The 52,609-nt window shown below is 71.0% G+C and carries 67 protein-coding genes and 1 tRNA gene (1 of these 68 cut by a window edge); 12 read left to right on the forward strand and 56 right to left on the reverse strand.

Annotated elements, in window-relative coordinates; all coding sequences use genetic code 11:
* Positions 1–390: 390 nt before the first annotated feature.
* Complete coding sequence (locus ACTIGN_RS20905; protein WP_439627419.1) at positions 391–660, forward strand: tyrosine-type recombinase/integrase; 270 nt, start codon at positions 391–393, stop codon at positions 658–660.
* Between the two features lie 1,921 nt (positions 661–2,581).
* Here ACTIGN_RS20905 and ACTIGN_RS20910 read toward each other — a convergent pair.
* From ACTIGN_RS20910 to ACTIGN_RS20940, 7 genes are all read right to left on the reverse strand, one after another.
* Positions 2,582–2,803 carry a hypothetical protein gene (locus ACTIGN_RS20910; RefSeq protein ID WP_439627421.1) on the reverse strand — a complete coding sequence of 74 codons (222 nt, stop codon included), beginning with the start codon at positions 2,801–2,803 and terminating at the stop codon, positions 2,582–2,584.
* On the reverse strand, positions 2,778–3,200 hold the full coding sequence (locus ACTIGN_RS20915) for a hypothetical protein (RefSeq protein WP_439627423.1): 423 nt from the start codon (positions 3,198–3,200) through the stop codon (positions 2,778–2,780). The genes ACTIGN_RS20910 and ACTIGN_RS20915 overlap by 26 nt, the downstream gene beginning before the upstream one ends.
* Before the next feature lie 60 nt (positions 3,201–3,260).
* Positions 3,261–3,605: a hypothetical protein gene (locus tag ACTIGN_RS20920; protein ID WP_439627425.1), complete on the reverse strand. Its 345-nt coding sequence runs from the start codon at positions 3,603–3,605 to the stop codon at positions 3,261–3,263.
* Positions 3,606–3,682: 77 nt separating this feature from the next.
* On the reverse strand, positions 3,683–3,853 hold the full coding sequence (locus ACTIGN_RS20925) for a hypothetical protein (protein ID WP_439627427.1): 171 nt from the start codon (positions 3,851–3,853) through the stop codon (positions 3,683–3,685).
* A gap of 56 nt (positions 3,854–3,909) precedes the next feature.
* Positions 3,910–4,305 (reverse strand): hypothetical protein, encoded by a 396-nt coding sequence (locus ACTIGN_RS20930; RefSeq protein WP_439627429.1) that lies wholly within the window; start codon positions 4,303–4,305, stop codon positions 3,910–3,912.
* 45 nt (positions 4,306–4,350) lie between these two features.
* On the reverse strand, positions 4,351–4,482 hold the full coding sequence (locus ACTIGN_RS20935; RefSeq protein ID WP_439627431.1) for a hypothetical protein: 132 nt from the start codon (positions 4,480–4,482) through the stop codon (positions 4,351–4,353).
* 150 nt (positions 4,483–4,632) lie between these two features.
* Positions 4,633–4,845, reverse strand: coding sequence for a hypothetical protein (locus ACTIGN_RS20940; protein ID WP_439627433.1), 213 nt, complete (start codon positions 4,843–4,845; stop codon positions 4,633–4,635).
* Between the two features lie 152 nt (positions 4,846–4,997).
* Between ACTIGN_RS20940 and ACTIGN_RS20945 the strand changes: the two genes are divergently transcribed.
* Positions 4,998–5,246, forward strand: coding sequence for a helix-turn-helix domain-containing protein (locus ACTIGN_RS20945; protein ID WP_439627435.1), 249 nt, complete (start codon positions 4,998–5,000; stop codon positions 5,244–5,246).
* Entirely contained in the window at positions 5,246–5,443 is a 198-nt protein-coding gene (locus ACTIGN_RS20950; protein ID WP_439627437.1) for a hypothetical protein, read from the forward strand. The genes ACTIGN_RS20945 and ACTIGN_RS20950 overlap by 1 nt, the downstream gene beginning before the upstream one ends.
* A gap of 66 nt (positions 5,444–5,509) precedes the next feature.
* Here the strand turns inward: ACTIGN_RS20950 and ACTIGN_RS20955 are convergent, their stop codons facing one another.
* Both ACTIGN_RS20955 and ACTIGN_RS20960 read right to left on the reverse strand, forming a co-directional pair.
* Complete coding sequence (locus ACTIGN_RS20955) at positions 5,510–5,860, reverse strand: hypothetical protein (protein WP_439627439.1); 351 nt, start codon at positions 5,858–5,860, stop codon at positions 5,510–5,512.
* Positions 5,861–6,170: 310 nt separating this feature from the next.
* Positions 6,171–6,602, reverse strand: coding sequence for a hypothetical protein (locus ACTIGN_RS20960; protein WP_439627441.1), 432 nt, complete (start codon positions 6,600–6,602; stop codon positions 6,171–6,173).
* 211 nt (positions 6,603–6,813) lie between these two features.
* Between ACTIGN_RS20960 and ACTIGN_RS20965 the strand changes: the two genes are divergently transcribed.
* Entirely contained in the window at positions 6,814–7,260 is a 447-nt protein-coding gene (locus tag ACTIGN_RS20965; protein WP_439627443.1) for a response regulator, read from the forward strand.
* Between the two features lie 234 nt (positions 7,261–7,494).
* Here the strand turns inward: ACTIGN_RS20965 and ACTIGN_RS20970 are convergent, their stop codons facing one another.
* The 13 genes from ACTIGN_RS20970 to ACTIGN_RS21030 all read right to left on the reverse strand — a co-directional run bounded on the left by ACTIGN_RS20970 (position 7,495) and on the right by ACTIGN_RS21030 (position 19,925).
* Positions 7,495–8,538 (reverse strand): GNAT family N-acetyltransferase, encoded by a 1,044-nt coding sequence (locus ACTIGN_RS20970; protein WP_439627445.1) that lies wholly within the window; start codon positions 8,536–8,538, stop codon positions 7,495–7,497.
* A gap of 299 nt (positions 8,539–8,837) precedes the next feature.
* On the reverse strand, positions 8,838–9,239 hold the full coding sequence (locus ACTIGN_RS20975) for a hypothetical protein (RefSeq protein WP_439627447.1): 402 nt from the start codon (positions 9,237–9,239) through the stop codon (positions 8,838–8,840).
* Between the two features lie 88 nt (positions 9,240–9,327).
* On the reverse strand, positions 9,328–9,741 hold the full coding sequence (locus ACTIGN_RS20980; RefSeq protein WP_439627449.1) for a hypothetical protein: 414 nt from the start codon (positions 9,739–9,741) through the stop codon (positions 9,328–9,330).
* A 116-nt stretch (positions 9,742–9,857) separates the two neighbouring features.
* A complete protein-coding gene (locus ACTIGN_RS20985; protein ID WP_439627451.1) occupies positions 9,858–10,718 on the reverse strand; it encodes a hypothetical protein in 861 nt (286 codons plus the stop codon).
* A gap of 527 nt (positions 10,719–11,245) precedes the next feature.
* Positions 11,246–11,923 carry a hypothetical protein gene (locus ACTIGN_RS20990; RefSeq protein WP_439627453.1) on the reverse strand — a complete coding sequence of 226 codons (678 nt, stop codon included), beginning with the start codon at positions 11,921–11,923 and terminating at the stop codon, positions 11,246–11,248.
* 10 nt (positions 11,924–11,933) lie between these two features.
* Positions 11,934–12,407, reverse strand: a complete 474-nt coding sequence (locus ACTIGN_RS20995) for a hypothetical protein (RefSeq protein ID WP_439627454.1) — start codon at positions 12,405–12,407, stop codon at positions 11,934–11,936.
* 14 nt (positions 12,408–12,421) lie between these two features.
* On the reverse strand, positions 12,422–12,745 hold the full coding sequence (locus tag ACTIGN_RS21000) for a DUF6527 family protein (protein WP_439627456.1): 324 nt from the start codon (positions 12,743–12,745) through the stop codon (positions 12,422–12,424).
* A gap of 99 nt (positions 12,746–12,844) precedes the next feature.
* Positions 12,845–13,531: a hypothetical protein gene (locus ACTIGN_RS21005; protein ID WP_439627458.1), complete on the reverse strand. Its 687-nt coding sequence runs from the start codon at positions 13,529–13,531 to the stop codon at positions 12,845–12,847.
* A complete protein-coding gene (locus tag ACTIGN_RS21010) occupies positions 13,513–14,742 on the reverse strand; it encodes a hypothetical protein (RefSeq protein WP_439627460.1) in 1,230 nt (409 codons plus the stop codon). Before ACTIGN_RS21010 ends, ACTIGN_RS21005 begins: the two co-directional genes overlap by 19 nt.
* Positions 14,735–14,857 carry a hypothetical protein gene (locus tag ACTIGN_RS21015; RefSeq protein ID WP_439627462.1) on the reverse strand — a complete coding sequence of 41 codons (123 nt, stop codon included), beginning with the start codon at positions 14,855–14,857 and terminating at the stop codon, positions 14,735–14,737. The genes ACTIGN_RS21010 and ACTIGN_RS21015 overlap by 8 nt, the downstream gene beginning before the upstream one ends.
* Positions 14,857–15,552: a hypothetical protein gene (locus tag ACTIGN_RS21020; protein ID WP_439627464.1), complete on the reverse strand. Its 696-nt coding sequence runs from the start codon at positions 15,550–15,552 to the stop codon at positions 14,857–14,859. The genes ACTIGN_RS21015 and ACTIGN_RS21020 overlap by 1 nt, the downstream gene beginning before the upstream one ends.
* 79 nt (positions 15,553–15,631) lie before the next feature.
* Entirely contained in the window at positions 15,632–16,078 is a 447-nt protein-coding gene (locus tag ACTIGN_RS21025) for a hypothetical protein (protein ID WP_439627466.1), read from the reverse strand.
* A 7-nt stretch (positions 16,079–16,085) separates the two neighbouring features.
* Positions 16,086–19,925: a hypothetical protein gene (locus ACTIGN_RS21030; RefSeq protein WP_439627468.1), complete on the reverse strand. Its 3,840-nt coding sequence runs from the start codon at positions 19,923–19,925 to the stop codon at positions 16,086–16,088.
* A gap of 141 nt (positions 19,926–20,066) precedes the next feature.
* Here ACTIGN_RS21030 and ACTIGN_RS21035 point away from each other — a divergent pair, with 141 nt between their 5' ends.
* The 4 genes from ACTIGN_RS21035 (at position 20,067) to ACTIGN_RS21050 (ending at position 22,892) form a co-directional block, all read left to right on the forward strand.
* Positions 20,067–20,918, forward strand: coding sequence for a HipA family kinase (locus ACTIGN_RS21035; RefSeq protein ID WP_439627470.1), 852 nt, complete (start codon positions 20,067–20,069; stop codon positions 20,916–20,918).
* Positions 20,915–21,712, forward strand: coding sequence for a DUF3037 domain-containing protein (locus ACTIGN_RS21040; RefSeq protein ID WP_439627472.1), 798 nt, complete (start codon positions 20,915–20,917; stop codon positions 21,710–21,712). The genes ACTIGN_RS21035 and ACTIGN_RS21040 overlap by 4 nt, the downstream gene beginning before the upstream one ends.
* A 157-nt stretch (positions 21,713–21,869) precedes the next feature.
* Positions 21,870–22,214 (forward strand): hypothetical protein, encoded by a 345-nt coding sequence (locus ACTIGN_RS21045; RefSeq protein WP_439627474.1) that lies wholly within the window; start codon positions 21,870–21,872, stop codon positions 22,212–22,214.
* Between the two features lie 228 nt (positions 22,215–22,442).
* Positions 22,443–22,892: a hypothetical protein gene (locus ACTIGN_RS21050; RefSeq protein WP_439627476.1), complete on the forward strand. Its 450-nt coding sequence runs from the start codon at positions 22,443–22,445 to the stop codon at positions 22,890–22,892.
* A gap of 38 nt (positions 22,893–22,930) precedes the next feature.
* Here the strand turns inward: ACTIGN_RS21050 and ACTIGN_RS21055 are convergent, their stop codons facing one another.
* The 8 genes from ACTIGN_RS21055 to ACTIGN_RS21090 all read right to left on the reverse strand — a co-directional run bounded on the left by ACTIGN_RS21055 (position 22,931) and on the right by ACTIGN_RS21090 (position 28,622).
* Positions 22,931–23,953, reverse strand: coding sequence for a hypothetical protein (locus ACTIGN_RS21055; protein ID WP_439627478.1), 1,023 nt, complete (start codon positions 23,951–23,953; stop codon positions 22,931–22,933).
* 3 nt (positions 23,954–23,956) lie between these two features.
* A complete protein-coding gene (locus tag ACTIGN_RS21060; RefSeq protein ID WP_439627480.1) occupies positions 23,957–25,636 on the reverse strand; it encodes a hypothetical protein in 1,680 nt (559 codons plus the stop codon).
* A gap of 4 nt (positions 25,637–25,640) precedes the next feature.
* Positions 25,641–25,871, reverse strand: a complete 231-nt coding sequence (locus tag ACTIGN_RS21065; protein ID WP_439626019.1) for a hypothetical protein — start codon at positions 25,869–25,871, stop codon at positions 25,641–25,643.
* The gene (locus ACTIGN_RS21070) at positions 25,868–26,365 is read right to left on the reverse strand and encodes a hypothetical protein (RefSeq protein ID WP_439626021.1); all 498 of its coding nucleotides are present in this window, start codon (positions 26,363–26,365) and stop codon (positions 25,868–25,870) included. Before ACTIGN_RS21070 ends, ACTIGN_RS21065 begins: the two co-directional genes overlap by 4 nt.
* Positions 26,366–26,367: 2 nt before the next feature.
* Positions 26,368–26,778 carry a hypothetical protein gene (locus ACTIGN_RS21075; protein WP_439626023.1) on the reverse strand — a complete coding sequence of 137 codons (411 nt, stop codon included), beginning with the start codon at positions 26,776–26,778 and terminating at the stop codon, positions 26,368–26,370.
* Positions 26,779–26,782: 4 nt separating this feature from the next.
* Positions 26,783–27,079, reverse strand: coding sequence for a hypothetical protein (locus ACTIGN_RS21080; protein WP_439627482.1), 297 nt, complete (start codon positions 27,077–27,079; stop codon positions 26,783–26,785).
* Between the two features lie 2 nt (positions 27,080–27,081).
* Positions 27,082–27,534 (reverse strand): hypothetical protein, encoded by a 453-nt coding sequence (locus ACTIGN_RS21085; RefSeq protein ID WP_439627484.1) that lies wholly within the window; start codon positions 27,532–27,534, stop codon positions 27,082–27,084.
* Positions 27,535–27,695: 161 nt separating this feature from the next.
* Positions 27,696–28,622 (reverse strand): DUF4062 domain-containing protein, encoded by a 927-nt coding sequence (locus tag ACTIGN_RS21090; RefSeq protein ID WP_439627486.1) that lies wholly within the window; start codon positions 28,620–28,622, stop codon positions 27,696–27,698.
* A 210-nt stretch (positions 28,623–28,832) separates the two neighbouring features.
* On the opposite strand from ACTIGN_RS21090, the gene ACTIGN_RS21095 reads away from it, so the two are divergent.
* Complete coding sequence (locus tag ACTIGN_RS21095; protein WP_439627488.1) at positions 28,833–29,108, forward strand: hypothetical protein; 276 nt, start codon at positions 28,833–28,835, stop codon at positions 29,106–29,108.
* Positions 29,109–29,138: 30 nt separating this feature from the next.
* Here the strand turns inward: ACTIGN_RS21095 and ACTIGN_RS21100 are convergent, their stop codons facing one another.
* From ACTIGN_RS21100 to ACTIGN_RS21120, 5 genes are all read right to left on the reverse strand, one after another.
* Entirely contained in the window at positions 29,139–29,564 is a 426-nt protein-coding gene (locus tag ACTIGN_RS21100) for a hypothetical protein (RefSeq protein WP_439627490.1), read from the reverse strand.
* Positions 29,565–29,572: 8 nt separating this feature from the next.
* Positions 29,573–30,121 (reverse strand): hypothetical protein, encoded by a 549-nt coding sequence (locus ACTIGN_RS21105; protein WP_439627492.1) that lies wholly within the window; start codon positions 30,119–30,121, stop codon positions 29,573–29,575.
* A gap of 83 nt (positions 30,122–30,204) precedes the next feature.
* A complete protein-coding gene (locus ACTIGN_RS21110; RefSeq protein ID WP_439627494.1) occupies positions 30,205–31,323 on the reverse strand; it encodes a hypothetical protein in 1,119 nt (372 codons plus the stop codon).
* 73 nt (positions 31,324–31,396) lie between these two features.
* Positions 31,397–32,167, reverse strand: a complete 771-nt coding sequence (locus tag ACTIGN_RS21115; RefSeq protein WP_439627496.1) for a hypothetical protein — start codon at positions 32,165–32,167, stop codon at positions 31,397–31,399.
* An 82-nt stretch (positions 32,168–32,249) separates the two neighbouring features.
* The gene (locus tag ACTIGN_RS21120; RefSeq protein ID WP_439627498.1) at positions 32,250–33,587 is read right to left on the reverse strand and encodes a hypothetical protein; all 1,338 of its coding nucleotides are present in this window, start codon (positions 33,585–33,587) and stop codon (positions 32,250–32,252) included.
* Between the two features lie 78 nt (positions 33,588–33,665).
* Between ACTIGN_RS21120 and ACTIGN_RS21125 the strand changes: the two genes are divergently transcribed.
* Positions 33,666–33,869, forward strand: coding sequence for a hypothetical protein (locus ACTIGN_RS21125; RefSeq protein WP_439627500.1), 204 nt, complete (start codon positions 33,666–33,668; stop codon positions 33,867–33,869).
* Positions 33,870–33,918: 49 nt separating this feature from the next.
* Here ACTIGN_RS21125 and ACTIGN_RS21130 read toward each other — a convergent pair whose 3' ends face one another.
* From ACTIGN_RS21130 to ACTIGN_RS21140, 3 genes are all read right to left on the reverse strand, one after another.
* Positions 33,919–39,294 carry a phage portal protein family protein gene (locus ACTIGN_RS21130; RefSeq protein WP_439627502.1) on the reverse strand — a complete coding sequence of 1,792 codons (5,376 nt, stop codon included), beginning with the start codon at positions 39,292–39,294 and terminating at the stop codon, positions 33,919–33,921.
* Between the two features lie 67 nt (positions 39,295–39,361).
* On the reverse strand, positions 39,362–40,747 hold the full coding sequence (locus ACTIGN_RS21135) for a phage terminase large subunit (RefSeq protein ID WP_439627504.1): 1,386 nt from the start codon (positions 40,745–40,747) through the stop codon (positions 39,362–39,364).
* Entirely contained in the window at positions 40,737–41,366 is a 630-nt protein-coding gene (locus tag ACTIGN_RS21140) for a terminase small subunit (protein ID WP_439627506.1), read from the reverse strand. The genes ACTIGN_RS21135 and ACTIGN_RS21140 overlap by 11 nt, the downstream gene beginning before the upstream one ends.
* 105 nt (positions 41,367–41,471) lie before the next feature.
* Here ACTIGN_RS21140 and ACTIGN_RS21145 point away from each other — a divergent pair, with 105 nt between their 5' ends.
* On the forward strand, positions 41,472–42,002 hold the full coding sequence (locus tag ACTIGN_RS21145) for a hypothetical protein (RefSeq protein ID WP_439627508.1): 531 nt from the start codon (positions 41,472–41,474) through the stop codon (positions 42,000–42,002).
* 101 nt (positions 42,003–42,103) lie between these two features.
* Positions 42,104–42,175: transfer RNA gene (locus tag ACTIGN_RS21150), tRNA-Met, on the forward strand.
* Between the two features lie 70 nt (positions 42,176–42,245).
* On the opposite strand, the gene ACTIGN_RS21155 is transcribed toward ACTIGN_RS21150, so the two are convergent.
* The 18 genes from ACTIGN_RS21155 to ACTIGN_RS21240 form a co-directional block, all read right to left on the reverse strand.
* Positions 42,246–42,512 carry a hypothetical protein gene (locus ACTIGN_RS21155; RefSeq protein WP_439627510.1) on the reverse strand — a complete coding sequence of 89 codons (267 nt, stop codon included), beginning with the start codon at positions 42,510–42,512 and terminating at the stop codon, positions 42,246–42,248.
* Between the two features lie 61 nt (positions 42,513–42,573).
* Entirely contained in the window at positions 42,574–43,338 is a 765-nt protein-coding gene (locus ACTIGN_RS21160; RefSeq protein WP_439627512.1) for a TIGR02996 domain-containing protein, read from the reverse strand.
* Positions 43,335–44,279, reverse strand: a complete 945-nt coding sequence (locus tag ACTIGN_RS21165) for a TIGR02996 domain-containing protein (RefSeq protein ID WP_439627514.1) — start codon at positions 44,277–44,279, stop codon at positions 43,335–43,337. The genes ACTIGN_RS21160 and ACTIGN_RS21165 overlap by 4 nt, the downstream gene beginning before the upstream one ends.
* Positions 44,276–44,992, reverse strand: a complete 717-nt coding sequence (locus ACTIGN_RS21170) for a TIGR02996 domain-containing protein (RefSeq protein ID WP_439627516.1) — start codon at positions 44,990–44,992, stop codon at positions 44,276–44,278. Before ACTIGN_RS21170 ends, ACTIGN_RS21165 begins: the two co-directional genes overlap by 4 nt.
* Positions 44,989–45,249 carry a DUF4031 domain-containing protein gene (locus tag ACTIGN_RS21175; RefSeq protein ID WP_439627518.1) on the reverse strand — a complete coding sequence of 87 codons (261 nt, stop codon included), beginning with the start codon at positions 45,247–45,249 and terminating at the stop codon, positions 44,989–44,991. Before ACTIGN_RS21175 ends, ACTIGN_RS21170 begins: the two co-directional genes overlap by 4 nt.
* Complete coding sequence (locus ACTIGN_RS21180; RefSeq protein WP_439627520.1) at positions 45,246–46,352, reverse strand: hypothetical protein; 1,107 nt, start codon at positions 46,350–46,352, stop codon at positions 45,246–45,248. The genes ACTIGN_RS21175 and ACTIGN_RS21180 overlap by 4 nt, the downstream gene beginning before the upstream one ends.
* A gap of 91 nt (positions 46,353–46,443) precedes the next feature.
* Positions 46,444–47,580 (reverse strand): hypothetical protein, encoded by a 1,137-nt coding sequence (locus ACTIGN_RS21185; RefSeq protein WP_439627522.1) that lies wholly within the window; start codon positions 47,578–47,580, stop codon positions 46,444–46,446.
* Positions 47,577–48,092: a hypothetical protein gene (locus ACTIGN_RS21190; protein WP_439627524.1), complete on the reverse strand. Its 516-nt coding sequence runs from the start codon at positions 48,090–48,092 to the stop codon at positions 47,577–47,579. Before ACTIGN_RS21190 ends, ACTIGN_RS21185 begins: the two co-directional genes overlap by 4 nt.
* Entirely contained in the window at positions 48,092–48,667 is a 576-nt protein-coding gene (locus tag ACTIGN_RS21195; RefSeq protein ID WP_439627526.1) for an ASCH domain-containing protein, read from the reverse strand. Before ACTIGN_RS21195 ends, ACTIGN_RS21190 begins: the two co-directional genes overlap by 1 nt.
* A complete protein-coding gene (locus tag ACTIGN_RS21200) occupies positions 48,664–49,050 on the reverse strand; it encodes a hypothetical protein (RefSeq protein ID WP_439627528.1) in 387 nt (128 codons plus the stop codon). The genes ACTIGN_RS21195 and ACTIGN_RS21200 overlap by 4 nt, the downstream gene beginning before the upstream one ends.
* Positions 49,051–49,052: 2 nt before the next feature.
* Positions 49,053–49,676, reverse strand: a complete 624-nt coding sequence (locus tag ACTIGN_RS21205; RefSeq protein ID WP_439627530.1) for a hypothetical protein — start codon at positions 49,674–49,676, stop codon at positions 49,053–49,055.
* 2 nt (positions 49,677–49,678) lie between these two features.
* The gene (locus ACTIGN_RS21210) at positions 49,679–49,816 is read right to left on the reverse strand and encodes a hypothetical protein (protein WP_439627532.1); all 138 of its coding nucleotides are present in this window, start codon (positions 49,814–49,816) and stop codon (positions 49,679–49,681) included.
* A 1-nt stretch (position 49,817) separates the two neighbouring features.
* The gene (locus ACTIGN_RS21215) at positions 49,818–50,120 is read right to left on the reverse strand and encodes an ArsR/SmtB family transcription factor (RefSeq protein ID WP_439627534.1); all 303 of its coding nucleotides are present in this window, start codon (positions 50,118–50,120) and stop codon (positions 49,818–49,820) included.
* 2 nt (positions 50,121–50,122) lie between these two features.
* Positions 50,123–50,377, reverse strand: a complete 255-nt coding sequence (locus ACTIGN_RS21220) for a hypothetical protein (protein ID WP_439627536.1) — start codon at positions 50,375–50,377, stop codon at positions 50,123–50,125.
* Complete coding sequence (locus ACTIGN_RS21225) at positions 50,374–50,790, reverse strand: hypothetical protein (RefSeq protein ID WP_439627538.1); 417 nt, start codon at positions 50,788–50,790, stop codon at positions 50,374–50,376. The genes ACTIGN_RS21220 and ACTIGN_RS21225 overlap by 4 nt, the downstream gene beginning before the upstream one ends.
* Entirely contained in the window at positions 50,787–51,956 is a 1,170-nt protein-coding gene (locus ACTIGN_RS21230; protein WP_439627540.1) for a hypothetical protein, read from the reverse strand. Before ACTIGN_RS21230 ends, ACTIGN_RS21225 begins: the two co-directional genes overlap by 4 nt.
* Entirely contained in the window at positions 51,953–52,450 is a 498-nt protein-coding gene (locus tag ACTIGN_RS21235; protein ID WP_439627542.1) for a hypothetical protein, read from the reverse strand. Before ACTIGN_RS21235 ends, ACTIGN_RS21230 begins: the two co-directional genes overlap by 4 nt.
* 2 nt (positions 52,451–52,452) lie before the next feature.
* A protein-coding gene (locus ACTIGN_RS21240; protein ID WP_439627544.1) for a hypothetical protein crosses the window boundary here: on the reverse strand, positions 52,453–52,609 show its end. The gene runs 698 nt beyond the window's last position; the window shows 157 of its 855 coding nt (coding positions 699–855); the start codon falls outside the window, past its right edge — the gene reads right to left on this strand; the stop codon is at positions 52,453–52,455.

A 52,609-nucleotide genomic window follows, 5' to 3' on the forward strand; every position in this document is an offset into this window, starting at 1 on the left:
TACAGCGCTATCTCCGGAAACTTGCCCCGGTTACAGATTCACCAGACAGAGCCTAATCCCTATGTCGCCTGTGGAAGGCGTCCGCAAGCCCCCAAAGGCGTCTCGCGGCTCCAAGTCCGTCATCAGCGACGACGAACACAAGCGGTTACTGGGTCACGCCGATCCCGAGTGGGTAGACCTCCTCACCCTGCTCTGGCACACGGGAGTAAGACCCGCCGAGATTACCGGTCTAACCGCCGAACAGGTGCGGTCGGCTCACGCGGTCAACGGGGCCGCAGTGGTTCCCTTGCCGAACCACAAGACCGCACACAAAGGCAAAGACCGATCCCTGCTCTTGCGGGGTGAAGCCCTGGCAACCGCGACCCGCCGAGCGAATGAGGTCCGAACCTGTTGTTCCGAGGTCAAGCTGGCCAACGCCTGACGCCCCGTGCGGTCGCGGCAAAGATGTCGCGGCTTTGTCGCCGGGCCAAGGCACGCCCGGTCAGTTTGTATGGCTACCGTCACACCTTCGCTACGGTCGCGTTGACCAGAGGACTTCCCGACGCTCAGGTTGCGGCATTACTGGGCCACTCCGATACTACGATGCTTCACAAGCATTATTCACATCTGACCAGTCAATCCCGAGCGTTGATTGACGCTCTCGGCAAAGTCCGACCTTGACCAGTGACAGCAACAAAAAAAACGCCCCGCATCTTGCGGGGCGTTTCAATTACTAGACCGACTATTTAAACTAGACGACATCGGCTACCACCCCGATTCCGTCACTTAGCGAATCCACCAACCACGGAAGATTGCACATGTATTATATCCCTCATTTCAGTGATTACAACAGTGATTACAACGCCAGTTTCCCGAGCGGCCAAATCCCACATGAACAGAGTATAGGCAACTTTGCAGAATCAGTCACTCAAGAACCACTCCCTAAAAATGCGATATCGGTCACCTGTGAGGGTCGCCGCCCTAGCGATAGCGACCCTCACCAAGTGTGTGCTTCGCCCCGTAGGGACAACAGCGAATGTGGACTAGATCAGCCGACTAGAAGCGGCTCAAAATCGCCTACTCATTGCTCACAATACAACTGGCGAAGACGGCAAAACCCTGACGCTGAGCACAGCCCCTGCTACCGACTGACCTGCCGCAACACCAATTGCCGTAGGCACTGGTCAATGAGGGAACACAACATACTCGCTCAGTCATTCCAGACCAAGCCGCCGACATTCTTCACGACCGTATCATTCGGTGGCGATTGGCCCAAGCGTCAAGACTTGTCACGCTGGATGCGTGCGGTGAACGCTTGCCTGCGATATCGCGACCCGGCCTACCAACACTGGCAACTATGCGAGATAGGCAAGGAGGGCAACTTCCACATTCACAGTTTGTCAATCGCAAGTCTGACATGTGACGCGATCCACAAGAGCATAAGCAACATTATAGAGAAGGCGATTCGTGTCTATGTTGACCCGGTTCGCGAACCGTTTGCGACGGCACGCTATGTTACTAAGGATATGGTCGGCGAAACAATTGATATACCTGAGTCGTATTGTGGTCGCGGGAAGCGGCTTACGATTTGTTCACGCGGGTTTCTATCCGCGTCAAGAGATCGGCTATGGGCCAATGCAAAACAAATGTTCGCCGCCAAAGCGAATGAAGCATGAACACAACATATCGTAACAACATCAAGGCATCGCCCGAACTACTGTCCGAGGTCGCGTCGCGTGCCATGTCATACATCAGGTCGCACCCGGGCATATCCCGCCGCGACCTCTACCGTTCATTCGGGAACAACATCCGGCGTACCATTCTTGTTCCCGCCCTCACCTGCCTCGTTGCGACTGGCGACGCACGGTTCCGGTTCGTGTCAACTGGCGGCCGGCCTGCTGAGTGTTGGTGGCCAGGGGGATTCCCTTGGCCCCGCTAGGACGAGGCTACCCGTCCAATGTTCAACCCCGCTCGTCCGAGACGGCGGGGCTGCCGTCCTCGCACCCACGGGCCGACAAACAAGTAAGTCGGGGGTACGGCCACGAATGTTCAGACCCGCACCCGCAAGACGGCACCGCCTCCGCCGTTTCCCCCCGCGTAGTTTTCAATTGATTATCAAACGATCAAAAAATGTTGAGCGGTTTCACGCCACGACCCGCCCTGCTCATCGCCTTGTGTGATGGCGACCGCTAGTAAGCCCCAGATCGCACCAAATCGCCGCTCCGGGCCGAACGCCCCTACTCTGGGGCAGAGTTCCCCTTTGGCGTCCCGACGCGATTCCGGGCCGATTCTTGCTCCGCCTCAACCGAGGTCACCGAAACCCCTTGTCCTGGTAACCTCGTCCGACTAAATTATGGTGACCGCCTAAGCGTTGGCAGGCGTGTGAAACGCTAGGAATCCTAAGGGAAAACGAACAACCCCCGGCATTTGCCAGGGGTTGTTAAATAGTGCCGAGGAGAGGACTTGAACCTCCACGCCCTTGCGAGCGCTAGAACCTGAATTTAACGGTCGGTCGCCTTGAATTTACAGCAGATCGAAGCGTCACACGCCAAGTCACGGAATCCCTTACGGATTCCTTACGGGCTTTCTGCGCTCCCGCTGCTCACTTCGCCTTCCGCTTCGCCACCGGCTCGGGGTCCGGCTCGACCTCGACCGCCCCTGCGGTGATCGCCTTCGCGTCCGCGCCCGCAGCGACGAGCTGCCGGAGCGCGTCCAGGTCGGTCGGGGGCTCCTCGCCGTCGGGGTTCACGGCCCGCATGCCGTCGGCCACGCCCAGCGCCACGGCCTCGGCGGCCTTCCTACGCAACCAAAGAAAGGGGTTCACGGTATCGTCCTCCAGGTGAAGGGCCGGCGGGTGCCGGCCCGGGTGTGTCGGGCCAGTCGTCGCGCAGGTCGGGCGGGACTTCCATCCCGTTCGCCCGCATCATCTCCACCAGGTGCGCCCGCCACACTGCCTTGACCTCGGCCGAGCAGTGGGCCATCGCGTCGGTCCAGGTCGGCCACCGCTTGTTGATCGCGTGGAACCGCATCTGGTACGGCAGCGACTGCTGGTTGTGCGGCTGGTCGGGCTGGTGCGCGACGCAGCACCACTCGCACGTCCCGGGCGGGCCGGGGGGCATGCGGAACCCGCCGCCCTCGACCGGGACCGCCTCGCCGGTGTTCACGTCCACCTTGAGGGTGTCGCCGATCTTGCAGAGCTTGCTGTTGCGCGACTTCGCCACCGGTTGCATCCTCGGTTCGGGGTAAAGGCCCGGGGAGCGCTCACCGGGCCGGATCTCGCCTCACAGCCAGCCTTCCTTCACGCAGCTCGCCACGGCCTCGGCGTGCCGGCAGTGCCCGTGCCGCACGAAACCCTTGCACTCACACGAGCAGCGGCCCTTGGGGTCGCAGAACACGCTGTAGCCCGTCTCGTCCGCGTCCGTCCCCCCGCTGATCTTGCTGAGCTGGAACCCGCGGCCCTGCCAACCCGCGGGGAACTCCTCGACCAGGTACTCGGCCTGGCGGGTCGGCGACTCGATTAGCAGCGTCCCGGCGGCCGGCGTCTCCGGCGCGTCGAACTTGTAGAACTTGAACCCCCGGTGCTTCACGCTCTTGGTGTCCGGGAGGACTTCGGTGTACAGTGTCATCGCCTCACTCCTATTCACGTAGGTTTGGGGAAGTGGGCCGGGCGGTGTTGGTAGCACCGCCCGGCCCGCACTCGTTCTCACCAGGGGATCTCGTCCCCGTTCGGCGCCGGCGGCGGCTCGTCTTGTACCACCACCCGCTCCGGGTCCACCGGGGCCGGCTCCTCGGCGGGATCGCCCACCTCGTCGTCGCAGGCTTCCAGGTTCTGCTCGCGGAGGATCTCACGCTCCCCGTCGCTCAGGCGTCTCATCGTCGTCCCCTCGGTTCGCGTCGGGGCCGGGCACCTTCGCCCGGCCCGGGTGTGGTTCAGTCCAGGAGCATCTCGGAGGAGATGCGGTACGCCGCCTGTAGCTTCTCCATCGCCTTGAGCGTCACCTTGTACTCCTTCCACCCGCACCGGCGGTTCTTCTCGCCGCCCACGAGGCGGGCCGCGGTGAGCACCCCCAGGGGTTCGATCCCCCGGCCCTTCAGCGTCAGCGGCGTCGAGAGGAAGTAGTGCCGGCCGTAGTGCGAGAGGCTCGCCTCGATGTGCGCGACCGGCTTGGCCTCGCCCATCTCCGGGTGGTAGCCGAGGAACCCGGCCCCCGCCCCGGCGTCCTCGACGACCGCGTCGGTGAAGGCCGCGGCGGCCCCCGCGTCGGTCGGGTCGGCGGCCAGGGCGGCCGCCAGGAGTTCGCTGTTCGTCAGGGTGGTCGCGATCATCTGTCTCTCCGGGTCGGGTGTTGTTCGGGTCGCGGGGCCTCGGGGTCACTCGTCGTCGCCGGTCCCGCTCGTCGCGGCCCACAGCCCGGCCCCGGCCAGGAACACGGAGCCGGTCACCACGTTGCCGAGGGCCATCTGAACCAGCCCGCAAACCGTCATCGTCAGGTACCCGAACATCTCGCGTTCCCCTCGTTCGTCCTTACACCTACACTATACACTACTCCGCACAGTAGTCAACACTACTCCGCACGGAATTTCTGGTTCATGTCCGGCCTGAAGTCTCGGACCGCCCCACCCCGCGGTGTGGGGCGGTCCTGCCCCGGCCGATCACCTGGCCCACTTCCCGCCGCCCAGGTAAACCCGGAACCCACCGGCCCGCACCACCTTCGTGAGCAGCCGTTTACGGCGGCTCTCCTGGTGGATCGTCGGGGCGTAGCCGGTCATCATCGCGGCCCGCATCTCGTCCCAGGTCCGGAAGGCCGTAGCCACGTTCACCAGCGTGTCGATCGGGTTGGCTTCGGTCAGCGTCAGCGTTTCCATCGTCGTCTCCGTGTCAGGTGCCCCGTTCGCGTCACACTGGTATCGTGCACTACACCGCATTCCTGACAACACTACTCCGCATGGATTTTTCGTTTCTCATAACCACCCCTAGTCCGCTTGACGGCACGGCTTGTGCGGAGTAGGGTGTAGGCATGGGAAGCACCGAACAGACCGGCCGGGACGTGGTCCCCGGGTTCGCGGAGATGGTCAAGGCGGCCCGCGAGTCGCGGGGGTGGTCGTGCGCGAAACTCGGCGAGGAGGCCGGGGTGAGCGCGAACACTGTCAGCGCGGTCGAGCGCGAGGTCCGCGCCCCGTCCCTGCGCGTAGCGTCCGCCCTGGTGGTCGCCCTCGACCTGAAGGTGTGGTTGCACGAGCCGGCGACGCCGACCGGGAAGAAGTGATGGGCACGGGACCGACCGATCCCAAGGCAGTGCGCCGGCTGCTGGAACTGCGGCTGAAGCGACTCGTCCGCGTCCGGGACGAACTGCTCGCGGTCGGGGACGACGTGCCGCCTGAGTTGGATTCGGAGATCAACGGCTTGCTCGCCGTGCTGTACCCGGCCGACGACGGTGCAGGTGGGGACATCGCCCCCACCTGACAGGGGCCGGATATCGTAGGGACGATATGACTTCGGTACCGGGAGTACGGTGCGGGCCGCGGGAACCTACGTGGCACGCAAGGAGTGGCAACGCAGGCACCGGCACCGGGCCTCGCCCCCGGTGGCGCTCTCGGTCCGGTTGCACAGCCGCGCCGCGTGGGACATCTCCTTCCGAAGTGCGTCCAACTCGGGCGCGCGGGAACTTTGCACGAGCAGCATCTCGTCCCGCAGTCGCACGAGCGCGGCGCGGAGGTCGTCGGCCAGGGGGTCGCCCAATGCGTTGCCCAATGCGTTGCTCGCCGGCGGGTCGCTCACGACGGCGGACCACATCAGCAACCGGTCGGGGTAGAGCCGGCACAGGTTGTCGGCCTGCCTGAGGAGCTGCCACCCGAGCGGCACCAACTCGGACCGGTTCATGACCGCACCTCTGGGAAATGGGGAGGGTCCGGGCGGGGCGGGTCGTGGTTCTGCGAAATGCATGCCCGCGTTAGTCGGGATTTCCCTTACCGGTGCCGGACGATTGGGGCATCCCACACGCTACCCGTCCCCCACGTGCCGTGTTCAAACGAACGGGGGCGGGGGGCGTAACACCCCCCGCCCCCGCCGTTGTGTTGGAACCCTGGCCCCGCCCCGGTCTGTTGCCCAAAGCAGCCGGGTCGAGCCAAGGGCTCCGCCTGAATCGTATACCCCTGCGGCCGCCCGTGTCAAATCGCTCCCGGCTAAAGGCTCACCGCAGGGTCGCGTACTCGGCGTCGAGCCGGGCGAGGACCGCGGCCCGCCGGTCCGGGTCGTGCTTCAGTTCGGCGGCCACGCGAATCACGACGTACCGGGCGACCCGGTGCCGGAACGTCGGGAACGGCTCGTCGGTCCACGCGCACTCGAACCCGGTCCGCTGGCGGAGGAGCGGCTCCAGCTCGTCCACCGCCCCGGCGAGTGGCAGCGTCCCGGCGATCACCCGCGCGGCCGCCCGGCCGGACGCCTCGCCCTCCCGGAGCGCGCGGACCCGCTGGGCCTCGAGGGCCGAGGCGTCGGCCTCGTGCCGGCGGACCTCGTCCCGGGCGTCGGCCCCCAGGGACGCGTCGACCCCCAGGGCGGCGAGGGCGAGGCCGAGGGCGAGCAGGGCGGCGGCCGAGGCGGCCCCGGTGCGGCGGGCGGTCACGGGCGGTCCTCCTGACGTGGGTCACAACGAGTAGGAACGTTAGCACGCCGCGGCCCCGGGAGGCAAGGAGGGTTACCCGAACGTTACACAACGACCGCGGGTCGGTCGTGCGCCCGGCCCGCTCTGGCACCGTCGCCTTGCGACCGGCGCGGCCCGCCCTACGCTGACACAGCACCGAAACTGGTTCCGGCGTGTGGGGGGGGGGCGACACATGGGGCACGGCACCGAGGCGAGTTCAGGGGCCGCCGGCCCGGCCGGCGGCGGCCCGGTGTCCGTGCTCGTGGTGGACGACAACGAGGACACCCGCGTGACCCTCGGCATGGTCCTCGAGTTGGAGGGGTTCGCGGTGCGGCTGGCCCGCGACGCCCCGACCGCGCTCGAGGCGGTCGCCGCGGCCCGGCCCGACGCGGTGGTCCTCGACATCGGCATGCCTGGGATGGACGGGTGGGAGCTGGCCCGCCGGCTCCGCGAGCTGGCCCCGGGCGGCTCGCGGCTGCTGCTGGTCGCGCTGAGCGGGTACGGGAGGAGCGCGGACCGGGAGCGGTCGGAGGCGGCGGGGATCGACGTGCACTTCCACAAGCCGGTCGAGCCGGACCTCCTGGTGCAAGTCCTCGCCGCGGCCCGGAAGTTCGCCGCCCGGCGTCAGGAACCCGCGTGACGACGCCTGGGGGCGGTCCGGAGTCTCGAGTACTCGACGCGGTGGGGGCCGCCGATGACGAGGATCCTGAAGGCCATGCCCGGAGTGTGACGGGCGGGGCCGGCGGGCGATGTCGGTTAAAATCGAAGTGCCTCCCGCGAAGTGCTGCGGGATTCTGTGCGCCCCTCAAGTGTCGCGCAACGGGATTGGGTGGCGTGGTCTGTGACAGCCCCACGCCTTTTTCATCTCAGCGGCTCACCGCCACTTCGGGGCCACTTCCAGGTTCCGCACCATGATCCGATCTGTCTGCACGTCGGTCCCGAGGCGGAACTCGTGTGCGCCGACGTCCTCGAAGCCGAGCTTGCGGTAGAACGCGATCGCACGCGGGTTCCGTTCCCACACGCCCAGCCAGACCGTCGTTGCCCCCGATGCGGATGCTTCTTCAAGCACCGCCTGCATCAGGCGCTTGGCGATGCCCCGGCCGTGCCAGCCCCTGTCCACGTAAAACCGCCACAGCTCGGCCGTTTCGGTCGAGGTAACGCAGGGCGGTGCTTTGCCGCGCCGCAACTGCGCGAAGGCGGCGAGGCCGTCGCAGGTGGCGAGGAGCGTGACGATCTCGGGCGACGTGATCTCGGCGAGCTGCTGGGCAGTTCCGTACGACGCGGCCAGATGCTCGGCGATGTCCTCCGGTCGGTTGTCCGCCTCGAACGTCTCGCGGAACGTGCGGGCGGCCAACCCCGCGAGCGGAGCAGCGTCATCCGGGACGGCGCGACGGATCGTGCAGGAAGGCTCTTCCACTTCGTGCCCTTCAAGCTTCTGGAGTGGAGTCGTGCGACCGGTCAGGCGGCGCTCGTAGGTCCGCATCTCCTCCACCACCCCTCCGGCCCGCTCCTTCGGCTGCCGCCCGACTTCCCTGTATCCCCGTGCGAGGTAGAACCGGCAGCCCCGCGGGTTGAACGCCGAACACGTCAGCCACGACCGCCCGTGCGCGGCCGCGATGTACCCCTCTGCATGCCGGAGAAGAAGGGTGCCCACGCCCCGCCCCTGGGCCGCCGGCTCCACCCACAGCCCGTTGACCTCGTCGCGCATCGGCTGGACGACCCCGAGCAGAACGCCGTCTTCCTCGGCCACGGACATGTCGGGCCAGTACCGCGTGTACCAGGCGCGCTCGAAGTCCCGCGCCAGCCAGTCTGAGACGAATTGAGGAGGGGCGGCGGTGAAGCCGCTCAGCCATGACCGCCGGGCCATCTCGATGAGGCCGGGCAGGTCGCCTTCCGACGCGGGGCGGATCGTCACCATCCGGGGCACTCCGGGCAGAACGGATTAGCGTGGCATCGGGTGCAAGTTTGCAGCGGCCAACCGGGCGACGAGCGGCATCGCCCTCCTCGGCGAACTCGGTACCACGTCCACCCGCACCACGCGACGAGCAGGACCAGCGGAACGGCCGCGAGAGGGATGCCGGCCCACGGGGGCAGCCAACGCGCCACCGGGAACGCGACGGCCGCCAGCACGCCAATGGCGGCGACGCCGCACCCGAGCTCGGCATCGTAGTGCGGGTATGGGAACCCCACGACGCCCCTACGTTCGCTGAGCGGCGATCAGTCCTCCAGCTCTTCCGACACGAGGTGGTATTCCGGCAACGCCTCCGCCACCGCCTCGATAAGCGACCGACAGGCGGCCCGATTCTCCGGCGGCTCGTACTCGAAGTCGATGATGGTCGGGCGGGGGAACAGGAAGAAGCCGACCTGCAGCCCGTCCCCTCGGACCGTCACGTAGGCGACACGGCCCAGCATCGCGAGGTGGTTGGTGACGATGGTGTCGGCCCGGGACATGTACGTTGCCAACTGGCCGGCCTGCTCGCGGACCATCCGGTCGGCGCGTTCGTGGTCTATGACGGTCAGCGGGAACCGGTCCGCGACACGTTGCAGCAACTCCGCCGGCTCGACGAAGCCTTCCACGTCGGGGTCGGGGTGCCGGTACACGAGGCTATCGACCAGCACGCTCGCCTCCGTCGGCCGCCGACCTTGCCCCTAACACGTGTTGCGCGTCCCAGCGGTGCATCTTCCCCGATCCGCGGGCGGGGTGCAACTACGCCTTTCTGAGGGCGTCCGTTAACCGCAGTTCACAGCACGGGATGCCCATCAGGGCGAGCAGCAGGTCGAGCGGGAACCCGGCGTCCGCCATCAGCAGGAACGGCAGGATCGCGGCGAGGATCTTCATCACCAGGTCGAACACCTTGGCCCAGTCCACCGCGCCCCAGTCGATCTTGCCGGGCTCGCCCTTCAGCTCCAGGTGGGCGGCCGCGTGCCGCTCCATGCGGCCGAGGATGCGGTCCCGCCGGGCGCTCGGCTCCATGTCGAGCACGGCCAGCACACGGCGGCTGCGGATCGTATCGGGCCGCCCCTCGATCTGGTCCCGCAACGCCTCCTCGAACGTCACGGACGGGCCGGCCCTCTCCGCGGCCCTCCCCGCCGGTGCGGGCGACTGGGCCGCCCGGGGCATGGGCAGCGGGACATCGCCCGCTCCAACACCCTCCGCTGGGACGGCGCCGTCCCCCGACCAGTTTACACAATCAGCTCGAGAGGAACCCGCGCTGTACTGTTAGCACCTTTGTTGACTCACCGGTTCGGGACGCCAGGTCGCGGGCGGGCGCCCGACACGACGACGTTGCCGGTCGCGTCCACCCAGTCCGGCCCGTGGCCGCCGTCGGCCGTGGTCGTCAGGCCGGCCAGGGCGCTGGGGTCCTCGGTGGCCGGGTCGCCGTCGTCGCCCGAGTTGTCGGTTACGAGCAGCGCCAGCGTGTCCTTGCCGTTGCCGCCCCTCACGTCGAGGTCCGCGGTGCCGGTGCTGGTCGCGTCGAAGGTCGCCCGGCCGGAGACCTTGTCGTTGCCGTTGCCGCCGCCGGCCGACAGCGCCAGGTCGCCCAACACGACGCCGCCGTAGGCGAAGTCCAGGTTGTCCTTGCCGTTGCCACCAGCCAACACCACCGACAGCGTCGCGCCGGCGCCGACGTCGGTGCCCGCGGCGTCGAAGTTGAGCGAGTCGTGCCCGTTCATGCCGCGCACCGTGATGCCGAGCCCCGCCCCGTCGGCCAGCGAGGAGGCCACCGGGTCGCCCGTGTCCGGGTCCGTCCCGTCTTGCATCAGGGCGCTGAACGTGTCGTGGCCGTTGGCCAGGCTCACGTCGTACACCCGCGCCCCGGCGAACGCGCCGTTGAAGGTGAGGCTCACGTCGTCGTTGCCCGAGCCGAGGGCCACCACGACGTCCGTCACCGGGTCGCCGCTGAGGGGGACCGCTTCGCCATCGCACGTGATGGTGAGCGTGCTCCCCTCGTCCGCGATGCGGACCACGTTGGCACCGGAGTCTCCGGTGATCGTCACGACTCCGTTCACTTCCGTCCAGGTGCAGGCTGGCACGACCCGGTCGCTCAGGGACTCCAGGCGCAAGGCGCACTTGCGCACCACCGCTCGCTGCTTCATGATCGCTCCTCATCCGGGCAGGAAATGTGCCGGTCCTCGCGACCGGACGCTCGGGCGACGCAGTGAGAGATGTGAGGGACTCACCGCGAACGCTCCTTTCTAACGCCGCACCAGTGCGGGAGAAGGCGCGTTCCGGAGCATCGCGGCGTTTGCGGTGCGAAACTGGCCGTGTTCTCTTCTGATGAAAAGGAACTCGGCCCGGAGCTGAATCACGGGCTGAATTCCGATACGGGCTGAAGAAGACGTTTGAGGTACTGGAACTATGCACCTCCGGTGCCGGGGTGATAGCACCCCGGCACCGCACAACGGTGCGTCACCAAGGGGATCGAGATACCAAACGTCCAAGCACAGGCACCGGTTGCCGCGAGGCGATTGCATAGTGCGTGCTCCCTGGGGCCACCGATGATGAGGGCGCGGAACGCCATGCCCGGAGTGTGGCGGGCCGCTGGGCCGGTGAGCGATGTCGGTTGAAAGGACGCGGCCCCGGGAACCCCCGGGGCCGCCTCGCCGAGCCGCTCAACACCTTGTCACAGCACGCGGACAACGCTCCCCCAGTCGTACCACGCGGTGACCAGTCCCGTACCGTCCGGCAGCTCCTGGATCTCGATCGCCGTCGGCTCGCCGAAGAGCGCGAGGAGCGACAGGATCAGCTTGATGATCTGCTCGCGGTGCTCCCACAGCCAACTCAGGAACGCCTCGAGCCGGCCGCCCTCGCCGAACGGCGCACCGACCTCGGCGGCCGCACCGACGATCAGGTCGTCGGACACCCCGGCGACCGCGGCCTCGGCCTGCTCGCGGGTAAGCTTCCGGACCTTGCCGTCCGGCCCCGGGATGCCGTCCCGCACGGCCCGCTCGACGGCCCCGTTCCGCGCGAACCGCAGCGCGATCCGCTTCCGCAACTCGCCGCGGGGTAGGAGCCCCTCGACCAGGCCGACGTCCGCGACCGGGGTCGCGCCCTGGACGGTACCGACCGCGGCCGGGGCCGGCACGTTGACCACGACGGGCGGCGCGTCCTGCTTCGTCGCGCGGGTGTACAGGAAGAACGCGAGCAGGGCGAGGATGCCGATCGCCTTCGCCCACTCGGGGAGTTTCGTGAACTGCTCCTTGAGCCACGCCCCCCTTGCCGCGGGAGCGGGCGGGGCCGGGGCGGCCGGGAGGTCGGTCACGGTCTTGTTGCCGGCGGTGTTGATCGTCTTCGGTTCCACGGTCGGTTCCTCACTTGAAGGGCCAGCCCGGTGCGGGGTGGCCGAGTTGTTTCCGGCACGACTCCAGAGCCCATCCGCTGTACTGCACCGCGGGCCACTGGCTCCAGAACGTGTCCGGCGTGTTCTCGGGGAGCAGGTGGGCGTGGCTGTGGCACCCGGCCGCGGTCGCCAGCCGGTGCACCCGGCGGCGGAGGCACTCGTCCAGGTGGAACCCGGCGGCCTTCCCCGGCGACATCGGCCACGGGTCGCACAGCACCCCCGCGGCCTCGAGGTCGAGGCGGAACGCGCGGTACGGGGCGAGCAGCCGGGCGGCCCGGTGCCGGACCTCGGGGTCGGCGGACCGCTCCGCGTCCAGCAGCGCGGCCCACGCCAGCGGGCCGAGCGCCCGGAGCCGCTGCTCGGCGCACTCGCGCCGGCCGTAGGAGTCGCTCCCGAGGCGAGCGACGTCGGGACCGATCAGTAGCGCGACGAGGAGCGTGTACACGGCGAGGGTCCCCGCTAGCAACTCTTGAACACCCCGGCCGTCAGGAACCCGTGCCAGCCGCAACAGCCGACGCAGTTGATCGAGGGGCTCAGGGTCAGCGTCTCGGGCTCGACCAACTCGCCGCTCACGATCTGCCAGCTCGGCCCGTTCGCGTGCTTCTGCTTGTCGGCCCCGATGCTGCCCATGCGGCCGCACCCGGGGCACGCGAACAGGAGGTGGTCCCGGTACGTCCCCTCGGTGTCGATGAAGACCGCCCCGGGTGCGGCGTGCTCGCCCTCGGGCCAGGCCTCGCCGGTGCGGGTCGCGGGCACGGTCCGCTTCGGGTCGATGGTCGTCATGGCGGGTCTCGCGTTTGGCCCCGGGCATCCGGCTGGCGAGCGACTCTCCCCGCGCTCTCCCTCCGCGGGTGACGTCGGAGGTGCGCCGGGCCGGGGTGTTCAGCGGTAGATCGGCGTCCGGACGAGTCGGCACGTCCCGTTGCCGTTGCAAACCTTGGTCAGCGTGTACCCGACGATCACGGGCGTCGGCGGAACGGCGGGGGCCGCCGCGACCGGAGAGGCCACCGGGCACTTCGCGGGGCAATCACCCGCCGTGCAGGCGCAGCCGTCGCCGCACCCGCCCTTGCGGATCTGCAGGTCCAGCGGGGCCGGCGGCATCTGCTTGGCGGCCGGCCCCTCGATCTTCTTGGCCGCGTTCTCAACGGCCCTCTTGACCGCCTCGTGCGGCGCGTCCTTGGGCAGCCGCTTCTCGATTATCATCCGGTCGCCGGCCGGGTACCCGACCACGACGGCCGGCCCGGTCACGTCGCCGAACGTCGGCGCCGGCACGAAGCAGGTCACGGCCCCCTCGACCTTCGGCCCGTCGCACGTGACGTAGACGACGAGCGGCGCGTTGTCGAGCAGGCTCTCCTTGCGGCCCAGGGCGTAGCCCTTCGGTACGACCGGCCGCGGGGCCGGGGCGACCGCGGCGACGCCGGGGGCGTCAGCGGCGGCAGCGGTCGGGGCCATCGCCTTCGCGGCGGCGACCGCGGCCCGCGCCCGGCGGCCCCGGTCGCCGTGGTCATCGGCGGACAGCACGGGGGCGAGCAGCACGAGCGCGGCGAGGGTCAGAACGCGAGTCCGCATGGGGTCTCCTTCACAGGGGCGATCAGGGTGAACCGGGCGAACGGGTCGGTGCGGCGCGGGGCCGCGATGAACAGGTCCCACAGGTTGCGCCGGGCGGGGAACCCGGTGACGCCGGAGTACGCCCGGCTGCCGCCCTGGCGGAGCGCCCGGTCCAGGCTCTCGGCGGTCGCCCAGAACCCGGCGGTGGACGGGTTGCCCCAGCCGACGGGGCCGGTGTGGTACGGCTGGCCGGTCCGCCGGCCGCGGTCGTCGGGCAGGTTGCTCCACGAGTTCTCGACGTGCCCGAACTCGCGGCCGTCCGGGGCGGCGTAGTACCCGTCGATGCACATGCAGTGGTTCCACGCCCCGATCCCCGCCCCGAGGTCCTGGGCGACCCCGTTCGCGTCCCGCGTGCGGCCGTACTTCCACAGGGCGCACCCCGCGACCGCGTACCCGCTCGCGAGGGCCTGCTTGCACTGGTTCCAGTTGAGGACTCGGACCGAGTCCTTGACCGGGTACTTCTTGGCCACCTCGACCAGCTCGGCCGGCACCCCGGACACGTTCCACGAGCGGGCGCGGGCCGGGTCGTACTCGGTCAGGTCCCACTTGCCGTACTTGCCCTTGGGGACCATCCCGCCGACCTTGGTGACCCAGGCGGCCGCGCCGACGTCGGTGGCCCCGTCAGACCGGCTCACCGAGCCCCCGAGGGACCGGAACCCCTGGACCTTCGCGCCGGCGTAGGCGACTTCCTCGCTGAAGAACGTGAACTCGCTCGGGTCGCCGCCGCGGGCCAGGATCTCGGTGGCCTCGGTCCGCTCGACGGCGGTGTCCGTGCCGAACCCGACGCACGCCCCGGTCGGGTTCTGGTCCTTCAGGGGGGTCGGTCGGCCGGTGAGCTTCTCGACCGCCTTCCAGAGGAACACCTCCTTCGGCAGGTCGCCCATGACGATCTGGCCGGCCGGGGTGTCCGCGAACGACTTGAACCGCGCGGCCGCGAGCTCGAGCTCGTTGGCCTCGGCGTCCGGGGTCCAGCCGGTCGTGACGGCCGGGTCGGCGGGCGGGGCCACCAGCGCGGCGACCTCGACCACCCGTGTCTCGATCACTTTCTGCGGGGTGATCCCGAACACGACGCCGACGAGCACACCCGCGGCCGTGGCCGCGAGGTACTTGAGGCCGGCGGACGCCGAGCCGGTGACGAGCGAGCGGAGCCGGGACGGCTTCGGGTCAGCCACAGAAGCACCTCAGGTACACGGCGTGGAGGGCGGAGCCGATCAGGGCGCCCAGTGCGATGTCGAAGAACCGGGCGATCCGCTCCAAGGCGGCCGCGGTCCGGGCCTCGGGGTCCATCAGAACGCCTCCAGGGCGGCCGCGAGCTTGGTGAACAACTCGGCGGCGGCCCGCCGCTGGTCGTCGGTGAGGGGGCCGTCGCCCGGGAAGATCGCGGCCAGATCCTTGGCGACCACGTCCCGCACGCCGGCGAGGTTCCGCACCCCATCGGGGGCGTCCAGGTCGACCATCTTGGTCGCGGACTCTTTGGCGAACGCGATGAACGCCTTGGCGGTCCCGAGGTCCGGGTTCCGCGCGGCCTTGGCGACCACGCCGTACACCGCGGCCAGGTCCTTGGCGTGGGCCTGCCGCTTGGCCAGGTCCCGCTCGGGGTCGGCGTCGTAGGCGGCCCTCAGGCGGGCAACGAGGGGGTCGGCCGGCTTCTTGTCGGGGGCGGGCCCGTCGCCGACGACGACCACGACCCGCGCCGCGCTCCCGTCGGGGGCCGTGACGACGAGCTTGTACCGGCCGTCGGTGGGGGTCGCGAAGTCGGCGATCTTGCCGCCGTCGGCCGGGAACAGGTCGGCCGCGGCGTCGTCGATGAGCAGCCACTTGGACGCGGGCTCGGCCGACAGTCGCAGGATGCGGCCCCGCTCGGCCCGGACCTCGGCCCACTTCGCCGGGTCGCCGCGCGGCACCTCGACCACCGCGGGCGGGGCCGCGGCAACGGCGTGGGCGACGAGGCCGCACAGGAGCAGGGCGGACGCGAGACGCATGGTGCGGCCCTCGGGTGAGCGGGCGGAACCATGCGAGTTTGGGAGACGGGGTTGTCTGTCCGCGGCGGGCCCGGGGATGTCACACGGCCCCGGACCCGAGCAGCGCCGCGACCTGCGCGAAGGCGTCGGCGATGCTGTCGCCGGTCGCCAGCGGCTGGACCGCGGACGCGTCGCCGGCCTGCGCCGCGGCGACCAGCTCGTTGACCTTCGCCCGGCACTCCTGGAGCGAGACCATCAGCGCGACGCACGCCGCCCGGGTGGCCCGGGTCTGCGCGTCCTGGCCGGTGAGGACGATGGCGACGGCGGCCTCGGTGGTGCGGGCCTTCTCCCAGTCCTGCTCGCCCTGGTCGGACCAGTCGAACGCCGTCGCGAGGTACTCCAGGGCTGCGGCCTGGCTGTCCAGGGGCGTGCCGTCCGGGAACGTGAGCCCGTTGGCCCCGGACCCGTCCGCCTTCATGCTGATGTGGTGGACCGTGTAGCCCTGGGCGCGGAGCGCGTCCGCCACCCGTTCGATGGTTGCCGCCATGTGGACCTCACGCTGGGATTAAAAACACTCGACCCGCTTGCCCGTTGCCGCCGCTCCCCGCCGTCCCCGTGCCAGCCGTTGCTCCGGTGCCGCCGACGCCGCCGTTTGCCGTGGGTAGAGTGCCGGTGTACGATCCGTAGAGGCACACTACCCCGCCACCATTCCCACCGCCGCCGCCACCCGCACCAGCGTTAGCCGACGCCCCGCTCACAAAGCCGTTCCCGCCGTTTCCACCGTCGGCCGAGATGGTCCCGTTGTTGATGATGGCCCGGAACGAGAGGAAAACGAACCCGCCGCCCGCACCACTAGCCCCCGACGACACGGCCGTGACTGTCCCCGTGAAAGAGACCCCGCCTGAACCACCGCCCGAACCGGCACAACACCAAGCGAGAGAAGTTCCCGCGAACGTCTTGATCCCGGTTACTGCAACGGGTGCGAATCGTGGGTATCCCGTGGATGCAATAGGGGCGGTTCCTGATGTACCACCGGCACCGCCCGTGCCCGAACCCGTCGCGGTAACCGCCGTTCCGCCCGCACCACTGGCACTGGCTGCGGCAATGTTTGCCGTGGATGATACGGTGTCTGCGGCTTGACCAGCCGCTGAGGTAGCCCCTGCATTCCTTAAAACTCCGTCTCTGCCGTCGCGGGATTCCAGACTGGAACCCCAGTAGTTTGTTCTACTCCCTTGTACCCTTAACCCCTTGGCAGCGGTGACCCCTACTCCCCCGCTCTGGCCGCTCCCCCCGTTGTTGCTGATTGCACCGTTGTTCGTGAGGGTGCCGGTCCCGAAGATGCGATACCCGTCCGGTCTGATCGTGACCCCGGAGGCGACCGTCATGTCCGTGACGAAGAGGTCGTTCGTCAGGGTGTAGACGTTGGCGGACGGCACCAGCCCCAGCACGGTGGACGAGCCGTTGAACGTGACCGCTCCGTCACTGCCGTCGCCGAACGCCCCGCCGCCGCCCCCGCCGCCACCTAACACCCAGCTCGTGTTGCTCCCGTCGGTCTGGAGCACCTTGCCGCTGTTGCCCGTCTGCGTCGGCAGCAGCGAGTTCAATGTCTGGTCGCCGGTGTTCGTCCCCGAGCTGGTGCCCGAGTGCGTGCCGCTGAACGTGCCGCTCTGCGTCGCGAGCGTGCCCAGGCCGAGCGTGGTGCGCTGGGCGGTGGCGTCGGCGTCGTCGAGCAGCGCCCGCCCGGCCGCGGTGCAGGCGATCTCCTCCACGTCCCCGGCCCCGGACGACGCCCGCCCGAGCAACTTGTCCGTGGCCGACACGTTCTGCAGCTTCGCGTAGGTCACCGCGTCGTTGGCGATCGTGGTCGCGACCGCCCCGGCCGCGGTGGTCACGTCGCCGGTGAGGGCCGGCATCCGGGCCGCCGGCAGCGCGCCCGTGGACAGGTCGGCCGCGCTGCCGGACGTCGCGACCGCCGCCAGGCCGGTGACGTCGGCGGCCGGGACCGTGGTGGACGCCGAGACGTTCGCGCCGTTGCCCTTCAGGTAACCGGTGAGGTCCGTGGTCGTCGCGCTCGTGACCGTGTTCGGCCCGGCCGCCCCGGTGGCACCCGTCGCGCCGGTGGCCCCCGCGGCGCCTGCGGCCCCGGGCGCCCCCGTGTCGCCGCGGGGGATCGTGAAGTTGAACACGGCGGCCGAGCTGGTGCCGGCGTTGGTGACGCTGGCCGAGCTGCCCGCGGTCCCGGTGGCCACCGTGCCGACCGCAATCGTGGCGGCCGCTCCGTCAGCCCCGTCAGCCCCGTCAGCCCCGTCGGCCCCGTCCGCACCCGCGGGGCCGGTCGGTCCGGTGGCCCCCGTGGCCCCGGTGGCTCCCGTCGCTCCTGTTGCCCCCGTGGGGCCGGTCGGCCCGGGGTCGCCCTGCGGCCCCTGCGGGCCGGTCGCGCCGGTGGCGCCCGTGGCCCCCGTCGCGCCCGTGGGTCCGGTCGGGCCGACGAGCGACGCGAGCCAGGCCGCCTCGTCCCCGACGAACCCCTCCGTGACCGCGACCTCGTACGCGCTGGCCCCGTCGTCCCCGTCCGCGCCGTCGGCCCCATCGGCCCCCGGGTCGCCCTGCGGGCCGGCCGGGATCTCGAAGTCGAACACGGCCGCCGAGCTGGTGCCCGAGTTGGTCACCGTCGCGGGGTCGCCATGGGGCACGTCGGTGACCGTGCCGACGGCGATGGTCGCCGCGGCCCCGTCGGCACCGTCCGCCCCATCCGCTCCGGCCGGGCCGGTGGCCCCCGTCACCCCCGTCGCGCCGGTGGCACCCGTTTCGCCCTGCGGGATCTCGAAGTCGAAGACGGCCGCGGCCGACGTGCCGACGTTCACCACGGTGGCCGGGTCGCCGGGGTCCACGGTGGTCACGGCACCCACGGCGATCGTGGCGGCGGCGCCGTCCGCCCCATCAGTCCCATCGGCACCGTCCGCACCCGCCGGGCCAGTGGCACCCGTGGCCCCGGCCGGGCCGGCTGGACCCGCCGGCCCGGTGGGGCCGGGCGTCCCGGTGCCCAGTGCCGTGATGAGGCCGCCTTCGACCGTGTCGCCGCCGCCCGAGGTGCCCGACGCTCCGTCCACGTATGTCACCGGGGTGCGGGCATCGATCCCGCTGAACCGGGAGATCGCGAACCCCGCCGCCGCGTAGCGGTAGGTCTGCCCGAACGCGATGCCGAAGGGGTAGCCGCAGAACGTGTCATAGATCTTCGCGCCGCTGGTGAAGTCGGCGACGAGCATGTGGCTCGCGGAAACCGATCGGGAGAACCCCGCGCCAGTCGTGTTGTTGTTGGTGTACACCTTGTCGTAGATCGACATCCACACGTTGCCCGAGCCCGTGTTCCCGAGCGGGTTCACGCCGGCCGTGTACACGCCGTATGCCGACAGGCCGCTGTTCCCGGCCGCCCCACTGTACACCGTGAGCCCGTCCGCGACGTACTCCCGGAAGTCGCCGCTGCTGAGGGCTCGTGCGCAGCAGAAGACCGACCCGCCGACGTACGCGGTGTAGCCCGCGTGAGCCGGCTGGAAGCCGCCGGACGGTCCCTCGGTGTATGCGTCCTGGAACAGGTAGATCGCGCCTTGGCCGCCGCCGGTGAACTCCTGGACTTCGATCAGGTTGGGGGTCGTGCTTGAGAAGGTCTGCCCGTTCACCCGGAAGAACGAGGTCCGTCCGAACCCGGCACTGATGCCGGTCGCGTTGCCCGACGAGTTCACCTGGAGCGACCGTTCGAGCGTCTTACGACCGCTGATGGTCTGGTCGTCCTTGCTCACCAACCCCGGGAGCCCGCTCGCCGCGTACCCGTAGGGCTCGAACTCATAGAGCCCGGCCTGCTTGCTCGGCCACATCCACACCCGCAGCGTGGCGGCCGGGTTCGCGAAGTTGGTGCCGTCCACGGTGCTCGGCACCGCGTTGAACGTTGCCGACTCCGACCCGTCGTCCGCCCACGTCCCGCCGCTGGTGAGCGCGACCGCCACCCACTTCCACTTGCCCGAGCTGCTCGTGGTGAGCCGCGCGAAGAACCCCGCGGCACCGGACCCGCCCGAGCTGACCGGCACCAGCTCGAAGGTGAGGCCCGCATTCCCGTCGGCACTGCGGCACCACGCGAAGTCGCCGACCGCGAGCGTGACCTCGGTGCCGGCGGCCGCGGGGAGGGCCACGCCGGGGTTGTCGGCCCCGCCGATGCGCCCGCCGACCTTGGCCTCCCACGCACCGGTGCCTGCGGGCTCGCCGTCGGTGGCGCTGGTGGCCCACCACTCCTCGAACTCGTAGGTCTTGGGCGTGCCGGCGATGACCGCGGTGACCCGGACGAGGAACCGGCCCTCGGGCGGGGCGGTCGTGAACTGGGGTGCGGCGGGAAGGGGTGGCATCCCGTGACGGTGGCCGCCGGGGTTGCCTGCCCGCCGGTTGCCTGTGGAGCCCGCTTGCCGATACAGCGCGTGCGCATTCTAATGTCGGTGCGACGCGGGCCGGCCGGTTCGTGATCGTCACCGCCCAAGGTTGTCCCGCCCATGCCACCCGGCCCGCCGCAGTGGAACCCCACGAGAGTTAAAGGCCACAAGCGGAGCCTCGGCACGTACTCGCTCCCCCTGGTCGTTGACACCGACGCCGGCGAGGGCTACCTCAAGGTCCTGTCCGACAAGACCTCGCCCCACGACCTCGCCAGCGAGTACATCGGCACCCAGTTGGCGCACCTCCTCGGCCTGCCGACGCTCGATTACGCGGTCATCGACCTGCCGGCGGCGGCCCCGATCGAGCTCGCGGGCGGGGCCTGTCACCAGGCCGGCCCGGCGTTCATCACCCGAGCGATGGACGGCATGCCGTGGCCGGGCACCGCGGCCGACCTCAAGGCGCTCGTCAACCCCGGCGACCTCGGCCGGCTCGTGGCGTTCGACACCTGGACGCTGAACTGCGACCGCTTTCGCCCCGCCCTGGAAGGGCGGGGCCGCAGGCGGAACACGAGCAACGTGTTCCTGTCGCGCGAGGGCGTGAGCGGCGACCAGTTCCGCCTCGTCGCGATGGATCACGGGTGCTGCTTCAAGTGCCAGGGCGACCTGACGCCCCACACGATCCGCTCGGCGACCGGGGACCGCACGCTGTACGGGCTGTTCGAAGAGTTCCACGGCAGGGCACAGCGAAGGGACGCCCTGCTGCTCGCGGATGCCGTACAATTGATAACGAGGCCCCAGATCCACGCTATCGTGGCCGGGACGCCTCGGCCCTGGCTCGATTGCGACGCCGCGAGGACCGCCCTCGAGGACCTGCTCGTCGATCGGGCACGAATTCTGAGGAGCATCATCGACTCGAACCTTCCGCCGGCCGATCTGTTTGACATCCGGCCGCCCGGGGGACCAGGCACATGAGCATCGGCTACTACTCCCTGATCCAGTACTGCCCCGACGTCGGTCGTCTCGAGGCCGTCAACATCGGCCTCATCCTGTACAGCGCGGACCCGGCACTGGCCCGGGTCCGCACGGTCAACGGGTACCGGCGGGCCCGTACCGTGTTCGGCAGGGCGACCGTCTCGCCGCGGCACTTCGAGCGGCTGTGCGCCGGCGTCGAGGCCCGCTTCAGGGCGGCCGCCAAGTCGTTCGCGGGCGTCGCCGACCTGAAGCAGTTCATCGCGCGGGAGGCCAACGACCTGCTCATCACCCCGCCGCGCCCCGTGGCGATCGAGTCACCGGCCCGAACGATGGACGAGCTGTTCGACAAGCTCGTGGAGAGCAAGTCGCCGCCGGTGGTGCGGTACCGCGGCGTCCGGGGGCGGCTCGAGGCGGAGTTCTCGAAGCCGGAGTTCGAGGGCCGCATCGCCCGGGAGATCCCGGTTCAGCTCCCGCTGATCGGCTCGAGCATCAAGGTCCCGTTCGGGTACCAGAACGGGAAGTTCAACCTGATTCAGACGGCCACGTTCCGGGACGAGGGGCCGGTCAGCTTGTTGAACAGCGCGGGGCGCTTCAAGCTCGAAGGGAAACTGATCCACGAGGCCAATCAGGAGCTGATCGTTGTCGGGGAGTTCCCCCGCGACGACCACGAGCTGGAGGGCAGCGTCCGCCGCCTCATCGGCGACCAGGCCACCTTGTACACGGCCGACGACCTGGAGAAGCTGTTCGACACGATCCGCAAGAACGCGAAGCCGCTCCCCGTGGACCGGGTCTAGCACCACACCTCTCACGGGCCGCCTTAGGGTGGCGCGCACCCGTACACCTTTCGCCCGGCCCTCAAATCGCGCATACTCCCCACCGAATCGTCTCTGAGGGGCCGCCGCGCGGGCCGGCGAGTCCCCGCAGTCAACCGCCCGCGTGAGGGTTCACCCCATGCGGGCGTTGTCGTTGGCGGTCCTCAGTCTGGGGGCGATCATGGTTGCGGCGGAAGCGGAAGCACAAGAGAAGAAGGCGGAGAAGGAGGCCATCAGCATTCGGCGGTGGATCGCGGCTCAAAAGATGTTCCTTGACCCCAAGGAAACGAAAGGCTTTCTGGAAGAAGTGAAGGGCAAGACATACTGGCGAATCAACGGCAGCGAACCGGGGTTTGCCGGTGCCGAGGATGGCAGCGAGATCGCCGCGAAGGGCGGCACCTGGATTGTTGAAACCGAGATCAACACCGTCGGCGGCCCTCGGAAGTTTCGCTGCAAGTTGAAAGACCCGTCGAAGAAGGACTAAATACCTCCCGCCAAATGGAGAAGTGTCGTCCTGGCTGGCGGAGTCCCGTTGCGGTACCCGCAACGTCGGCGGATGATAGGTAGTGGGGCGACCGGCCTGAATTGACGGGTATGTAGTTGCCGCATCATCAATGATTTCAAGGCGGTGGCGAACATCGAAACCCGTCAACTCAGGCCGGTCGCCCCAGTAGCCTCAACCAGTCCGAGAGAGGCCGTATGAGGCTCCCGAATGGCCAAAGGTCCCCCGAAGACAGTTACGCTCGCCCCTGACGAGTACGCCGCCCGGTACGTCGGGCGGGCGGCCGACGGGCGGCAGTTTTTCCTGACCAACCCGTTCGTCCCGGCCACCGGCGGCGAACCCGGACGGGAGTTCCTGGCGCTGTACCTGTTCGACAAGGCGGGCGCGCTGGCAGGCGTGCGGATTGAGGACCTGGGGACGCGGGCCGCGTTGGACGAGGACGCCGCCCGCGCCCGCCGGGCAGCGATGCTGGAGTCGCTCGGGCCGGTGAAGTTCGGCAAGGTCAAGGTGGCCCCGTTCCGGGTAGAGGCGTTCGGGGTGGAGTTCGGGTTCATCCCGCAGCCGCCGGACGAGCCGGGCGAGGACTGGTCGGTGGTCGTTCAGCCGGGCAATTACATGTGCTTCTGGTCGCCGTGGACCAGTGGCGAGTACGACACCTGAAGGAATCGTCCATCACTTCCGCATTTGGCGGGAGGTATTTAGCTCACCTTGAACAGACCGTCGGTGTGGTCCCGCAGGTGGAACAGCGAGTCGTCGTCGCCCAGATCCTCGATGGCGGTGTACGGCGCGTCGGGCTTCGCCACCTCGTAGTACCCGTTCTCGATTGCGCCGGACGTGGCCCAGTACCGCAGTTTGTAGTGCGTCTGGGGCTTGTAGAACCAGACCCACTTGAGATCCCACGAGTACCCCGACCCGATGGGGTCGGGCTGCAACTTCGGTTCGACGCCCTCCAGTAGACACGTCCCGATTCCGCGGCCGAATAGCACCGTCGAGTTCGTCGAGCCGATCCACGGCCGGGTGCCGACGTCGGGGTCGCCGTACACCCGCTTGAAGAGCGGCGAGTCCGGTTTGAATTGGTCCTCGGGAATCCGCCGCCAGATGGCCGAGAACTTCCCCTCGCAGTCGGTGTAGCCGATGTTGTAGGGCACCGGGGTGTTGTGCGGCGGGCTCCCGTCCGAGGTCTTGAACTTCATGATGCCGCCCGGCATCGTCGTGTACTGGGCGGCGGTCGTCACCTCGGCCTGGATGTGACCGGGCTCGGTCACGTATCGCTGTATCTCCGAGTCCAGTTCGTCATCGGGCACGAACCGCATCGGCACCTGTTCGTACTGCGCGGTGATCTCGGCCGCGTCCCACCGCGGGCTCCGGTTTCCCTCGCCCGCTGACACGTCGTCCTCGATGAACTTGTGCCCGGTGACGTTTGCTTTGCTGCACCACCACTGGTCGTAAGTGGGGTGCGTCTGCGGTTTGAGGCGGCTGAGCTTAGCGACGGGGTCGCCGCCGCTCGTGTCGAGCCACTTTACCGTTTGGCCGACGAGGTGCTTGATGACGTCGAACCGGTCGTTCCAGTCGCACAGCCACCGGCGAGTGCATCCATTCCCGTCGGGGGAGTAGAACTCCTCCGGGTTGTTCCCGTCGTCGATGCCGCGGGTGCCCAGGTGCCACGCGGCGATCTCGTCCGCGTCGTAGGGGCGAAGGGTGCCGTCGGGATTAACCGGCATGGGTCACCTCCTCTCGCCGAAAACGGGAGCGGCCGGGGCCACCGGCCCCCCCCGCGGCAGCCGCTCGCTCAGGGTCTTCTCGATCCGCTCCAGGGCGCTCAGTTGGAGCTGCTCGAGGGTGCGGTCGAGGGGGTCGCTGTTGAGGGCCGCGAGCTGGGCGTTGCGGCCCACGCTCTCCAGCCCGCTCATGGTGGCCTTCGGGCCGATCGACAGCCGCAGCGACTTCACCACGTCCCCGAGCGCGTCCCGCCCGAACGCGCTCACACCGCTTCCTCCGCTCGCCTTGGGTGCCGCACCCGCGCCCACCCCCGCACCGCCGCCGGCGTTGGCGATGGCGGCGGCGAAGATGCCCCACCCGCCGGGCGGGGCCGGCGGGGCCTTGGCCCGCTCGCTGGCCGCGTCGAACCGGTCGTTGAGCCGCTGCTTCTCGGTCGCGCTAGCCGTGCCCCCGATCCCGGTCAGGCCCTTGGCCTTCAGCTCTTCGCCGTACGCGGCCCGGGTGAGCCCGCCCTTGATGCGGTCGGCCAGGGCCGCGACCTCGGGGTCGCCGTCGAACGCGCTCTTCTTGGCCGCCTGGTAGTCCTGGGCCCGCACCCCCATGAGCCGCTCGGGCACCCCGGCGCTGCGCTCGCGGTCGAGGTACGCGGCCTCGGTGAGCCCCTTCTTGATCTCGTCCTTGAGGCCCGCGACCCGCTCCCCGCGGCGCTCCACGTCGGCCTGGTCGGACCCGTTGCGGAACCGGGCGACGTGCCAGTCGACGAACTTCTCCCGCTCCTCGTCCGTCTTCAGGAAGGGGTTCGTCGCGGCCTTATCGGTCATGCGGGCGCGGACCGTGTCCTCGGTGACCCCGCGCTTCGCCTCCTCCCGGTACTGCTTCTCGAACAGCTTCATCCTCTCGACTTCCGGGTTGGTGATCTTGTCGAGCCCGGCCTTCTCGATGACCACGTCGGCGGCCTTGTCGGTCTTCTCTTTGGCGTACCCGACCACGCCCTTGACCCACTTCACGATGTCGATGAGGGCGTCCATGAACTGCCGCATGGCGGGCAGCACGTCGTTCAGGATGTACCGGGTCCACTCGTCGAACGCCGGCTTCAGCTCGCCGTCGAGTTTGTCGGCGAACTCCAGGAGCGCGGCGGCCAGCGCGATGGCGACCGGGAGGATGAGCGGTGCGAAGACGGCCGCGAGGATCGACACGCTCTTCTGCAGCACCCCCATGCCGCTCGACGTGGTCTGGAGGGTCTGCGCGAAGATGGCGAGCGGCCCGAGCGCCGCCGAGAACCGGGCGGCCATCATCGACGCGACCGCGCCCCCGGCCCCGGCGGCACCCCCGCGGCCCCGGAGCTGGGCGTCCTCGGTCCGGGCGCGGCGCTGCTCCTGCAGCTCCTTGAGCTTCGCCTGGCGCTCCTCCTGGTCCCGGGGCACACCGTCGCCCACGAGGCCGCGGGTGAGGAGCCGGGGAAGGCCGGTGAGAGTGGCGGCGAGGATCGAGCGGGCAATCGACGTGATGCGCGACTCGGGGTCGCTCGGGGCCGCGGGAGCGCTCGGGGCCGCGGCCGCGCGGGCGGGCCGGTCGGACCTGGCGGCGAGCTTGTCGACGATCCGCGCCATGATGAGCAGGGCGTCGGCGATCGCCTTGTCGTCGCGCCCCGGGGCGGTCGGGGCCGGGTCGGTCGCCTCGGGCACGGGGTCACCTCTTTCGCCGCTTCTTCTTCTGAGCCGCCCGCCGCTCGGCGAGCCGCTGCTGCTCGGCCCTCCAGTCCCGCTCGACGTCCTCGGGCTCGGTCACCCCGAGCAGGTAGCACTTCCGCCGGTGCAGCTCGCGGAAGTTCGGCGAGGCCGGGGGGGCGTTCTGGAGCACCGGGTCGTTGTTCTCGTCCCGCTTGTGGTCGTACCACGCGAGGATCTGCTCGTCGCTCATCCGCCCGAGCTGCTCGGGGTCGGCTCCGACGCTGGGACCGGCGAGGCGGACGAGGAATTGGCACCAGCCAACCCGAGCAGCCTCTCGGCCGCCTCGACGAGTTTTGGGTCGGTCGTCTCCTGCTTGAACAGGGTCAGCACGATCCGCTTCAGTTCCAACTGCGCCATCCGCCGGGCCGTCTCGAGGTCCACGCCCTGGTCCCGGAGCTGGATGGCGAGGAACTTGGCCAGGCCCTCCTCGCCGGTGACCGTCTCGCAGCACACCTCCGAGCCCCAGGCGTACACGCCCTTGGTCTTGTCGTGCTGGTACACCCGGAGCATCCGGTCCTGGACCGCCTCGGGGACGCCGGTCTCGGCGAGGATGCCGTCCAGGGCCCGCTTCTCGAGCCACCGCTGGTACTCGGCGCGCTCGACCTGCGACAGTTGCCGCAGGCGGTACGTCTTGCCCTCGAACTCCAGGTCGGTCGGGGCGTTGAACAGCTCGGCCAGGTCCAAGGTCAGTCCCCCTCGGGGTCGGCCACGGAGAACGTGCCCTTGTTCTTGAGCGACACCTTGAGCAGGAACTGGCCGTCCACCTCGGCCCCCAGGCTGGCCTTCAGGACGAGCGCCTCGTCGAAGGTGTAGGCCGGGGCCGCGTCGTCCTTCCGGTAGTACAGCTTCAGGTACTCGAGGACGTTGTCGGGCTGGCAGTCGGTGACGATCGTGGCGACGTCGGAGATGTCCACGTAGAAGCTGATCTGGATGGCGGCCCGGCGGACCCCGCCGTCCACGTTGCCGAACCCGTTGTCGGCCCCGACGGTCCGCTCCAGCTCCTTCACGTCGTCGTCCACCGACCACGCGAAGTTGTCGGGCATGGCGATCGGGCTCATGTTCCCGAGCCGCACGGTCAGGTACTTTCCGCTCGTCACGGGATCACTCCTTCAGTTTGGTGCAGGTGCAGGGGTAGAACCCGTCGGTGGCGGCCCCGACCGCGGCGACCGCCCACCAGGTGCCGTGGACGTCCCGGAGCCGGTCCCCAACGGCCGGCGGCGCGTCGAGCGCGACGTTCCAGGTGACCGAGTCGGCCCCGGGGTCGTCGCCGGCCTTGAGCCGGGCCGCGACCCCGACCCGCCGCGAGCGGACCGATCCGTCGGCGCTGAGGCGGACGAACGTGCCGGGGGTCTTCGGGCCGCTCTCGGCCTTCGGCGTGGTGGCCTTCGGGTCGCTCATGGTCAGTTCCTCGGTTCAAACGTCTGGACGCGGAGCTGGACCGCGGCGTCGCTGACGGTGGCGTCCTTGAAGGGGAGCGTGAACGGCGGCAGGACCTGCGGGTCGATCCGGTTCACCGCGCGGACCACTACCCAGCCCCCGAGGTCGAACCTCTTGCGGACGGCCTCCTGGGCGGCGCGGACCGCGTCGCTCTCGCCCCGGTCGCCGGGCAGTTCCTTGAACAGGTAGTGGACCGTGACCAGGTACTCGCAGAACACCTTCGCGGCCGTGCCGCCCTTGAGCTTCTGCCCCTCGTTGGAGGTGATGACCACCAGCGGGAACGGCTCGTCGCCCGGGGCGAACAGGGGGTTGTGCTTCGAGTCGCGGCGCACGATGACCTTCGCCACGCCGGGCAGGGCCAGGGCGGTGACGGCGGTTTTCACGGCGTCAAGGAGCGTGGTCGCGAGGGCCGGCATGGGGGCATGGTGCCGGGCGGGGTTGCCTGAGAGGGGTGTAAATGCAATCGAGGGGGCTGATCGCCCCCGGAGTTGAACCGCTTCGGGCGGATCTCAAGTTATGCGATCGCGCGCGTTACCTGATTATTGTGTTCGGCTATTGCCCGGTGGGAAGTTGTGGGTCACGAACTTGGCGGTGGTGAAGCGGGGTTTTGGTTCAGCAGGCGTTCCGCGGCCTCATACCCTACATGGTTCAATTGGAAGAGGTCTCGTTCTTCGTCGGAGTTGGCGTAGCCACGATCGACCAGATCTTGGGCGGCAGCTCGCCACCTTACCTCAGCCCGGTGGGGTACCGGGTGCGGCGTGATGCGCTTTCCGTTGCTCTCAACGGAAAATCCGCCCGAAGTCAGGCTCAGGTGTGCGACACCGCGGGCGTCTCGACTCATTGCCCGAAGGAGTTTCATTGCCTCCTCACTGAGGGGCTTCAGGGGAGACGATGTGGAGACCTTTTTCAATTCTTCGAGCTCCTTCCGAATCGCGTCCCTTTCGATTTGGAGAACCGTCATCTGCTCAAGTGTCTGTTTTGCGTTCACGACCTCGTCACCACGTACCCACCCGACCAACTTGGTGTCGTTGTTGAAGTCGCTCATTGACTGGAACACAGCGAGTTGGAGCGAGGCGAGGTTATCGAACGAGGCGCACATTTTCGACGTGACCAGCCTCCGAAACTCCTGAAGTGCCGCCGAGTTGTCCATCTCGACTGCCGCGGTCCTCATCTCCCCGACCTTCTGGTCGAAGTATTCCTTGGTCATGTACAGCGCGAACAGCGGCTTCTCGGTTTCCAGCGCGTACTCGTACTCGAGTTGAGTGTAGCTCTTCTTCGTGTGCGGGTCGATCGAGCCGTACCGACCGCCGAGGATGAGTAGGTACACGTCCGAGTTGTCGATCCACCGGCGGATCACCTTCATCTGCTCATCGCTGCCGGCTGCGAACAGTTCCATTCCAGCGGGGATGTGACCGGCCTTCAGAATGGCCTCGACGGCGGCCTGGCGCTCTCGTTTAAGGTCCGTGTACGTCGAGGAGACGAAAACTTGCAGTTTGCGGTTCATGGCGGGCGGTCTCGCGCGAACCGGCGGCTCTGGACGCGGCCGCCGTGATTCACACAAACCAATTTTGATCGATGTGAGGGTCCGGGTGCAAGGTCGGTTGTCCGTGCGCGTTTCAGAACTGCCGGTTCTCGCTTCCTACCGACATCGGCGCGCGGGTGTAGGCGCGGGACACTCGCCCTCACCAACGACAAGACTCCGAGGGGGCCGACCGTGAAGACGCTGGTGAAGGGGCGGGAGGCGGTTTTGGGGAGCTTGCTGACGTACACGCCCGGGGACGCCCCCGCGGACCCGGCGGCGGACCGCATCATGAAGGACGACAACGGGAACATGGTCGTCGTGCTCAACGGCTGGACGCTGCTCGGGTCGGGGGTGGTGTACGCCGACGGCGAGCCGATGGGGTACGCGAACGGGAAGCAGATCCCAATTCTGAGGTTCCCACTCCCCGGCGAGACAGGGGCCGCGAGCGAGGCGCCCCCCGGGAAGTGACGGCGTCGCGACGTGGCGGCCGCGGAAGGGTCACCAGCCGTCGAACCGCAGGGCGTCGCAGTCGGCGGCGGTGACGCGGCCGTGCGAGATGCCGCCGACGTCGGTGCCGCCCGGGGCGACGGGCACGCCGCCGATCATGATCGTGCTCGCGTCCATCAACTCCTTGCGGCGGTCCAGGGCGGTCACGAACTTGTCCGCGTACTCGCCGAGCCCGCCCACGAGCAGGGCGGCGCGCCACAGGCTCTGGTCGGTGGACACCCCGACGCGGTTGTCCCACGCGTCGAGCTGGCCCGCCGTGTACCCCTTGCCGAACAGGATCGTGGAGACGTCCGCGTACCCGCTGAGCACCGCCTGGGCGGCGACCCGGTCGTAGATCGGGGCGAGCGCCGCCAGGTCCTGCTTGAGGAGGTCGGCGAGCGCCTGCTTCAGGTCGGCGGCGGTGATCCACGGGCCCACGGGCTACCTCATTTGGCGGGCGGGGCGGTCGCGGCCTCGAGTTCGGCGGTCAGCTCGGAGACCTTGGCCTCGGCCGCGGCGGCCCGCTTCTCCGCGGCGTCGAGGGCGGTCTGGTGCTCCTCGCACGCCCGGCCCAGGTGGGCGTTCTTCGCGACGTAGTCGACGAGCTCCTCCGCCGCGTCCGCCAGCTTCTTCTCGAGGGCCGCCGCCCGCTCGGCCTCGGCCTCGGCGCGGTCGGTCTCGGCGCGGGCCCGGGACCGGAGGTCGTCGATCTCGGCCAGGAGGTGATCGGGGACCTGTGGCGCGCCGCCCGGGGCGGCCCTGGCGCGCGCCCCGGCGAGGTCCTTGATGCGGGCGAGGGTCGCCGGCTCGACCTCGGCGCGGGTCGGCCTGAGGACCCCGCGGTCCACCAGCTCCTGGACCTGCGCCCGGCGGCCCGGGGCGTCGGCGGCGGTCCCGGCCCCGAACGCCCAGAGGGCGACGAACTCGGGGAGCACGGTGCCCCGGGGCCAGTCGCCGAACTGGAAGACCTCGACGGCGTAGTTCTGAGCGGCCATGCGGCGTTCCGTGCTTGGGGTGGGGTGGCGGATCGAACGGACCCGCCCCGGGCCGGGCGTCGCCGGCCCGGGGCGGAGCGGGCTCACGTGTAGGTGAAGCCCGCCGCGGCGGTGCCGTACTCGAGCACCGGGCCGCCGTTGAACCAGACGTCGAGCTCGTACCGGAACGGGAGCCGGTTGTGGAGGTACAGGCTGATCCCGATGCCCGTGGCCCACGCCTTGGCGGACCGGTTCTCGACCATCCCCTGGTTCCCCTTGAGGAGGTTCAGGGGCACGTTGCGGGTGAGCGCCCAGCGGCCGATCTTCTGCCCCTTCGGGCGGGTGCCGAGCCAGATCATCGACTTCGCCGGCATGATGCGGGTGAAGTTGGCCGTGGTGCGGTTGACCGCGTCGTCGAGGGTGTTGAAGTAGCCGTAGTTGTACGGCACCAGCTTCGGCAGCCCCATGCCGACGAGCAGCTCGTTGACCCCCTCCATCCCGAGCGGGGTGGAGCCGAACTTGCTCTTGTACACGCTCTGGATCTGGGTCGTGGCCAGCAGGTCCACGATCACCCCGTCCTGGCACAGGATCTTGGAGTCCGGTCCGAACCGGCTCGAGGTGCCGATCTGGAGCTGGTTCTGGACGTACTTCAGGTCGTTCAGCGGCTTGGCGTTCGTGGGGTCGGCGGCCCAGCCCGCGCCGAGCCCGGAGCCCCCGGTGGCGAACGTCCGGTAGTTCTCGATCTGGTCGGCGTGGATCACCTTCCCGGCGGCGTCGGTGTTGCGGAACTTACCGGTGAGCAGGAAGTCGCTCGCGGTCTTCCGCAGCCGGGCGACGCCCTTGTCGGCCTGGTACGCGGTCATGATGGCCAGCCGCTCCTCGGGGTCGGCCGGCAGGTTCGCCGTGCCCGCCCGGCGGTCCTTGGTCATCTCGGTCTCGTCGAGGACGGCCCGCTCGCCGTAGTACCCCGGGGCGACCGTGTACTCGCGGAACCCGGGCACCTGGACCACGTCGGGCTCGCCGCCCAGCCCGCGGAGGCCGAGCAGGCCGTACCCGTTCTCGTACTGGTTCCAGCGGATCGCGTCGAAGTCGTCGTAGGTGGGCGGGAGCGCCTCCAGGAGCGGGTCGCCGCCCTGCTCGGCCTCCATCTCGTCGACCATGAGGTCGGGGAGGATGAGGTCGATGTCGTAGTTCTGCGCGAGGGTCGAGACGGTCGCCGGCATGTGTCGCTCCGGGTGGGGCGGGGCGGCCCGTGCCGCCCGCGGTGGGGGTTACTGGTTGGGGTGCGGGCCGGGCTCAGACGCCCAGGCCGACGACGGCCCCGGCCTCGGTGATCGCGGTGCCCTCCACGATCCGCCAGCCCGGGTCCGCGACCCCGTTGGCGTCGAGGCCGGTCAGGTCCGCGGCGTTGAAGAACCCGCTCGCGTACGCGAGCGGGTTGAGCCCCGGGTTCCCGGTCTCGATGGCGACGGTGCCGGACCCGACCGGGTCCGACCCCCAGTCGTACTTGAGCGGGCACCGGGCGACCGTCGGGTTGTTGTTGGTGCCGGCGTCGGTGTACACGTCGTACTGCCCGGCCCCGGCGGTGCCCGGCGTGGTCCGGGTCAGGGCGGCCGCGGGGGCCGTGCCGGCGGTGAACGTCGAGTTGCCGAGCGCCAGGTACCCGCCGATGCGGACGCTGGCGAGCTGGCCCTGGAACGTGATGGTGAAGCTGGTCCCGGGGGTGCCGGCGACGAGCGTGTTGCCCGCGCCCCAGATGGCGTCGCAGGCGGTCTGGAGCTGCGCGACCGAGGCGTGGGCGCTGACGAGGTTGGCGGTCTCGGCCGAGTACACCTTGTCGGCGGTGTAGTCGAGCCGGAGCTTCGAACCGGTCGGGGCGCCGGAGATGGCGATCGTCCACACGGCGCTCGCGGCCGTGCCGCCGACGCACCCCAGGACGAGGCCCTTGACGTACCGGCCCCCGGTGCCGAACGGGCCGCCCACCGGCAGGCGGACGGGCCGCTCGCTGGCGAGGTGCGGGGCGAAGGCCGGCTTGAGCGGCGTGTGCGAGAACTGGCGGGTCAGCATCGGTCGGCTCCGCGTGGGGGTCCGGGTGGGTGGCCCCCGGGCCGCGGCCCGGGGCGTGGTGGTCCGTCGGGGCGGCCCGCGGTCAGGCGGCCGCGGGCTTGCTCAGCCGCTCGTGGACGCGGGGGTTGGTGCCCCGCAGGCCGTCGAGCAGCTTGCGGCCGGCGGGGGACAGGCCGGTGCCGGTCGCCGGGCCGCGGTCGTCGATCTGGTCCACGAGCAGCGGGTTGGTCGGCAGGGCCGCGAACTCGGCCGCCAGGTCCGCGAACACCTTGGTGCGGTGCGCCTCGAAGTCGCTGTCGGCGGCGAACGTCTGCCCCCGGGCCTCGTCGAGCAGGAGCTTCTTCTTCGCCGCGAGCTGCGCGGGGGTCATCTTGGCGAGCTTCTTGCCGCCGACCTCGGCCTGGTTGTGCCGGGCGGCCACGGCGTCGAACCCGGCGGAGAACGCCTGGGCGCGGGCCGCCATCTGGCCCTCGGCCGCCTTCTTCTGCGACTCGCCCGCGGCCGCCTCCATCGCACCCATCCGCTTCGTGCAGTCGGCGTTGAACGCCTTCTGCTCGTCGGCGAACGCCTTGAACGCGGTCATCAGCTCGCCGCCGTCACCGGGCTTGGGGGGCGTGGGGGGGGCTGACATCGTCGTGCCGGTCGCGGCGGGCAGGGCGGCCTTCATCGCGGCGATCTGCTCCGGGGAGAACCCGGCGGCGGCGAGGGCGGCTTCTTGTTCGGGGGTCATGGCGGTCCTGGTGGGTTGGGGGACGGCAGCGGAGAAGAACAGGGACCGGGCCGCGTAGGTCCGCCCGTTGACTTCGACGGGTTCGGCGGGGGCGGCGGCGGCGAGCCTCCGGGCCACCTCCATCGCGGGGCCGAGGACCGACGCGACGTCGTGGTCCGGCGGCACGGGCGTCCCGTCCGCGAACACGGCGTAGGGCCGCGGTACGTCGAGCACCGCGGGCCGCTCCTCGCCGAGCAGCGAGACGCCGGTCATGATCGGGCCGGCGATCTTCCGGGCGGGGTCGCGGGGGTCGGGGTAGTCGGGGATGATCTCGATCGACCCGCCGTCAATGTGGCCGCCGTTCATGAGCCCGCCGAACTTGGTCGGCACGTTGTCGGCCCACACGCGGGGGCGGCCGTCCGCGCCCATCTCCAGGCGGCGGACCCGCCCGATGTTCGGCAGGCCCAGGCTCAGGGCCGCGAGCCGCTGGGCGCGGTCGTGCCCGAGCTTGACCTTGGCCTTCAGGAGCGGGCCGCCGGCCGCGTCCCGGAGCTCCGCGCCGTCGACCGACAGCAGGCGGAAGTTCGCGACCATCCGCTCCAGGTCCGCGGGCGGGTAATTGTCGCCCTTGTGGAACCCGTGCACGAACACCGGCCACGCGCGGATCTCGCACGTCGGCGGCAGGTCGGCGGGGGTCACGGGGGCCGGCATGGGAGCATGGTGCCGGGCGGGGTTGCCTGACGGGAGGCGGCGGTGTGGTAGAGTTCCGGACCGGTGGAGGATCGCGCGATGGCTGCGGGGAAGGCGAGCGTGCGGGTCGGCCGCCCGAAGCGGGTCGGCGGTCAGTGGGTCGTGACCTTCGTGTACTGCTTCCCCGGGGTGTCGCCGCGGTACGTGCCGCGGGCGTTCGCGACGGAACAAGAAGCGCGTGCGGCCGCGGCTGAGGAAACGGAGCCGCCCCCGAGGTCCTCGGGGGCGGTCGGCGAGCGGTGAGCGACTTCGTTCCGCGACGGGCGAGGGGCCGCGGCGGGTTGCCGGTCGATCAGCCCGCGGGCCGGGGCGGCTGCCGGTCGATTAGCCGGCGGCGGATGGTCGCGCCGTTCCGCTTGTGGATCCGGTCGAACAACTCGGCCGCGAGTCCGGCCCGGGTGCGGCTCGTCGGCCGGTGCCCGATCGCCGCCGCGACGGCCTGCAGCTCGCCCAGCGGCATCGCGTCGAGGTGCCCCTTCGCCGCCGCGAGGTCGGCCGGGGTCGCGGCGGCCGCGTTCGCGTACGTCGCCGCGACGGCGCGGCCGGCGGGGGTGGCCGGGGCCGCGGGCCGCTTCTCCGGGGGCACGTGCCCCACCGGGGCGGGGCGGGCGGGGCCGGTCCGGGGCTTCGGCTTCGGGGCCGCGGCCCGCCCGCCGATCACGTCCTCCGGGGACAGGGCCGGCTCGTCCATGAACGCACTGGTCCGCTTGTGGTCGGCAGACCCCGGGCGGTAGATCACGGCGTTCCGCAGCTTCGCGCCGTGGCGGTCGAAGATGCTGTGCACCAACTGCCGCACCGGGTCGCCGACGACGTGCCGGCCCAACCCGCGGATCACCTCCGCCGCCTGCGCCTTGGTCAGCTGGGCCGCGGCCCGCATCGCGGTGTTAAACTCGCTGCTCTTGGTCGCCGGGCCGAACCCCTCGATCTGCTTCCCGAGGGCAACATGGTCCGCCGCCGGAACCGTGGGAGCGGCCGGTGCGGGCTTTGGGGCCGCGGGGGGCTTGGCCGGTGCCGGTGCCGGTGCCGGTGCCGGGGGAGGTGCCGCGGGCTTCGCCGCGGGCCGGCTCGCGGCCTCGAACTCGTCGTCCGTGGGGGCAGCGTCGTCGGCCCCGGTGCGGCCGGCCTGCGTGCCCCGGCGGCGGGCAGTGATCTCGTCGGCGATCTGCTGCTGGGTCCTGGCGGGGGCGGGTGCGGCGGGGGGCGCAGGCCCGCCGAACGCGGCCTCGGCGTCCGGTCGGAGCGCGTCGGCGTGGGCCGCCCCCTTCATCGGCAGCGGCTTGTCGAACACTTCCGGCGCGCCGGTCCCGGTCCCGCCCTCGCGCTCGGTGGGCCACAGGCCGTGCCCCTTGAACACGAACGCCGCCTTCGGGAAGTCCCGCTCGATCGCGGCGGTCGGGGTGTCGGTCGCGTACAGGAGCCGGGCGAACTCCGCGAGCCCCTCGCTCGGGGACCGGCCGGCGTAGGTCGTGAGCGGGGCCTCGCCGCCCGCGTCCGGGTCGTGCTGGATCTCGGAGCCGAAGGCGTGCCGCCACTGCGGGGAGTTGCTGATCTCGTTGTCCGGGCCGTCGATGGCGTGGCCCAGTTCGTGGGCGTAGACGTGGTGCGCGAGCATCTCCCCGGTGCCGTGCCGCCCGGGGTAGTCCTTGCCCCCGTCGCCGTCGACGTGGACCGACCGGACCGTCGGGGCGTACACGCCGCCGACCCGCAGCTCGCCCCGCTTCATCTGCGCGAGGTACCCGAGCCACTCCTTCTGGGTCGCGTCGTCGATCTCCGGGTCGCGGAGCACCTCCCGGGCGGCCCCGAGGCCGACGGACTCCGCGTCCGGGTGGAAGTGGGCGCTCTCGAGGTGCCGTTCGAGGCGGGTGTGGGCCGCGGCGGGGAGCCGGGCGGCCACCCGGTCGACCGCCGCGTGGTACCGCTGCCGCTGCTCGGGGGACAGGCCGGGCGAGGCGTCGACCGCCTCCTTGAACTTGGCGACCCCGCGCTTGACCTCGGGGGCGTTGGCCCCGAAGTCGAACGAGTCGTCGCCGTCACTCAGGTCGTCGGCGGCGTCGCCGGGCTCTCCGGCGGCGTCGAGGTAGTCGCGGGGGTCGTCTGATCCTTGGTCAGCGCCTTCGCCGTGTTCTCCCAAATCTCCTTCTGCAACTTCAGCTTGTGCGCTTTCTTGGCCGCGTCGTACAACGGCTGCAATTTCGGCGGGATCGGCGAGTCGTTCGGCTTCGGCACGCTGCTGCTCCTTGTAGTAGGTGTCGAGCGCCGCCTCGTGCCGCTCGGTCAGGTCGGCTGCGAGAGTATGGGCCCGGTCCCGGATCAAGTCAAGGACGTGTTCCGTCGCGTCCTTCCCGTCGGGCACCCGGATGTACCCGCTCGACTCCAGTTCCTGGGCAATCTGGTCCAGCCCGCGGCCGCCCTTCTTGAACACCGACAGCGGCACGCCGTCGTTGATCGCGTCCTTCATGCTCCCGTAGTGGGCCTGCAGCGCGAGGCTGTGCGGGTCGATCCCGCCGAAGTCTCGCACCTTGTTGATGACCGTGTCCTGGTACTTCCGCTTCCGGGGCTTCTCCTTCTTCGGGGCGACCGGCTTCGGAAGCTCCTCCGGCACCGCCACCGCCTTCGGCAGCAGCCCCGCCGCCCGACGCATCTCGTCGGCCGCGTCGCCCGTGATGCCCTGTTCCTTGAGCCGCGCCTCGAACGCGTGGGCCCTGGCGTGGGCGACCAGCGCCGCGGCCATGTCCGCCTTGACCGCCCCGCCGCCGAACCCGGCCCTGAGGGCGTTGGCCCGCATGGTTCGCCGCACCTCGCGCAAATGGGCGACGGTCACGGCGGGGTCGGCCAGGTGGTCGGCCAGGGCGTGCAGGTCGTCGGCGGTCAGCTCGGCCCGCAGGTCGGCCGCCTTCGCCAGCCGGGCGAGCACCGCCGCCCCGCGGTCCCGGGCGGCGGCCCGCTGCTGCGAGGCCGGCGGGGCCTTGGCGGGCAGGGCGAGTTGCGCCTCCAGCTTCGCCGCGTCCTCCGGCCGCACCTGTTCGCGGAGCTGCCGCGCCTTCTCGGGGTCGGTCTTCGCGTCCTCGATGTCGCCCTTCTTGATGAAGTGCCCGCCCCGGCCCCGCGGGTGGTCGGACTCGTTCCACGAGCCCGCGGCGAACGTCGCCGGCTCGCCCGCGAACCGCGACAGGAGGCCCGGGTCGTCGACGTGCTCCCGGATGTAATCCAGCCCGCCCGCGGGGTCGTCGCCGGCCTCGCGCGCGGCGATGGCGTAGTCGATCAGGGCGAGGGCGAGGGCCCCGGCGTCGTCCGGGTCGGGACTGCCGGTCCCGACCCCACCGCCGGCCGCGAAGCTCCTGTCGCGGCCGGCGTTGGCCCGCTCCCCGACCCGCTTCGCCTCCGCAGCGGTCGCGGCGGCGACGTACCGGGCCGGCACCCGGGCGACCCCGTCCCGCTCGGCCCACGCCAGGCGGTGGTGCCCGTCCACGACGTAGTCCCGCCCGTCCGCCGGGTCGCGCCAGGCGAGGAGCTCCTTGCACTTCGCCGGGTCGAACGGCTCGCCGGGCAGCGCGCGCACGGTGCCGTCGGCCGCCGCCCCGTCGCGGAACTGGAACCGGTCCGGGTCGGCGACGAGTTGGGCCGTCGGCAGGTGGACCACCCCGCCGGCCGGCGCGGCGGAAAACGTCTTGCCCTGCTTCTGCTTGCGCAGCCACCGGTCGACAGCGTCCTCCGCGAACTCCTGGCACTCGCCGCGGTTCTTCCGCGGGGCCTCCACCGTGCCACGGCACGCGGGACAGTTGGCGTGATCGATGTGCAGCCACTGGACCGGGTCATCGTCCCGGGCGCTGGTGCCGCTCCCGTGAATGCCGGCCCACGTCCAGGCGTCCTCCCAGTCGTTCGCGCCGGCCCAGAGTTCCGCGCCGCCGGGCAGGTCCTTGATCTTCTCGTAGTTCTCCGGGCGGCTGAACTCCTTCGGCCGGTCGCCGTCGGCCGCGGAGAACCTCTTCGCGGCCGCGTCGGGCCCCTCGGGGCGCTCGGCCCACGCCCACGCGGACGCGCCGCCGCGGCGCGCCTGCTTCCGCATCAGCCTGGTGGCGGCCGCGAACGGCCCTACGCCCATGCCGAACTGCTCGTGCAGGTCGCCGGGGTAGTGCCCGTGGCGGCTCGCGAGGAAGTACTGCGAGAAGTTCGCGGCCTCGGTCGCCGGGAACGTGCCGTCCGGGGCCGCGCTCATCGTCTGCGGGGCCGAGGGCGGGAGGGCCGGCGGGGCCCCGGGCGGCCCGGCGGGCTCCGGCGGGACCGGTGCGGGCTGCGGATCCGGGGGGCCTCCCCCCGGCCCGGGGCCGGGCGGGGCGCCGGGCGCGCCCGGCCCCGGCTGCCCGGGGAGAGGCGGCGGGTTGAGGATGTCGTCCGGGTCGCTCGCGTCGCCGGGGAGCCACCGCGACACCTCGTGGACCTGCCGCTTCGAGATGGGCAGGCGGAGCTTGTTCAGCACCGTGTCGGCCGCGTCGAGTTGCTGCTTGATCTCGGCGTGGTTCGCGGCCCCGAGCGCCGCCACGGGGAGCTTCACCTGCGGGCCGAAGTTCGGCCGCACGATGGCCGGGATGACGTGGAGCGAGATGAAGTGGGCCACGTCCTTCGCGAGCACGTCCTCGTCGGCGTCGGACGCCGACTTGTGGACGGCCGAACTGCCCCGGGCGTCGCCGCCGCCCTGGCCCTGGAGGAACGGCAGGTACACGCCCCGGACCGACAGGAACACGTCCTCGCGGAGCTTGTTGACCTTCGCCTCGAACGCCTGGAACGAGGCCGCGGACGCGAGGTTGAGGACCTCGATCGAGTCCTCGGACGAGGTGACCGCCCACCCCATCGCGTAGATCTCCTTGAGCGCGCCCTCGAGGAGCTTGCGCTTGTTCCCGTCCTTGACCTTGCCGTGGAAGTACGGCATGCCGCACCGCTTGATCGCGACGTACCACGCCTTGTAGGCGTCCTCGATGAGCTCGACGGCCCGCACCACGGCCCGCAGGTCGCTCTGGCCGAACGGGTTCGAGTGCCAGCCGTTGTGGGTGTAGATCAGCACCTTGGCCGGGGAGTACGGCTGGAGCCCGTACACGAGGTTGACGACCCCCGTGACGTTGCGGTGCTGGTCGAGGGTGAGCCGGAGCCAGTGCGAGTCGAGCGACCGGGCGTGCTTGAGGCCCCAGAGCCCCTCCCACTCGGGCGTGTCCGCCGGCCCCGTGCCGTCGCCGATCTGCCGCAGGGTGAGTTCGAGCGGGCTCCACCCGTCCACGAAGGCCGGGGTGAGGATGTCCTGGATGAGCCCGTGCGTGCTCCGCTTGGACCACTGAATGCTCCACTTGACCCACTCGGTCGCGCGGGCCGCCTCCGCGCTCCGGCGGTCGGGGTTGAGCACCGTGAAGTCGAGCGACGCGATCGCGTTGGCCTTGTCGCGGACGGCGGCCCGGACGCTCGGCTCCTTGAGGTACGCCTCGCGGAACAGCATCCGCATCGCCGCCGTCTCGCGGCCGTCGTTGTCCAGGTCGAGCGGCCCGCGCCACGGCATCGACAGCGGGTCGGAGAACACCGCGTCCCGGGTCAGGTCCACGCCGCCGCCGGCGCGGTGCGAGGGGACCGGGGCGTCGGCCGCCGAGCGGCCGAAGACGGAACGAACGCCTGACCAGAAGCCCATTGCCGGCCCTCGGGGTGCTGGCTGAGTGTGAGCGGCGGGGTTGCCTGATCGCGGGCCGGGTTGCCTGTCACCGCCCCAGCGAGGAGAGCCCGTCCCACGCGGTGCCGCCGCCGTAGGGCGTGTACGCGTCGGCCGCGCCCGCGGAGTAGTGGGCGTCCACCCACCGGGCCGCGTACCGCAGCGCGTCCATGCCGTGGTCGTTGGCCGCGACCGGCTCGTCCTTCAGGAACTTCGGGTCCCACACGTACCCCGCCAGCTCCTCGAGGGTCGAGGCGGGCCGCCCCTCGTCCACCAGGAGCGGGTCCGCCCCCGGGCCGCGGAGCGTCTCGCGGCACCCCTCGGCGAAGAAGATCCGCGGCCGGCCGGGGGCGCCGTCGGGCCGGGGCTCGCGGTCGAACCGGGCCTGGGTCGTCTGGATGCCGCGGTCGCGGTCCGCCTTGTCGGCCATCTCGAGGGGGACGCCGCTGGCCCGCTCGAACTCGCGCCGCTTGTCCTCGTCGTGGTCGCACACCGCCCCGTGCGGGACCGGCTCGCGCCCGGCGTCGATCTCGGCCCGCGCCCACCGGCCCAGCTCGTCGGCCCGCATGTGCGTCTGGAACACCTCGCGGTAGTGGCTCATCCGGCCCTCGCCGTCGACGGCCCAGAGCTGCAGGACCGTCGGGGACCGGTCGCCCCAGTCGATCGCCCACACCCGGGGCCACTCGGGCGAGGGCCGCCACCCGGCCGGGAGCCCGTGGGCCGCCTGGTCGAAGGCGTACACGGCCCCCTCGGCCGACACCCACTTGCCCTCGAGGAACCGCTTCCGCCGGGTGCCGGTCATCTGCCGGAGCCGCCCGTGGACGTAGCGCCGCCCGGCGTCGGTCCAGGCCCGCGCCCGGTGGTCGAAGTACCGCGGGTTCTCGCAGTGGGTCGTCGGCACGAGCCGGCACCGCCCGGCCTGGCACCGCTTGTACAGCCAGTGGTGCGGGCTCGTCGGGTTGCAGTCCCCGAGGAGCTGGTCGAACGGCCCGGCGTTGGCCCGGAGCCGGCCCCCGAGCGTCTCCCAGTCCACGAGCGACAGGTCCGTCGCCTCGGGCACGTAGATCAGGTCCCACTCGGACGAGAGCACCTTGTCCGGCTTGTCCATGCCGCCGGTGACCAGGACCGACTTGTTCGCGAACCGATACGCGTGGCGGTGCCCGCGGTCGATCGGCTTGGCGATGATCGGGTGCCCGTCCCCGAGCAGGTCGCGCTCCCAGGTGACGAGCGCGGTCTCGGTGAGGCTGTGCCGGGTCTTGCGGACGATGAGCATCCGCGCGCCCGGGAACCGGTCCCCGAACCACAGCACCTTGGCGAGGTTGGCCAGGGTCTTGCCGGTCCCGGCCGGCCCGGCCAAGAGGACCTCCCGCGAGGCCGCGTCCCGGAACGCGGCCAGGCTGCCGCCGCACAGTTCGAACCGGCGCTCAGGTGCCACCGGCGGCCTCCGGCTCGTCCGGGGGCGGGGGGACGGCCTCCGGGCCGGCGACGACCACGAGCGGGGCCACCGGCCCGGTCGCCGGGGCCTTGTCGTGCCCGAGCATCCGCTTCCACTCCATCAGCCGGGCGGCCGCGGTCATCTTGGCGACCAGCTTGACCTTCCGCGTGTACCCCTTGAGCCGCCGCTTGCCGCGCTCGCCCGGGGCCGGCTCGTACAGCTCCTGCGTCTCGATCGACTCGACGGCGATGGCGACCTCGGCGGGCCACTCGTTCATCGGCAGGAACTCGCCCGTCGGGGTCGCGAGCCGGCGCACGTCGGCCCGGGCGAAGCACGCCACCAGGGCCGCGAGCTCCTCCACGGTGACGCGGGCGGCCTGGGCGGCCACGTCGCGGAGGTGCTCGACGTACTCGCGGACCTGTCGCTTTCTGTACACCCGGCACGCGGCCGTCTGGGTGTCGGCGGGGGAGCCCTTGGGCGGGTACCCGGCCTCCAGGTAGGCCTTGGCCTTGCCCCGCTTCGGGCCGTACTCGACGAGGAACTGGGCGAACCGCACCTCGCGGGCCGACAGCGGGCGGTCGGCGTCTCGGGCGGTCGGGCGTGGCGGGTCCTGTCCCATCGTCCGGCAGCGTGACGGACCGGGTTGTCTGTTCGGCTCAACAGGCAACCGCGTCGGTGACGAATGTGGCTGTGCGACCGCGACCCGCACCCCGGAGGCCCTCCCGTGCTCGGCTCCCTCTTCGCCCACCTCGACGCGCCCCCCGCCCCCGCCCGCGTCCGCCTGCGCCAGCGGCGGCACGAGTGCGGCCACTACATCCGCTACCCCGGGAAGGGGACCAAGTACCAGGTCCGCTGGTGGCTCGGCGGGCACGGGTCGGTGAACTGCGGCCTGTACGACAGCGAGGCCACGGCCGAACTGGTCCGCCGGGAACTGATCCGCGAGACGGCGGGACGGCCGGCCACCCCCCTGGGGATCTGGCAGGCCCTCCAGTGCGTCCTGGCGCGGTTGGGCACGCGGGCGGGGGACGTGTCTCCCGCACTGCCGACGTGGGTCGCGGAGCGCAAGGACGGGGGCTACGGCGCGAAGGTGAAGAAGGGCGGCCGCGTGCTGGAGTGCCCGGGCCCGTTTGCCGACCCCGCGGCGGCACACGTCGCAATGCTGGAACTGTTGGACCGCGAGTTCCCGCCGGCAAAGGCGGAGCGGCCGGCCCCGCTGCGGGTTCTGACACTCGCCGACGTGCTCGCGGCCGCGTGACCGGACTTGCGCTTTCGCGCGAGTGTGGTAGTCTTCTGGCTCAGGCCCGGGCACGCTGCGGCGCGGTTGGGCGACGCGACCGCGGCGGCCCGGGCTCTTGGTGGGGTGTAGAGCACCGGTAGCTCGTCAGGCTCATAACCTGAAGGCAGGAGGTTCGATTCCTCCCACCCCGACTGGCATCGCGAGAGTGTCGCTTGTGGAAGTGAAAGGGCCACCCGTTGGCGCGGGTGGCCCTCTTCGTTTTCAGACAATGCCGGCCGAGATGCGGGCGATAATCTCGGAGTCCGGCAGCGTCGCGAACTCCTCGGGTGTGAACCTCGCGATCGGCTCGGTACGTCCCGCGACCCGCAGGCTGATGAACCGCGGCGCGGGGGACGGGGGTGCGGTCCACATGTACCGCTCCGTGATGCTCTCGATCGAGAGCCGGTTGAAAACAAGCTCATCAAGTTGCACGGTCCGGTCCCGCTCGACGTCGTTCAGTTCGAACACCGGGAATCCCATTTCCATCATTGCCGTCACTCCACAATGCATTGGGCGTACCATTGGGAATTATACGCTCGGCCGATCGTTACTAAGTGTCCCGTGGCAGCGTGAAGGTGATCCCGGGCCACACCGTCTCCAGCAGGTCGAGCATCGTGTGCGGCGTACCGCCGAAGGTGCCGCGGCGGTTCCGCATTTCGTACACGTCGACCTCACGCACGCTCCGCACCATCGTCGTGCCGCGGGTGAACACGAACACCATCTCGCCGTCCTGGTCGATCCAGTAGCCCTCGGGGGTCGTCGTCAGCGTCACGGACGTGATCGGCTGCGCGGTCGCCGGGCACGGGCGGGAGACGCGGCCGGTGCCCTCGCAGCCGCCCTTGCACCACGGGGCGCACGGGCCGCAGTCCTTGTACTTGTCCTGCCGCCGCCTGCGGAGCGTGTCCGGGTCAACGACACCCTCGACGACTCGCCACTTCACCTCCGGGCACGCCACCGTCTGCGTCGGGTGCCACGCGATCCGGTCGGCGTGGGCGAGCCAGTCGGCGGCCGAACACCGGACCTCGCAGACGAATCCTCGGTTCGTGACGTAGTGCGATTCGCCGTCGGTCCGCTGTGGGATGCCGGCCACCTCGTCCCCGAACAGTTGGCACGTCTCGCAGGGGTTCGGCTCCCGCCCCTTGCACCCGCAGAGGCAGACCATGCTGTTCTGTGGGTTGGCAACTGCCCAGCGAATGTGCGCGGCCCGGTCCTCCTGCCCCCGCTCCTGGAGCCAGTCCGCGTACACCAGCCGCGGGGTGTCGTCGGCGGGGGCGGAGCAGACCGCTTCGATGAACGCCAGTTCGTCGCCGGTCACGCGGCCACCGCCTTTCGCACGACATCGCACACGGCGACCGCCAGGTCGTCCCGGGCGGCGGCGGGAGTTGGGTGCGCCTTCAGCACGCCAACCGGGTCGCCAGTGGATTGGCTGACGGACGCGACAATCGCCCGCCCGGTGAGCGCGTCGAACAGGACGCCAGGAAGGAAGTACCCACCCAAATTCCTACCGCGATCCTTGTACCACTCGGCGGTACCATCCGAACCCCGCGCCGGCTCCCGGTCCGTGATCACGAATCGGGTCAGGGTCGGGACCGCTTCGATCAACGCCCTGGCCCATGATGTTGGGCCGATGATCCACGAGAAGGCGTTGTCCATGCTCGCGACCGCGACCTCGCGCTCCTGCCAGACCTCGTCGAGCCGGCACTCGACGGATTCGATAAACCCGCGACGGAACACGGGGTTGCGGGACGTGACCTTCGTCCCGTCGCCGGGCCGGCGGATGACGAACAGATCACCGGTGCCGTAGCACGTCCCGCAGTCCGGACCCAAACGACGAGCCGCCTCCGGAGGGCGGCGACCGTCGCCGCCGCACGACGGACACTTCAGCCACGACCACTCGGGGTGCGCGGCAATGAGCCGGGCGGCCGTTCCGTGCAGCGACAAGATGCGGTCCGCGGTCCCGGCGTGCGGGCTGTCCTCGTCGTGCAGCGGGCACCCCGGATCCGACAGGCCCCGCTCGGGGTCGCGGCAGGTGCTGTCGCCGCACGCCGGGCACCACCGGTCCGAGACGGACCCGCACCGAGGCGAGACCGGGACGCGGGTCAACTTCTCCGCCCGGATCTGCACTCGAATCAGCTCCGCCCGGGCCGCGTCGTCGCCCCGGCCCCGTTCGTCGAGCGCGTCGGCGTACGCCAGCCGCAGGGTGTCGTTGTCGGGATCAGCAAGGATCGAGCGGTGCAGAGCGTCCACTGTCGTCATGCGGCCCTCGCTTGGTCCATGCCCAGTTCGCGGATCACCCCCGGCACCACGTCCTCGCGGCGCTCCCACACGTTCATGCCCAGGTAGCCGCCGTCCACGTACCGACGCGGAGGAGGGCCGAAGTAGTACGCTTGCCAGTCGTGGCCATCGCCCGGCGGGTCGATCTCGACCCGGAGCTCCGCGTCCGGCAGCACGAACGCCTCGACCGGGTTGCGCGCGAAGAGCGCCGCGCCGTGAGTGCGAAACGATTCCGATGTCAGCGTCACCCGGTCCACGAACCCCCGGCGGAACCGGACCCGCGGGCGCGAGGAGAACTGGTCGCGCATCACGGGCCACTGTCCGCGGACGTCCCTGCCGGTAATGGAGGCAATGACCGCGTCGGCGTACTCCTTCAGGTACGGCTCGATCGCCACCCGCTCCCACTCGGTGACGTGGCGGCACGAGGCCCGGTACTCGGACCGCGCGAGCCCACAGGGGCGGCACCGGCACCGCGACTCGAACAGCGGCCCGGGCTCGCCCGTGTGGGACAACTTCCGGCCCGACCGCTCGCACGCCATGTTCGCGTCGCCGTGCCGGGCCACGGCGACCTGGGCGCGGATGAACGCCGCCCGGGCCGGCTGGTCAGTCTCGTCGAGCAGGTCCGCCAGGGCGAGGCGGCGCGTGTCGTCGCGGGGGTCAGCCAGGACCGCGGCGAGGAGGGCATCGTGGGTCATCCGTCACCTCGGAGACTCCGGGCCTTCGCGACGAACGACCGCGCGTCCAATTCCACCGCCCCGAGCCGCACCGCCTCGGCCCGCCGCTTCGCGGTGAGGTCGTAGTGCGGGTGCCGGCTGCCGCCCTGGAACCACGCCGGCCGCAGCGCGAGCCGCAGCGCGAAGGCGTGCAGCTCGTCGAGTGTGTCCGCGATCAGGTGGCACGACGGGCCGAGCCGCCAGCCCCAGTCCCGGAGGGGATCGACGTACGCGCTCACGCCGCCCTCGCTTCCTGCTCGGTGACCTTCGGGAACGTGACGTACCGACTGGCCTCGCCCGCGGTCACCTCGACGGGCTTCGTCGCGTCCGTCCACCGGAGCACGACCTCGGGCTCGGCCGCGACGGTCCGCAGGTAGTGGGCGAGCCGGACGCCGTCGAGGGTCGCCGCGAACGGGGTCCGGGCGCGCCCGGGGATGGGCACCTCGACCGCGCTCGACAGCCCGCCGTCGGCGTCGCCCCGGAGCGTCAGCGACCCGGCCGCGACCGTGACGAGGACGTACCGCACGGCCGGGTCGATCTCGTCCCCCGGCTCGGGGTCCGCCCCGGCGAGCGCCATCCGCAGCGCCCGCCGCAGCGGGGCCAGCGGGACGCGCGCCGCGTGGCCCGGGCGGGGGAGCTGGTCCAGGTCGGGGAACTTGCCGGCGAGCGTCGCCGTCCACGCGGTCAGCGGCCCGCACTCGACGCGGACGGCGTGGTCGCCGACCGCGACCAGGACCGGGTGGCCGCGGAGCCGGGCCCACCACTTCGCGGCGACCACCGGCACGAGCGCCACCGCGGCAGCCGCGTCCGCGGCGAGCGGCACGGTCGCGACGGCGAGGTGGTGCGTGTCGGTCGCCGCCAGCGTGAGCGCCCGGCCGCCGATCGCGACCCGGAGCCCCTTCGTGGCCCACCGGTCCTCGCGGCCCGGCCGGGCGGCGGCGAAGGCCGAGCGGGCGACCGCGAGCGCGAACGCCTCGGCCGGCACCTCCACCCCCGCCGCGGGGGGCGGCGGGGGGTCCGGGACGGCGCGCGGGTCGGACAGCGGGAACGCCAGCCGCTCGCGGTCCGTGCCGTGGACGGTGCCGGACCGGTCGGCGGTGACCCGCACCCGACCGGCCTCGGAGTCGGCGAGCCACGCCCGGAGCAGGGGCAGGGGCACGGCGGCGGCCCCGGGCGCCTCCACCCCGACGCCGCCCAGGGCGAACCGCGCCCCGGCCCCGTCCGCGGCGGCGGTGACGGAGCACCCGGCCGCGGAGGCCTCGACCCGGGCGACCCCGGCCGGGACGTGGGACACGGCCGCGAGCGCGGCGAGCAGGTGCTGTCGGTCGACGGTTAGCCTCATAACCCGCGCTCCTTATTGAAGGCCTCGTAGGCGGCCCGGACCTCGTGGGACTTCGGCAGGCCGAGCTCGTCGCCCGGTCTGAGCGTGCCACTCATGCCGCCACCTGTTGGGCAGGGGCGACCAGCTCGATGAACGCCGCCCCGCAGTCGTCGCCCGCCCGGACCTGGAGCGCGTTCCTCTTGATGCCGAGGTCCACGGTCTCCGTGGCGGCCGAGGCCAGGAACGCCTTGAGCGCGTCCCCGTCCACCCGGAACGCGGCGTCCGGGACGGGCGAGGCGAGGCCGACGTCGGTGTCGGCCCGGCCGCCCTTGCCGGCGGCGTGAAGGAATATGCCGCAGGAGGCCGCGCTGAACCGCAGGTCGACCGCGCCGCGGGCCGGGGCCGCCACGAGCGCGCACCGCACGGCCGCCAGGAGCGCGGCCCGGCCCGCGGTCGCCGGGCAGGCCCATGCCGCCGGCGGCTTCCACGGGACCGGGGTGCCCTGGAGCAGGGACGCGCTCACGGTCAGCGCTTCGGTGCTCACCGTGAGCGACCCGCGGCCGGTCGCCACCGCGGCCGGCGCGTCCGGGGCGACCCCGGCGAGGGCCGCGAGGAGCTTCCGGGCCGACCGGCACGGCACCAGCACGGCCGCCTCGTCCCGGGCCGGGCCGCCCGCGATGCCGACGTGCTGCCGGGTGCCGTCGGCCCCGACCGCGGCGACCCCGTGCGGGCCGAACGCCAGGGTCACCGCGTCGGTGGTGAACCGACCGCCGCCCAGGGTCGTGTCCTCACCCGCCGCCGCGACCGCCAGCCGCAGGGCCGCGGCGAGCGCCCCCGCGGGCACCGCCGGCTTGCCCTCGGCCGAGCCGCCGGGCGGGTCCGGGAACGCGGCCGGGTCGCCCGCCTCGAGGGCGTACCGGTTCCGCCCGATCACGAGCTCCACCTCCCCGCGGCCGGGCCGGCGGTACAGGCTCACCTCCGCGTCCCGGTGCTCCCGGAGGATCTTCACCAGGGCGTCGGGGTTGAGCACCTCGACCCCCTCGGTGTCCGCGTCCGCCACGGGCACCCGGACGGACAGCCAGAACTCCAGGTCCGACGCGGTCAGCGTCAGGGCGTCGGCGGTCGCCTCGCACCGCGCCCACGCCAGGGCCGCCCGCGGCGTCCCCTTGACACTCGCCTGCCTGAGGGTCGCCCCCGCCGCCAGCCGCGCGGCGTCGAGCAGGGCCTCCCGGTCCACGATCAGCTTCATCCCGTTGCCTCCACGAGTGACAGTTCCACCCGGACGCCCGCCGCGTCGCCCGGCTCCTGGTCGTACTTCCACTGCACCGGCCCGCGCGGCCCGTCGCCGACCCCCAGGAACAGGGCGACGGTGTCGCGCACCCACTTCGCCGTCGGGGGCAGGTTGTCGTCGTCCATCAGCCCACCGCCGAGCCGCGTGATCCGGCACCGCACCGGCCGCCCGCCCTGTGCCGCGTCGGCGAACGGGGCCAACTCCCGGAGCGCCGGCGCGAGCGCCGCGGCCACGACCCGCCGGTCGCGGCCGGCCCGCCCGATCGCCCCGCGCTTCAGGGCCGGCCCGTTCGTGACCGCCGCCAGGTGCAGCGGGATGACCCACGTCCCAGGCGGCACAAACGTCGCGGCCACCATCCCCCCAGAGGGGGGAGGTCGCACACCGCTGCCGGTCGGTGCCGGGTCGCCCACTGCCGCCATGAGCTTGGCCCACACATCGGGTGGAACGTCGCACTGGCGAACGGTCGGCATCAGGCGGCCTCCTTGAGTGCCTGGGCGATCAGGTCGTCGGGCACCTCGAACAGCCCCTGCCGGCCGACGCACGGGACCGGCCTCTCGAACCGCACCGGGTTCTTCAGGACGATCGCGTACCGCCCGGGGCCGTAGTCCCCGAACGCCCGCTCGTCGTCGGACACGAACAGGTACGGGCGGCCGTCGGCCGGCCCCATGATGCCGAGGTCGTCGAGCAGGTAGTTCCGGGTGGGCTCCGCCGGCTCGTTCTCCCACCGCCCGACCCGCTCGACGGGCACGCAGGTGACCACCTCGACCATGCCAACGATCGCCCCGAACGACATGCCCCAGCCGCGCTTCATGGCCTCCATGGTTGCTGCCGACCACGAGGCCGGCTCCGGCGGCACGCCGAGGTCGCGAAGCGCTTCGCGAAACGGCCGGGTGAGGCACACGCGCTGGAGGTCGCCGGGCCACTTCTTGGCCGCGTGGATCAGCAGGGGGCCGCGGTGCGACAGGTGCCAGCCGCGGGTCTCGACCCGCTTCGCGCCGGTCGCCACGAGCGTCGCCCACGGGTTCCAGAGACTGAGGCACTTCATCCTAAAACCTCCTGTTCGGGAGCCGCCTCCAGGTCAATTCGGTCGCCCCGGCCGTTCGACACCGACCGCGCCCGCGGCTGCACCCGCCGGAGCCACGCCGCCAGTGCGGCCCGCCCCGCGGCGGTCAGCGCGACCGGCCGGCCGGGCTCCGGGGCGCGGACCCAACGGCGGGCGTACTCCAACTCGTCGAGGGCCGCGGTCGGGATCGGGAACACGTCGGTCGGGTCGCCCAGCCGCAGCAGCACGAGGCGGCCGCAGACCGCGTCGAGGGTGTCCCCGGCCCACAGCCGCATGAGCAGCCGGAGTGCCGTGCAGTCGCCGGGCAACTCCGGCCGCCGGTGGTCGTGGCCGCGGTCGCGGCGGGTCTTCCGTGACGGGGTCATGGTCACTCCTTTGCGTTCAGAACCACGGCGCGGCTGTAGTCGATCTCCCACGACTCGACCCCGTACTTCTCCCACCACTGCTTCTCGAACGCGTCGAGCTCCTTGAGCCCGGCCTCGTCGATCTGGTCGGCGGCGTCCTCGTGGACGTGGTCGAGGACGTGCCCGCGGAGGTCGATGCAGAACTTCACCGGCCGGCACGCCCAGACGTACTCGGGCCTGGTCCCGTCCTCGGGGTCCGCGTCCGCGTAGTGGTCCTCGAACGCCCCGAGGTCCATGTGGAACCGGTCGTTCGGCTCCATGACCGGGCCGCCGTACTCGGCCGGGGTCAGGTGCCTCGCCTTCTCGAACCGGGCCCGCTCCCGCCGGGTGTCGTGCTTCACCCGGCACGGCTCGCAAATTGTCCACGACTTGCTCTCGTTCACGCCGCCGCAGTCGGTGCACACCTTTGGCCGGCAGCACCGCTCGGCCTCGGTGCGGATGTGCCCGTCCTGGGCCGCGTGGTCCTCGGGCGGGATGTTCGCGGGCTTCGCCGTGGTGTTGTTCCACGAGCGGAGCAGCCCGCACTTGCCGCACGCGAACACGCCGGTCTTCGCGCCGCCCGGCTTCAACAGTTCGTAAGCGTCCACGCTCAAGTCCTCCTGTACGCGACCGCGGCGAGGCCCACCACGACGACGGCCGCCAGGACCGCCGCGACCACGAGCGCGACCCGGCAGACGCGCCGGTGCCAGCGGAGGGCCGCCTCCATCTCCCGCATGGTCCGGGTCATGTCACGCCAGCGGGACCGCTGCCTCCGCGCCGCTCGGGTGCGTCAGCGTCACCGTGCCGCCCGCGACCTTCGCCGCCGCGAGCGTGTACACGACGAACCGCCCGCTCTTCGCGTCCGTGACGACCTTCGCGGTCCGCAGGACGCCCAGGTGGTGCGAGACGTTGGCGATCTCGGCCCCTACCGCCGCCGCGAGCTGCGTGACGTTCCGCGGCCCGGCGGCGAGGGCCGCGACGATCGCGAGCCGGGTGGGCTCGGCGAGGGCCGCGAGCCAGTCCGCCTGGTTGATCCTGTCCTTCGTGGTCATGTTCACCTTTCGTTTGTGGTTCGGTCGGCTCGGGGCGCGGCGTCCAACTGCAACAGTTCGCGGTTGATCCGCCGCTGCTCCCGGTAATGGAGCATGATCTCGTCGTTGAGGGCCATCAGTTCGAACACCCGCTGCCGGGTCTCGAACAGGCCCCGGCCGAGCTCCTGCAGCACGAGCGTCTGGAACAGGTTGCACGCCATCGACACGATCAGCGTGCCGATCATGAACAGGTAATGCGCCTTGCTGAGCTGGATCACGTTCCCCCCGTGGTTACCGTTCCGTCCGGCCAGATGATCACGATCCGCTTGCGCTGCTTGCGGGCATACCGCACCGTCGACCACGTCCCCGACCGCAGCACCTCCGGACCCATCGGGCACGCGACCAGCACGTCGGTGGCGTCGACGATGCGCTGGTTGCGGCCCAGGTACGGCAGCGGGTCGTGGTTCTCGGTGTTGCACCCGAGAGCCACCTCTGAGACGTACCGCGCGTTGTCGGGCGCGTGCCCCACCACGCGCGGGCACCCCGTCCCGAACACCATTCGCGCCGCGTCCTCGTCCGCGCCGACGCAGCAGCCGTGGTGGAACTCCTCGGGCGCCGTGATGCGGGAGGCGAAGGCGTCCCTCTGGGCGGTGGTCATGCCCACGCGGGAGCCCGTGAACCCGATCTTCACGCGGCCGCCCTCCGCTCGGTGCCCGTCAGCCACTTCGTCACCGCCGCCAGCTCCTTCGCCCACTCGGCCGACAGCCGCTTGCGGAGGAACGCCGCGTACAGCAGGTCGAGCGCCTCCAGCAGCCCCCGCGTGGCCTCGACGCGGTGCTCGAGCCGGGCCCGGGGCGTGGTCGCGGCCTCGTCGTGCGGGGGCAGCTTCGCGCTCGCCACCGCCAGCGTCTCGGCGTGCAGGGTCAGCTCGTACTGGGAGGCGTGCCGGACCAGGGTGAGCCCGGCCCGCCGCGGCAACTTGCCGGCCTGGACCGCCCGCCGGGCCTCCGGGAGCTGCGTCGGACCCTCCGAGGCGAAGGCGTCGTTGCCGCTCTGACCGCGCGGGCAGTCCACGGCGAGGGTGCGGCTGAACATGAACGTCGCGTCGCTGCCGTCGTCCAACTTGAGCGTGTCGGTCACCGAGTCCGCGGTGAACCACAGCCACAGGAGGAACTCGTTGCCTAGCCAGTCCTGGCACTTCTCGTTTGCGATCCACGCGACGTCGGGCGGGGACACGTTGGGGATGAACGCAGTCGGGGCGAGTCCAACGAGGACCGACGAAAGCGCCCACGGCACGGCGTCCGCCCGCGGCCCCGCGGTAAGGCACTCCAGTTCGCGGCCGAACGTCTGCTCGAACAGGCCGCACAGCCGGTCGACGTGCGTCAGCGCCGTGGCCCCGAACAGCACCTCGTTCGTGGTCCGGTCCCACAGCACCGGCACGCACTTCCGCTTGGCGAACCGGCCATCCTTCGCCTCGTGCTCCAGCCGCTCGCGGGCCGTTTCCTTCGCCTCGCGCTTCTGCCGGGCCGACGGGATGCCGCTCGGGTTGCCCTTGGCGAGCGCCTTCAACTCGACCTCGTAGTACGCCTTGAGCAGGTCGGTCGGGAGCCGGTCCGTGTCGACCCGCAGGTCGAACACGAGCGCGTCGGCGACGATGTTCTTCTCCAGCTCGAAGTCGGTGTCGAGCACGCTCGCGCCCGCGGCCCAGCCGACCTGGACGCCGTCGGCCGTCGCGACCGTCTGCTTGCCCGCGGCGTGTTCGCGGAGCTTCTCCAGGTCGTCGTCGCCGAACTGGGCCGGCCTGTCGCCGGACACGCGGAACCGCAGGGCCGTCACGCGGCCGATGAAAAAGCTCATGGGATCTCCCGGAAGAACTGGTTGAACTCCTCGAGGCCGACGCTGACCTCTTGTGCCATCAGGACCGCGACGTCGAGGTCCACCTTTGCCCCGGACCGGGCGTGGTTCCGCAGGCACGCGCAGACCATGCTGACGCGGTAGAGCCACGTCGCGAGGAACTGCCGGTCGGGGCCGACGACGGTGCCCGCGTGCTCCGGGATCGGCTCCGGCCTCTCGTTCGGCTCGTCCGTCGAGTTCCACCACGGGATGAAGAGGTTGCGAACCTCCTGGAACCCGGCCTCGTGGAGGTGGTCCTCCGGCGTGCGACCCTCCGCGCGTGCCTTCGACTCGTCGCCCCCGTAGTCGTCGAGCATTGCCTTTTGGCGCTCGCGGGCGATGTACTCGTTCGCCTCGGCCTCCGTGAAGAACACGGCGTCCGGGTCGGGCAGTTCGTCGGCACCAGCCGTGAGGAACGCGGCGAACGCCCTGTCGAAGTGGGAATGCTCCCAGGACATGGTCACTCCTTGGGTTTGGTCGCCTCGGCCTTGAGCCGTTCGAGTTCCTGGTTGATCCCGTGGGCCGCGAGGAACCGCTTCTCGTGGACCGCTTTCTCCAGTCGGCCCTCGAGCACCCGAACCCGTTCCCGGGACGAGAACCGCCGGCCGCGGCCCGGC

The sequence above is a fragment of the Gemmata sp. genome (assembly GCF_051859125.1).
GTDB lineage: Bacteria > Planctomycetota > Planctomycetia > Gemmatales > Gemmataceae > Gemmata.

Coding starts and splice junctions, on each gene's coding strand:
- ACTIGN_RS20920 (WP_439627425.1), bottom strand. CDS start 3,605: ATGACACTGTACACCGAAGTCCTCCCGGACACCAAGAGCGTGAAGCAC.
- ACTIGN_RS20925 (WP_439627427.1), bottom strand. CDS start 3,853: ATGAGACGCCTGAGCGACGGGGAGCGTGAGATCCTCCGCGAGCAGAAC.
- ACTIGN_RS20930 (WP_439627429.1), bottom strand. CDS start 4,305: ATGATCGCGACCACCCTGACGAACAGCGAACTCCTGGCGGCCGCCCTG.
- ACTIGN_RS20935 (WP_439627431.1), bottom strand. CDS start 4,482: ATGTTCGGGTACCTGACGATGACGGTTTGCGGGCTGGTTCAGATGGCC.
- ACTIGN_RS20940 (WP_439627433.1), bottom strand. CDS start 4,845: ATGGAAACGCTGACGCTGACCGAAGCCAACCCGATCGACACGCTGGTG.
- ACTIGN_RS20945 (WP_439627435.1), top strand. CDS start 4,998: ATGGGAAGCACCGAACAGACCGGCCGGGACGTGGTCCCCGGGTTCGCG.
- ACTIGN_RS20950 (WP_439627437.1), top strand. CDS start 5,246: ATGGGCACGGGACCGACCGATCCCAAGGCAGTGCGCCGGCTGCTGGAA.
- ACTIGN_RS20955 (WP_439627439.1), bottom strand. CDS start 5,860: ATGAACCGGTCCGAGTTGGTGCCGCTCGGGTGGCAGCTCCTCAGGCAG.
- ACTIGN_RS20965 (WP_439627443.1), top strand. CDS start 6,814: ATGGGGCACGGCACCGAGGCGAGTTCAGGGGCCGCCGGCCCGGCCGGC.
- ACTIGN_RS20970 (WP_439627445.1), bottom strand. CDS start 8,538: ATGGTGACGATCCGCCCCGCGTCGGAAGGCGACCTGCCCGGCCTCATC.
- ACTIGN_RS20980 (WP_439627449.1), bottom strand. CDS start 9,741: ATGCCCCGGGCGGCCCAGTCGCCCGCACCGGCGGGGAGGGCCGCGGAG.
- ACTIGN_RS20985 (WP_439627451.1), bottom strand. CDS start 10,718: ATGAAGCAGCGAGCGGTGGTGCGCAAGTGCGCCTTGCGCCTGGAGTCC.
- ACTIGN_RS21000 (WP_439627456.1), bottom strand. CDS start 12,745: ATGACGACCATCGACCCGAAGCGGACCGTGCCCGCGACCCGCACCGGC.
- ACTIGN_RS21005 (WP_439627458.1), bottom strand. CDS start 13,531: ATGCGGACTCGCGTTCTGACCCTCGCCGCGCTCGTGCTGCTCGCCCCC.
- ACTIGN_RS21015 (WP_439627462.1), bottom strand. CDS start 14,857: ATGGACCCCGAGGCCCGGACCGCGGCCGCCTTGGAGCGGATCGCCCGG.
- ACTIGN_RS21020 (WP_439627464.1), bottom strand. CDS start 15,552: ATGCGTCTCGCGTCCGCCCTGCTCCTGTGCGGCCTCGTCGCCCACGCC.
- ACTIGN_RS21025 (WP_439627466.1), bottom strand. CDS start 16,078: ATGGCGGCAACCATCGAACGGGTGGCGGACGCGCTCCGCGCCCAGGGC.
- ACTIGN_RS21030 (WP_439627468.1), bottom strand. CDS start 19,925: ATGCCACCCCTTCCCGCCGCACCCCAGTTCACGACCGCCCCGCCCGAG.
- ACTIGN_RS21035 (WP_439627470.1), top strand. CDS start 20,067: ATGCCACCCGGCCCGCCGCAGTGGAACCCCACGAGAGTTAAAGGCCAC.
- ACTIGN_RS21040 (WP_439627472.1), top strand. CDS start 20,915: ATGAGCATCGGCTACTACTCCCTGATCCAGTACTGCCCCGACGTCGGT.
- ACTIGN_RS21045 (WP_439627474.1), top strand. CDS start 21,870: ATGCGGGCGTTGTCGTTGGCGGTCCTCAGTCTGGGGGCGATCATGGTT.
- ACTIGN_RS21050 (WP_439627476.1), top strand. CDS start 22,443: ATGGCCAAAGGTCCCCCGAAGACAGTTACGCTCGCCCCTGACGAGTAC.
- ACTIGN_RS21055 (WP_439627478.1), bottom strand. CDS start 23,953: ATGCCGGTTAATCCCGACGGCACCCTTCGCCCCTACGACGCGGACGAG.
- ACTIGN_RS21065 (WP_439626019.1), bottom strand. CDS start 25,871: ATGAGCGACGAGCAGATCCTCGCGTGGTACGACCACAAGCGGGACGAG.
- ACTIGN_RS21080 (WP_439627482.1), bottom strand. CDS start 27,079: ATGAGCGACCCGAAGGCCACCACGCCGAAGGCCGAGAGCGGCCCGAAG.
- ACTIGN_RS21085 (WP_439627484.1), bottom strand. CDS start 27,534: ATGCCGGCCCTCGCGACCACGCTCCTTGACGCCGTGAAAACCGCCGTC.
- ACTIGN_RS21090 (WP_439627486.1), bottom strand. CDS start 28,622: ATGAACCGCAAACTGCAAGTTTTCGTCTCCTCGACGTACACGGACCTT.
- ACTIGN_RS21105 (WP_439627492.1), bottom strand. CDS start 30,121: ATGGCCGCTCAGAACTACGCCGTCGAGGTCTTCCAGTTCGGCGACTGG.
- ACTIGN_RS21110 (WP_439627494.1), bottom strand. CDS start 31,323: ATGCCGGCGACCGTCTCGACCCTCGCGCAGAACTACGACATCGACCTC.
- ACTIGN_RS21115 (WP_439627496.1), bottom strand. CDS start 32,167: ATGCTGACCCGCCAGTTCTCGCACACGCCGCTCAAGCCGGCCTTCGCC.
- ACTIGN_RS21120 (WP_439627498.1), bottom strand. CDS start 33,587: ATGCCGGCCCCCGTGACCCCCGCCGACCTGCCGCCGACGTGCGAGATC.
- ACTIGN_RS21125 (WP_439627500.1), top strand. CDS start 33,666: ATGGCTGCGGGGAAGGCGAGCGTGCGGGTCGGCCGCCCGAAGCGGGTC.
- ACTIGN_RS21130 (WP_439627502.1), bottom strand. CDS start 39,294: ATGGGCTTCTGGTCAGGCGTTCGTTCCGTCTTCGGCCGCTCGGCGGCC.
- ACTIGN_RS21140 (WP_439627506.1), bottom strand. CDS start 41,366: ATGGGACAGGACCCGCCACGCCCGACCGCCCGAGACGCCGACCGCCCG.
- ACTIGN_RS21155 (WP_439627510.1), bottom strand. CDS start 42,512: ATGATGGAAATGGGATTCCCGGTGTTCGAACTGAACGACGTCGAGCGG.
- ACTIGN_RS21165 (WP_439627514.1), bottom strand. CDS start 44,279: ATGACGACAGTGGACGCTCTGCACCGCTCGATCCTTGCTGATCCCGAC.
- ACTIGN_RS21170 (WP_439627516.1), bottom strand. CDS start 44,992: ATGACCCACGATGCCCTCCTCGCCGCGGTCCTGGCTGACCCCCGCGAC.
- ACTIGN_RS21180 (WP_439627520.1), bottom strand. CDS start 46,352: ATGAGGCTAACCGTCGACCGACAGCACCTGCTCGCCGCGCTCGCGGCC.
- ACTIGN_RS21185 (WP_439627522.1), bottom strand. CDS start 47,580: ATGAAGCTGATCGTGGACCGGGAGGCCCTGCTCGACGCCGCGCGGCTG.
- ACTIGN_RS21190 (WP_439627524.1), bottom strand. CDS start 48,092: ATGCCGACCGTTCGCCAGTGCGACGTTCCACCCGATGTGTGGGCCAAG.
- ACTIGN_RS21195 (WP_439627526.1), bottom strand. CDS start 48,667: ATGAAGTGCCTCAGTCTCTGGAACCCGTGGGCGACGCTCGTGGCGACC.
- ACTIGN_RS21200 (WP_439627528.1), bottom strand. CDS start 49,050: ATGACCCCGTCACGGAAGACCCGCCGCGACCGCGGCCACGACCACCGG.
- ACTIGN_RS21210 (WP_439627532.1), bottom strand. CDS start 49,816: ATGACCCGGACCATGCGGGAGATGGAGGCGGCCCTCCGCTGGCACCGG.
- ACTIGN_RS21215 (WP_439627534.1), bottom strand. CDS start 50,120: ATGACCACGAAGGACAGGATCAACCAGGCGGACTGGCTCGCGGCCCTC.
- ACTIGN_RS21230 (WP_439627540.1), bottom strand. CDS start 51,956: ATGAGCTTTTTCATCGGCCGCGTGACGGCCCTGCGGTTCCGCGTGTCC.
- ACTIGN_RS21235 (WP_439627542.1), bottom strand. CDS start 52,450: ATGTCCTGGGAGCATTCCCACTTCGACAGGGCGTTCGCCGCGTTCCTC.